Raw genomic sequence first — 57,671 nt, 5'->3', positions numbered from 1 at the left:
GCGCAAGCGTCGCGCCGGTCATGCCTCCACCAACGATAATCACGTTCATTCTTAACTTAACCCTGTTTTGCTTCCGCCATCAGAGCTTCAATCTCATCAGCTTCTTTAGTGACACTGGCTGTCAGGTTTTCATTACCTGTTTCAGTGATCAAAATGTCATCTTCAATACGGATACCGATACCCCGATATTCCATCGGTACATCGGCATCTGGTGCAATATACAGCCCCGGTTCAACCGTCAATACCATTCCTGGTTGCAAAATACGGTCGCGCTCTACGCCATAGTCACCGACATCGTGCACATCCAATCCTAACCAATGACCGAGGCCATGCATAAAGAATTGGCGATAGGCTTTGGTTTCGATTAAATGCTCAACTTCACCGTGCATAATGCCCAGTTTCACCAACTCTTCCACCATAATCCGCACCACATGTTCTGTGACCTTGTTGATGCTGGTACCTGGCTTATACAATTCCAACGAAACATTTAACGTTTTCAGTACGATATCGTAAATTTCACGCTGAGCACGAGTAAACTTGCCATTGACAGGGAAAGTACGGGTGATATCTCCGGCATACCCCAGATATTCACAACCTGCGTCAACCAACACCAAGTCACCCTCTTTCATCCTGCTTTCATTCTCGGTGTAGTGCAGAATACAGCTATTTTCACCGCTCCCAACAATCGTGTTGTAAGCAGGATAGCGAGCCCCTTGATGTGTAAATTCGTGATGAATTTCAGCTTCCAGTTGATACTCAAACATTCCTGGGCGGCAAACTTTCATCGCGCGCCTATGGGCCTGAGCACTGATTTTACCTGCCCGGCGCATAGCCTCAATTTCTGCCTTAGATTTGAACAACCGCATTTCATGTACCCAAGGGCGCCAATCAGTTATCGATAAAGGCGCTGAAAGATTACGGCGACCGCCTTTTCTTAATATATCCAACGCATGAAAGACAATTTCATCTGCGTAGGCAAATTCACCTTGCGCGTGATAAACCACATTCAAACCATTCAGCAACAGGTAAAGCTCTTCTTTGATATCATCAAAAGGCAAAGCGCGATCAATACCCAGTTTTTCCGGTGCCGCTTCTTGCCCAAGACGACGACCAAACCAAATTTCCGCAGTCAAGTCACTCGCTCGATTAAAAAGCACACTATGATTATGCGTATCATCACTCTTAATTAATATCAGCACCGCTTCCGGTTCATTAAACCCAGTCAAATAAAGGAAATCGCTATGCTGACGATAGGGATATTCATTATCTGAATTTCGTGGCGCAGGCGGAGAAGAAAAAATAATCGCTGCGCTGGCCGGAGCCATTTTTGCCAGTAAAGCCTGACGGCGGGATAAATATTCTTGTTTGATCATACCCTCTCCTGCGACTTAGTTAATTATACCCGTTATCTTTCAAGTTGCCTCTTTGTTGGCGGCACTCGTTCACCCCAGTCACATAGTTCGCTATGCTCCCGGGGATTCACTCCCTTGCCGTCGCGATGCATCTTGAAATCCATAGGGTATGTACCCGTTATCTTTCAAGGTACCTCTTTGTTGGCTGCGTTCAATAAACACCAATTAATGCAATGTTGGTTTATCATTTTTGGCGATTAAAACGGTTTTAGGTTCAGTAAAGGCGATATAGCAAAGCTGTGCGGCCACTTGCACATATTCAAGGACCTCTTCCAGTGCTTGGGACAACTCTTCTTGATCATCACCTTCTTCATAACCAAGCAGACCGATATTGCGCAAATCACCAATAATCTCACTAATCTCTTTTCTATCCGCGAACTTCGGTTGAGCAACCCCTAATCCCAGCAAAAAATGGTTAACCCATCCAGCTAATGCATCTGCTCGTTCAAATACATTATCTTCCTCATCTGGCAGCAATAAACCGAATGCAAAATTACTGTCATCCAATGATTCGAATGTGATTTCACGTAATTCACGCAATTTTTGGGCTAATGGATGAGAAAAAGCTAACCCATCATTCGCTAAGTCATGAACTAAGACCTGCCAACTACTGTCGCGATTACCGCCGCACAGCAGGCCGCTAATCAACCCATGCATCTCCGCTGCCGTCAGTGCCACTGACTGTTGATGCAATGTTTCGTCAAAAGATTGATAATCTGGTAATGAATTCTGTATAGACATGTGTATTGGTCATCGTTGACGGTGTAAGTTCATGCTATGCTACCACCAAGGGGAGTCGCTATACCAGACAACAACCTTAGGTAATCGTGAGTTGTCTGTCGGTATGGCGTTATAATGATTGGCGCCGGTTTCAATTCTTCTATAATTCAGAATTAAAACCGGGACGCAGCAATAAGTCAGGAAGGGGTCATGTCTGCACAACCAGTAGATATCCACATTTTTGGGCGGTCACTACGTGTCAATTGTCCATCAGAGCAAAAAGAAGCATTGCTGGCTGCGGCTGTGGAACTTGAGCAACGTTTAGACGATTTAAAAGAGCGCACCAGAGTAACCAATACTGAACAACTGATTTTTATTGTAGCACTGAATATCTGTCACGAATTGGCACAAGAAAAAGTGAAAACCCGTGACTATGCCTATAATATGGAACAGAAAATAAAGATGCTTCAACAGACTATAGAACAAGCATTAGTGGAACAAGGTCGCATCACTGAGAGTACTATTTCATCAAATGAATGAATTCTATTGATAAATCATGCATTAGTGAGTGAATCATTCGAGAATTAGTTGCTTTCTGTGTTTAGTTTCATACAATAGGTGTCATAAAGTTGCTTACAAGCGCTGAATAAATTTCTCTGAGATGTTCGTTAACGGGGAAAGTCCCCTGAGCCGATATTTCATACATTATAGAATGTGGTGCTCCGTAGTCTGGTGTGCATGCTCGGTCCAGCCGAGAAGCCTTAAAGCTGCGACGCTGCGTTCACCTTGAACCAAGGGTTCAAGGGTTACTACCTGTAACGGCATCTTGGAGAATCTCAACCTTAATCGCTGCTGCTATCCACTGGCAAGTTCTATGCAATCAGAGCGCCTATTATCACTCAGACAAAGCATTAGAAAGAAAATACGCCAACAACGCCGTGAACTCACTTCTGAACAACAATCTCTTTTTGCAAGACAGGCTGCTGAGCGAGCAATCAACCACCCCAAAATTCACCAAGCCAACAAAATCGCGCTATTCCTTTCGTTTGATGGTGAACTCGATACCCGTCCACTGATTAACCAACTCTGGCAACAAAATAAACAGATCTATCTGCCGGTATTGCACCCTTTCCGTCATCACCATCTGCTATTTTTAAACTATCAACCCAATAGTCGGCTTGTCAGAAATCGCTTCAATATAGAAGAGCCACCGCTGAATGTTGAGCAGGTTTTACCGTTATCAGAGCTGGATATCATGATGATCCCGCTGGTTGCTTTTGACCGCACAGGACAACGGCTTGGCATGGGTGGTGGCTTTTACGATCGTACATTGAGGCAATGGCAACAAAAAAATTTCTACCCGATAGGTCTGGCGCATAACTGTCAGTTAGTCGATACACTGCCCATAGCCGAATGGGATATCCCATTACCCGAAATCATCACACCTGAAAAAATCTGGCAATGGCAGTAAAAAATGGGTGCCTTACACAAAGCACCCATTTTTGACATATCAAAATACTCAGTAAAGCAGACGAGAACGGATAGTACCCGGCAATGCTTTCAGTTTCTGAAATACCATTTCAGCTTGAGCCGGATTTTCAGTCACAATATCAATCACCACATAACCCATGTCCCCACTGGTACGCAGATACTGAGCGGCAATATTGATATCCTGTTCAGCAAACACCTGGTTAATACTGTTCAATATACCCGGGCGATTTTCATGAATATGTAGAAACCGGTTGGTATCATCAGCATGAACAGGAAGAGACACTTCTGGGAAGTTTACTGCTGATAAGGTAGAACCATTATCAGAGTATTTCGCTAACTTTCCTGCGACTTCATAACCAATGTTTTCCTGCGCTTCTTGGGTAGAACCACCAATATGTGGGGTCAGCAACACGTTATCAAATTTACGTAACGGTGACTCAAATGGATCATTATTGGTTGCCGGTTCAACAGGGAACACATCCACAGCCGCCCCTGACAGATGTTCACTTTCCAATGCATCACATAATGCCGGGATATCCACCACCGTTCCGCGTGAAGCATTAATCAGGATAGAACCCGGTTTCATCAGGGTCAGTTCAGTTGTACCAATCATATTTTTAGTTGATGGCGTTTCTGGTACATGCAAACTAACCACATCACTCATATTCAGTAATTCTGACAAGTGACGTACCTGATGAGCGTTACCTAACGGCAATTTGTTTTCAATATCGTAAAAGTAGACATCCATACCAATATTTTCAGCCAGAATACCAAGCTGAGTGCCAATATGACCGTAACCGATAATGCCCAGTTTTTTACCACGAACTTCATAGCAGCCTTTAGCCTGCTTATCCCACACGCCACGATGAGCTTTCGCATTCGCCAAAGGGATACGACGCAGCAATAACAACAGCTCACCAAGGACCATTTCAGCAACAGAACGGGTATTAGAAAATGGCGCATTAAAGACAGGGATACCACGTTTTGCAGCCGCTTTCAGATCAACCTGATTGGTACCAATGCAAAAACAGCCTACAGCAACCAATTTTTCGGCCGCCTGAAAAATGTCTTCGGTCAGTTGTGTGCGGGAACGGATACCAACAAAATGGGTATCACGAATTGCCTCTTTTAACTCTTTGGGATCTAATGCTCCCTTATGATATTCGATATTGCTATAACCGGCTGCTCGTAGATTTTCTACCGTGCTCTGATGTACACCTTCTAATAGCAAAAATTTAATCTTATCTTTTTCCAGAGATACCTTAACCATTTATCCTGCCTATTGTTACGCTTCGTTACATTTAAGATTCATTCTCTCAACATAACAAAAAAACGAACACAGCAATATAAACGATTGCTATTCCCATCACATAAGTCTTAATAAAGTAGTTATTATGAGGAATAAAATGATCTGAAAAAGAACAAAATTAGGATTTAGATCAAATAACAATCAGAGATATGAAATATATCACTAAATTCTCCACCTATTCTAAAAGTGAAAAAATTTTTAAGGGCGAAAAATTCCGCCCCTGTAAATAATATTATTGAGTGATGGTTTCCACTCCATCAAGTGTTCCCATCAATACAATATCCGCACCACGGTTAGCAAATAGGCCCACAGTCACCACACCTGAGATACGATTAATTTTATTCTCTAACTCAGCAGGATCGAGTATGGCTAGATTATGCACATCAAGAATCACATTGCCGTTATCAGTCACAACATTCTGACGATATTTTGGTACTCCCCCCAATTTAACCAACTCACGAGCAACATAAGCCCGAGCCATTGGAATCACCTCAACCGGCAGAGGGAATTTACCCAATACCTCAACTTTTTTAGAAGCATCAACAATACAAACGAATTTTTTTGCTATTGCAGCAATGATTTTTTCACGCGTCAATGCAGCACCACCGCCTTTAATCATCTGCATATTGCCATTGATTTCATCCGCGCCATCAACGTAGATATCAAGGGAATCGACTTCATTACAATCGAATACAGGAATCCCCAAACTTTTTAACTTCTCAGTAGAAGCCTCAGAGCTGGATACTGCCCCTTCAATCTGATCTTTAATGGAACCGAGGGCATCAATAAAGTGTGAAGCCGTTGAGCCTGTCCCCACACCCACAACTGTTCCTGGTGTAACAAATTCGAGTGCTGCCCAACCTACTGCTTTTTTTAGTTCGTCCTGAGTCATATCAATTCATTGCCTATTATCAGTTACAAGGAAAGCCTGTCGACTAGTATAAACCTTGCTAGTATAAACCTTGATAGCAACAAAGAAACCGCAATTATACCCGTTATCTTTCAAGTTGCCTCTTTGTTGGCTACACTCGCTCACCCCAGTCACATCGTTATCCATGCTCCCGGGGATTCGCTCCCTTGCCGTCGCGATGCGTCTTGAAATCCATTAGGTATAAGTTGAGTGAGATGAATCATGGAAAATTAAGACTAAATAATGTGAAAAACCCGCCATACTAGCGGGCTACAAAAAGAGTGATGTCTATGCAGCCTCTTTGTTACGACGACGACCTTGCTTTTCTTGACTTGGTGCCTGTGCATGATCTTCTAAAACCGGACCTACTTTCATGAGAAAATCTAAGGTCTCTCCAGCTTTTTTATAAGTTTGAATAGTATCGAACATCGGTTCTTTTTGTGTTCTCATAGCAACACCTCTAAAACAACTTCACATTACTGAACTGATTTAGTCATACAGGACAAAAAATTCCCGACAAAATCTCTCTGTTATGGCCATGCAACAAATTTAGTAAGATTTCACCTTCAACAAATCTAAATGAACAAAATAATTATCCCACCTAGTCTACCAAGATACTATACCCGTTATCTTTCAAGTTGCCTCTTTGTTGGCTGCACTCGCTCACCCCGGTCATCGTTACCTATGCTCCCGGGGATTCACTCCCTTGCCGTCGCGATCCATCTTGAAATCCATAAGGTATATAACACGCATATAAATGCAGAGATGTCAAAGAACTAACGCCTTAGACCTACTCTTCAACTTTGCCGTTAATGTCTTAATATCACATGACATGACATACCCACAACGCTCTAGCTCAAAACCAAACGAGCGATAGTAAGCTATTTTATCCTTAACGGGTTCATGAATCCTGACGTCTTCACCATCAGCCACATTCATGAAAATCAAAGTTGCATACAGAGTATACAAAAGCATCTTTCTATGCAACGGATGATTTTCCATATCCTTCACAAAATTTTCCAATACATGGATGTTAAAACTTTTATCGTTCAAATCATATGTCGATAAAGCGACTCCAGCCGGAGCAGATTCAATTTGGAGATTTTCCCTTGATACGACAAATTTTATGCATAAGCTGAAGCAGTCATGTCGATTACCGACTTCTGTAATATAATATTCCCAGTTAAGCTCACCATACGCTTTTGTTAGCATGTTTGCATCGCTGTCAGAGATAGGACCAACCGCCAAATCTATTCCTCTCTGATCCATATATAACTGCAAAGTATTATACGTTAATTGTGCAACATGTTTCAGTGACAGCATAAAAAGCAACCTTACTTATATTGTTATTAAATAGCCAAAAATAACGATTTTTTAACAACTTTATTGAAAGACTACACTTAAGCGAAACATGCAAACCACCTTTAGCTCGATCAAAAATTCATCATTAAGCTATCAAAAACAGCTTCACCCAGTGCTTTCTCCTGAGCATATCGCCTATTCAACCACGTCAACAAACTCAACCTTCAAAAATGGAACCCCCTTCCCAAAGGCGACCAACCAACAAAAATTTATCCAAATTGGGTATAACATGCTTGATTTCTGAAAAGTAGGATTTTACGGCCCACCAGATAAATTGCCTCATACATCAGAAAAATATGGCATAGTGATATTCAGAAAAATAAATGGAGAATCTTTCTATAATGAAACGCCCTGACTACCGAACACTACAAGCCCTGGATGCAGTGATCCGAGAACGCGGCTTCGAGCGCGCTGCCCAGAAACTCTGTATCACTCAATCCGCAGTTTCTCAACGTATCAAACAGTTGGAAAATCTGTTCGGTCAGCCTCTATTGGTACGCACCGTTCCTCCACGCCCTACCGAACAAGGACAAAAACTACTGGCACTATTGCATCAGGTAGAGTTGTTGGAAGAACAATGGCTAGGCAATGAACAGGGGACCGATACTCCATTGCTGCTTTCATTAGCCGTCAACGCTGACAGCTTAGCAACCTGGCTGTTACCAGCTCTACATCCGGTACTCGCTGATTTACCTATCCGACTCAATATTCAAGTTGAAGATGAAACTCGGACTCAAGAACAGCTAAGAAGAGGTGAAGTCGTTGGCGCAGTCAGTATTCAACCACAGCCTTTACCCAGTTGTCTGATTGATAAACTAGGCGCACTGGATTATCTGTTTGTCGCCTCACCAGAATTTGCGACCCGCCATTTCCCAAATGGGGTTACCCGTTCGGCGTTACTAAAAGCCCCAGCAGTTGCATTCGACCATCTGGATGATATGCATCAGGCATTTTTACAACAGAACTTCGAATTATCACCGGGTAGCGTTCCATGTCATATCGTCAACTCATCTGAAGCCTTTGTACAACTGGCAAAACAGGGTTCCACTTGTTGTATGATCCCACATTTGCAGATTGATCAAGAATTGAAAAATGGTGAACTGATCGACCTGACACCGGGTTTATGTCAGCGCCGGATGCTCTACTGGCATCGTTTTGCACCGGAAAGCAGGACTATGAAAAAAGTGACTGACGCCCTGTTGAAACTTGGGCGTCAGATGTTAAGACAAGATGATATTAATTAAGGTTTGAGCTCAAAAACCACATCAACCTGATCGCTGAAGTTGATGCTATCCTGCTGGTAAGTTTCACCCACTCCAGCAGCAGCACCTCCCGACATCATCACATCAGTATTGCGATACTTCATGTGATCAATCACCTCTGGTGCTCGGTAATTGATACTGTATATCGAGCCAACTTTGCTATTAAAGCCTTTCGCCAAGGCACCAGCTTGTTCAATTGCATTCTCAATCGCTTTCTGGCGGGCTTCATCACGATATTTTTGCGGATTGTCCACACCAAACTGAACAGATACGATTTCATTCAAACCCGCTTTTAATGCACCATCTAGCAGATCATTAAGTTGATCTAACTTACGAACCTTCACCTCCACTGAACGGATCGCACGATAGCCTTTCAGCACCGATTTGCCCGATACATTATCGTACTCATAATCAGGCTGAGTACGCAAATTCGCAGCATCAATATCTTTCTTTTCAATACCGTGATTTTTCAGAAAATCAAAATACTTAGCAACCAGTTCATCAACCTGCTTTTTAGCCCCAGAAGCATCTTTAGCCGCAATATTGACGTTAATCAGCAATGTTGCTATATCCGGTTCTGCTTTCACTACCGCATTACCAGAAGTAATAACATGAGGGACTCCGGGTAAATCAGCAGCCTGTGCAGCAAGTGGCACCCCGGCACTTAACATGGCGGCCAACCCCAATGATTTTAATTTCACACAACCTCCGAAGAAAACCTGTTACAGAAAATGTTCATCCCACGGAAAAACCGAAATATACATGGGATGAATAAAACACTAACACAGAGAGTGTATGCAAAGAAGTGTTCAGCTTAATCAGAAATTAGCAATCCCTGCTTAGCAAGTTGCCATGCGATATACCACATTATGATACAAATAAACCCATTAATAATCCGTTGAGAAAGCGGCTTACTTAGCACAGGGGAAAACCATGCAGCCAGCAATGACAGAGAAAAAAACCAACTAACAGAAGCACTTGCCGCCCCAAAAGTAAACCAAGGCCTGAGGTCTGAAGATAACTGACCACCAATACTACCCAGAACAACAATGGTATCTAAATAAACATGCGGATTTAACCAAGTGACCGCAAAGATGATCGCAACTACCCGCCAACGGTTTTTTACTGAATTATTTACCTGCGCCAATTCAACATTGGCAAACAAAACCACACGTAAGGCCCCCCATCCATACCAGAATAAAAAAGCAACACCTCCCCAGGTGACAAATTGCAAGAGTAAAGTTGACTGACTAAGTAATGCACTACCACCAAATACACCGACACCAATCAGAAAACCATCACTGATCGCGCACAAAGTTGCGCTCATCAAATGAAATTGTCTCCTGCTACCTTGCTGCATGACAAAGGCATTTTGTGGGCCAAGAGGCAAAATCATTGCTGCGCTAAGAAAAAAACCCTGCACAAATGTCGATAACATAAAAAAACTCCTCAATAATTATTCACTTTGCTATTTCAATGTTCAGAATATTAAGAAGAATAGCTCATTAGAGGAAATAAATGTTTCTAATCGATCATAAGAAATTTTAATAACCAACCAAAAATCAGATTCTTACAGGAAAATCATTTTATTAATTCAAAAAAATCAAGCTAATACCCATTCAAAACATTAATAAACCCTTAATTCTGTAAAAATTAAAAGAAATAAATTATCGATTGAATTATATTAGCAATCATTATTACTGGCGGCACTCACTATCATAAATAACTATTTTTTCCGAAGCAATGCTGAAAAGATACTAAACCAATCTAAAACAATTTAATATCATATTAATACAGAAATCAAATATTACCAATATCGAATCTTGCCATAAACCTCTTAATGATAACCACATAAAAAAATAACCTGTTACGATAAATTGCAAACACTTAACCGCTTACTTTATAAAATGAGACAACCATAAAAAAACCATGGATTATTGGAATTTATTCGCAACATTAACTACTCTTTAATTACTGACTATCAAGCCAATAGAAAATGGGGTTGCATATGAACGTATCTACAAAAAATCATGATGCTAAATTATCCCCTCCGGGGGAGAATAGTAAAAATAAAGATAATAGAGAGATTAATGATAACAGAGATAAATCAGAATACGAAAATTATCCTGAGCTTTCTCAATGGACCTTTAGATTCTAAACACTAACAATTTAACTTAAACAACGGCATTGGTAGTCAGTACCTATACCTAAAATTAATCCCATTAACGCTATTTTATTTATCATTTTACATTCTCAATACTGATGTACTGTATATGCGTATTAATAACTTTACACAGTTTGAATAAAAACCATCTACAAAAATAACACTTAAAAGAGAGGTTAAGATGAACGAAAAAATAGAAGTAAGAAATATAGATGTAAATAGCGATATGAGTACTAATTACACTAAAAAAAGACCTAAAATCCCTCAGGAACTATACGCATATGAAGATATAAAGAAAATTCCAATCCAAGATATCCTTTCTGATGAGGAAATAGAAATTTATGAAAATGAAATGCAGAAAAAAATAAAAGCAAAACCGTTGGGATCTAACAAACTTGTTGTTGTTACCAAAGCGACCAGATTATGCAATCTAAGATGTTCCTACTGCCATTCATGGGCTGAAGGGAAAAATAATACCATGAGTTTTAGCAGTTTAGTTGCTATGACGAAAAGGATCCTCGATATTCCTGATTTAATTAGAATTGAATTTGTATGGCATGGCGGTGAAGTTACAAGATTAAGACCTGAATTTTTCATAAAATTCATTTGGTTACAACAACATATTAAGAGAGATAACCAATTCGTTACCAATGCGATACAAACAAATGCTGTGAATATCAGTGAAAAATGGATAGCATTGATAAAAAGATTGAATATTAGTGTTGGAATAAGTCTTGATGGTCACCCCGAAATTAATGATAGCAGAAGAGTTGATCTAAAAGGCGTTGGTACTTCGAAAAGAATAGAAAAAACAATACAAACATTTAGAAATAACAATATTAAATATGGAGGGCTAGTTGTCGTTGATCGGCTTATTCTTGAAGCAAATAAAAGAGAACTATTAAGCTATTTTGCAAGAATAAACCTCAATGATCTTGTTTTTCTGGATATCGTTCCAGATAACAGGTTGCTTCCAGGAGAGTCTCCAGGTGACAGTTATGTCAATTACTTCGAATACATGGACTTTCTCTCGGAACTATTTCTAATTTGGTGGAAGGAATATAAAGACACAATTAACATTCCTTTATTTAACTCATTTGTTGGTGTTTTGAAAGGTGCTAGTAATGTTCTGATGTCATGTTATTGGTCAGAAAAATGCCATCAAGAAGTTGTTACAATTGAGCCAAATGCAACCGTATCTGCATGTGATAAATACGTCGGAAGCGAAAATTTTTACTATGGTTCATTGCTAGATAATGATTTAAAAACATTGTTAGAGAATTCTATACATTATGAAAAATCAGAAAAAGAAGAAATCACTAATAATAACAACATGAAAAATTGCCAGTGGTTTCATTTATGTCACGGTGGATGCCCACAAACGAGAGTAAGTAACAGGAAACATAATAAAATGTACTCAGATATATTAGCATGTTGCGGAACTGACAAGCTACTTAATACAATTTCTGGAGTTTTATGATGGGAAATAACAATAAAAACACTAACTTTAATAAAACTGAAATGAATAAATTCACTTTTGTAGAATCAAAATTGAGCAATGAAGAAATCGTTGATATACATGATATAATGGTGAACTCAGGAGAATTAAGACCTATTGAATACCTTAAGTTATGCCAGAGTGAGATTAAAGAATCAAAGAGAATAGTTATACTATGTAGTCATAATACAGAGTTTGTCGGTATGGCACATATTCTCTTAATATCTGAACGCACATCATTTAATGACCAGGGAATTATTGAACTCCATGACCTTTGGGTTAATCCAAAGTGGAGGAGAAATGGCATAGCACTTCCTCTCTCTCGCAAATTAGAAGAAATTTGTTATCAACGACTTAACGTAAAAAATGTTGGCTTGGCGATACAACTCTATAAAAACAATGAATATATTTTGCGATTTTATATGAAAATTGGGTATAAACCCATTGATTTGCAAATAGATGGTTCTAATACAGTATTATGGATGACAAAAGAAATAGAACCTTTTTAAACGACTGGTATTTAACTATCAATATCAGAGTCTATCCCAATAGGCGTAATTATTGCAAACAATGGCAAATAAAACAGCCTAATGGGATAGGTTATTAGTCTCTCTATTTAACTCAACAATATCATCATACCGAGATATACCCGTTATCTTTCAAGTTGCCTCTTTGTTGGCTGCGCTCACTCACCCCGGTCACATAGTTGTCTATGCTCCCGGGGATTCGCTCCCTTACCGTCGCGATCCATCTTGAAATCCATAGGGTATAAAACAACCAGATGGTTGTTAAAAATAAGGGATTATTTCGCAGTAACTCAATCCGGTCTGAACGATCACAAAATCAATAAATCACCAACCGGACTGAATTCTGCCAATAATAACGCCAACATCGATACCTTAATATATGCGAAGAGGATCGTGATGATAATCAAACTTTAATCGCTCACCCTATTCTGCGACACAGCTTGGTTCTGATGCAAATAAACATCCATTTGCGGATAAGGAATACTGATATTGTGTTTATCCAATGTGCGTTTAAAGTCCTCCATCAAATCCCAATAAACCTCCCAAGCATCACCATTGGTGGTCCATACACGCACAATAAAATTCAGTGAAGAGGGAGCCATTTCATGCAAACGAATCGTCACGCCTTTTTCATGCTGAATACGATTGTCTGCGGCAATAACATTGCCTAATACTTTTTTAACTTCGTCAATATCCGCATTATACGCCACACCGACCATAATCTGGGTTCGACGATTCGGTTCACGGCTGGTATTAATAACATTATCTGCAATAATTTTCCCATTCGGGATCACGATAATTCTGTCATCTGCTGTACGCAATGTAGTAGAGAAAATCTGCACTTGAACAACAGTGCCTTCAACCGCGCCCAGAATAACATATTCACCCGCACGGATTGGACGAAAAGCCACTAACAATACCCCTGCGGCAAAATTGGACAAAGAACCTTGTAAAGCTAAACCAACAGCTAAACCAGCCGCACCAATAACCGCAATGACAGAAGCCGTCTGAACACCTAATTTGCCCAAAACTGCAATAATAGTGAACGCAATAATCAAATAACGAACAACAGCAGCCAGGAAATCTGATACCGTTACATCAATGCCACGCAATGACATAACTCTTTTTACACCCTTACTAATGAGTTTCGCCGCCATCAATCCCAGAACAAGAATGAGAATAGCAGCAACAGCATTGACCAGATATTGAATAATTAAATCCTGATGATTAATAAGCCAACTTGTAGCTTCATTAATGCCACCAGACAGATTGATATCTTCCATTTAAAACCACCTTGATTCTTTAACTATTTAACCTACCATTGAGTAAAATTACTCGATGACTATCCTTCATAGCAACCATATAACAGTAAGAAAAAAACCTATCGTGCCAGAGAATTATTTTTGTCTATATACAGCCTCTCACCAATCGTACTTTTGCAAAATAAAATCCCGATAATCGGCCAACATATCAATAAAATCCTTGGTACCGCAAAAAGCCAGGCTCTCCTTATCGTAATAACTCATGCCCTCCTCCATCGAATCAGTTTCAAACTCAAGCTGATTGGCACGAACCATAACTTCTTCGTCATCCATTAACAGCGTATATTCATGACCTACAAGTTGCCATTGACGTTCACTACCTTTAATTTCGGCCAACGCTGAGGCAATCTTATCTATCACCGCCAAATCACCTTTAACTTCTTCATTCAGCCACTGACCAATAGCTTCGTGATCCATCGAGAACCGGCTAGTCACCAGTCCAGTGACATCCAGCAAAAATTCGTATTCCATCATTACCTCTGGTGCGTTCTTTCCATTTTAATATCTCCTGGCAATTCCGCCTCAAAATCAGCCCACAAACTGCCAAGAAGTGGGAGATTAAAGCCTCTATGCTGACACAACGGCATGGTTTTCACCGGGATAACCGAAATATACACCCCCAAGTTATTCTTGAGGTTTGTGTCCGCGATGGCTTTCATCGGAGGAGAGTCCAGCCTCAGTGCAAATATAGGCAAATACACTATAATTAATAATATCTCAGAGAAACAAAAACAGCAAAATCGAATACACATCCACTAATTGATGAGATATATTCAAGGATCTTGTAATAGAACAATTTATTTTCTATCTTGTCAGCAAAAACAAAAACACCTTTCAGGAGCCATTATGATACGCCATATTCTTTTGTTAAAATTCACATCCGAGATAAAACAACAACAATTAACGACGATAAGAGATACCGCTATTTCCATGCAGCATCAGATCAAAGGCATTTCTTCTATCGAGTGGGGAAGTCATGTAAGTAGTGAAAACAAAAAAAAGGTTTTACACATGCTATCACCATGACATTTGATGATCATAAAGCTATTGCAAACTATTTGCCTCACCCAGCGCATGATAAATTAAAAGATCTCCTTATAGATTCGGTCGCTGATATCATCGTCTTTGATTATGAAGTGTAATTTTCATTTATGGTAAATAACCATCTGCTAATCAATGTTCAACATAATGAATATTGTCGGCACGTCTAAGAATAATTAGGTACGCCGATTATTGGTAGAAATAAAATTACGCATCTTTTCATGGGGAATTTAAATATTTAATCAATAATTATACCTTATGGATTTCAAGATGCATCGCGACGGCAAGGGAGTGAACCCCCGGGAGCATAGATAACGATGTGACCGGGGTGAGCGAGTGCAGCCAACAAAGAGGCAACTTGGAGGATAACGGTATATATCATTGAAAATGATTAAAAAGATATAACAACCGGATGGGTTAAAACAATATAAAACCAGTTTAAACCGGAGTATTTAAGGAGTATTTAAGGAGTATTTAAGGAGTATTTAAGGAGTATTTAAGGAGTATTTAAGGAGTATTTAAGGAGTATTTAAGGAGTATTTAAGGAGTATTTAAGGAGTATTTAAGGAGTATTTAAATTATCATGGTTTTGCATAATAAATGCAACATAATAGCACTGAAATTAACCCGATCTGTATGCTGTAAAATCATGTATTTTGGGATTTTATTATGCCGATAATTAGGTTTTTTCTGTTTTTATTTTTTTAGGCTTAAAACCATAAAGAGTAACAGGTTTATTAATAGCATTAAAATAAAATCCAATTTATTTAATGGTTTTTAATACTACTAAACGCTTTTTCTTTTTTCATTGTTAATTTTTTAATGCGGTTAATATTGTTATTTTATCACTTCAATCAATTTAAAATCCGTTCTTCCTAATGTTTTCTCTTTTAATATCAGTTATAGAATGAAACTTTTTACCTCCTTTAAAAAATCCTTAATCACTGTTTTTTTACCTTTAATGATTAAAGTTTTTATTTTTTTTCATGATATGCTTGTCTTTTTTCCAGTATTTAAAGCCACACTAACGGGCAAAAAACGAATTTTCTTAACTAACACTCGTTTTATCATTATCTAAAATGGGAGGTTTTTACCTCCCATTCATTGGTATCGCAATTACACCGTGGTTTGGAAAATCACATCATCCGCTTTTTCAGTGTATTGGTTCAGTTGATCAAAATTGAGATAACGGTAAGTATCTTCCGCAGTCTCATCAACTTTAGCCATAAATTGCTGGTACTCTTCCGGTGTAGGTAAACGTCCCAACAAAGAAGCCACAGCCGCCAGTTCAGCCGATGCCAGGTAAACATTCGCCCCCGTCCCCAGACGATTCGGGAAGTTACGAGTCGAAGTGGAGACCACAGTTACACCGTCAGCAACGCGGGCTTGGTTACCCATACACAAGGAACAGCCAGGAATTTCAACCCGTGCCCCACTCTTACCAAAGATGCTGTAATAACCTTCCTCTGTGAGTTGAGCTGCATCCATTTTCGTTGGCGGAGCAACCCACAAGCGAGTTGGTAATTGACCTTTATGTTGATCCAATAATTTACCGGCTGCACGGAAATGACCAATGTTAGTCATACAAGAACCGATAAAAACCTCATCGATTTTACTGTTAGCCACATCAGACAGTAAACGGGCATCATCGGGATCGTTCGGTGCACACAGAATAGGTTGTTTGATTTCAGCCAGATCGATTTCAATAGCTGCGGCATATTCTGCATCAGCATCAGCTTCCAACAATTGAGGATCTTTCAGCCAATTCTCCATGCCCGTTACACGACGCTCTAAAGTACGGCGATCACCATAACCTTCGGCAATCATCCATTTCAGCAGCACAATATTGGATTGCAGGTATTCAATAATCGGTGCTTTATCCAATTTAATGGTACAGCCCGCCGCAGAGCGCTCCGCAGAAGCATCCGCCAGCTCAAATGCCTGCTCAACTTTCAGATCTGGCAAACCTTCGATTTCGAGAATACGGCCAGAGAAGATGTTTTTCTTACCTTTCTTTTCAACCGTCAGAAGACCTTGCTGAATCGCATAGTAAGGAATCGCATGAACCAAATCACGCAGAGTAATACCGGGCTGCATCTGCCCTTTAAAACGAACCAGCACCGATTCTGGCATATCCAAAGGCATCACCCCCGTCGCAGCAGCAAACGCTACCAGACCAGAACCCGCCGGGAAGGAAATACCAATCGGGAAACGCGTATGAGAATCACCACCGGTACCAACGGTATCAGGCAACAGCATACGGTTCAGCCATGAGTGAATAATGCCATCACCCGGACGCAGAGAAACACCGCCACGATTCATGATGAAATCAGGCAAGGTATGGTGAGTAGTGACGTCAACTGGCTTAGGATAAGCCGCCGTATGGCAGAATGACTGCATTACCAGATCCGCAGAGAAACCCAAACACGCCAGATCTTTCAGTTCGTCACGGGTCATTGGGCCAGTTGTATCCTGAGAACCAACAGAGGTCATTTTAGGTTCACAGTATTCACCAGGGCGAATACCCACAGTGCCACATGCCCGACCAACCATTTTCTGAGCCAAGGAGAAACCGCGACGACTTTCTTCAACCGCTTTCGCCTGACGGAAGACATCACTGGGGGGTAAACCAAGAGACTCACGCGCCTTACTGGTCAAACCACGGCCGATAATCAGTGGAATACGGCCACCCGCACGCACTTCATCCAACAATACATCTGTTTTCAGTTCAAATTCAGCCAGTAACTCATTGGTTTCGTGGTGACGTACTTCCCCTTTATATGGGTAGATATCAATTACCTCCCCCATATTTAATTTGTTCACATCCAGCTCAATTGGCAGCGCACCGGCATCTTCCATCGTATTGAAGAAGATTGGCGCAATTTTACCGCCCAGAACGACACCGCCACCACGTTTATTTGGCACAAAGGGAATATCGTCGCCCATAAACCATAATACTGAGTTAGTGGCCGATTTGCGGGAAGAACCTGTACCAACCACATCACCGACATAAGCCAGCGGATAGCCTTTCTTATTCAGCTCTTCAATCTGTTTGATTGGACCAATAACACCAGCTTGATCCGGGACAATCCCTTCGCGAGCATTTTTCAACATTGCCAGAGCATGCAGCGGAATATCAGGGCGTGACCATGCATCCTGCGCAGGAGATAAGTCGTCAGTGTTTGTTTCACCCGTCACTTTAAATACCGTGACTGTAATTTTTTCTGCCAATTCAGGGCGTTCCAGATACCACTGCGCATCAGCCCAAGATTGCATAATTTGTTTGGCTTGTGGATTACCTGCTTTTGCTTTTTCTTCTACATCATAGAAGTTATCAAACATCAACAAAGTATGAGAGAGCGCTTTAGCTGCAATTGGAGCCAGTTTTTCATTATCCAAAGCATCAATCAAAGGATGAATATTATAACCACCTTGCATCGTTCCAAGCAGCTCAACCGCCTTTTCTGGCGTAATTAGCGGTGAAATGGTTTCATCTTTCACAATGGCGGCAAGAAAACCGGCTTTTACATAAGCCGCTTCATCAACGCCAGGGGGAATACGGTTAATCAGCAAATCTAACAGGAAATCTTCTTCACCTTTTGGTGGGCTCTTCAGTAACTCAACCAGCGCCGCCGCTTGTGTCGCGTCCAATGGTTTAGGGACGACACCTTGGGCTGCACGCTCGGCTACGTGCTTGCGGTATTCTTCTAGCACGACTTTCTCCTCGCTCTCATTGTCATTTTATCTACCCGGCTCTGCACCCGCCTTAGAACCTGCCTCACCAAGCTATTATCTTTGCGTAACAATATGTGTTTTCGCAACAAATAGCCCCTCCTGAAACAGGTTGTTAGTTATGGTTTCGGGTGCCAGGTCAGAGGATTGCCAGCATAACTTAACAAGTGCAAAACAAGTTATGCCCAGCTTCGGGCGCTCAGCATACCAAAATTTGAATACGATGTTAATTCGTTCACAGAAAAGTAACATTAACTGATAGTAATATTCTGAATTAACAGCAGACAAAGCTATTAAAACAGATTATTCCGCTGATTTTTGCCAGTAGCACCCACAAAAACCATACTTTTTATATTGAGTCTCCTCAAACAGGTCATACCAGATAAAAAAACGGCTTTCAATAAATGAAAGCCGCTTCGGTAAATTACATTAATAGATTGATCGATTTAAGAAATTATTTCTTTTTCTTCGCTTTCGCATTTGGCAAATCAGTAATACTGCCTTCAAAGACTTCAGCAGCCAGACCTACCGACTCATGCAACGTTGGGTGAGCATGGATAGTCAATGCGATATCTTCCGCATCACAACCCATTTCAATTGCCAGACCGATTTCACCCAACAATTCACCACCGTTAGTACCCACAATAGCACCACCGATAATACGATTACTTTCTTTATCGAAAATCAATTTGGTCATACCGTCAGCACAATCAGAAGCAATTGCGCGGCCAGAAGCTGCCCACGGGAAAGTAGCCGTTTCATAGCTAATGCCTTTCTCTTTCGCTTCTTTCTCAGTCAGGCCAACCCATGCAACTTCTGGTTCAGTGTAAGCAATGGATGGAATCACTTTTGGATCAAAGTAGTGTTTCTTACCCGAAATAACTTCCGCCGCAACGTGACCTTCATGAACACCTTTATGCGCCAACATCGGCTGACCAACGATGTCACCAATAGCAAAGATGTGCGGTACATTGGTGCGCATTTGCTTATCAACATGGATAAAGCCGCGGTCATCAACGTCAACACCGGCTTTACCTGCATCCAGCATTTTACCGTTAGGTACACGACCGATAGCAACCAGAACCGCGTCATAACGCTGTGGTTCTGCTGGTGCGTTTTTGCCTTCCATCGTGACGTAGATACCATCTTCTTTGGCTTCTACCACGGTAACTTTGGTTTCCAGCATCAGATTGAATTGTTTGCTGATACGTTTGGTAAAGACTTTCACCACGTCTTTATCAGCCGCAGGAATAACCTGATCCAACATTTCAACAACATCAATCTGAGAGCCCAGAGCGTGGTAAACGGTTCCCATTTCCAGACCGATAATACCACCGCCCATGACCAACAAGCGGCCAGGAACCGTAGTCAGCGCCAAAGCATCGGTAGAATCCCAAACGCGCGGGTCATCATGAGGAATAAATGGCAGTTGGATAGGACGGGAGCCCGCGGCAATAATGGCGTTATCAAAATTAATCGTTGTTGCGCCACCTTCACCTTCAACAACCAGCGTGTTCGCCCCTGTAAATTTACCAAAACCATTAACCACTTTAACTTTGCGGCCTTTAGCCATACCAGCCAAACCACCGGTTAGCTGATTAATAACTTTTTCTTTCCAAACACGGACTTTTTCGATGTCAGTTTTGGGTTCACCAAAAACGATGCCATGATCTGCCAGCGCCTTAGCTTCCTCAATCACTTTTGCTACATGCAGCAATGCCTTGGAAGGGATACAACCAACGTTAAGACAAACACCACCTAAGGTAGAGTAACGTTCCACCAGAACGGTTTCTAAACCTAAATCCGCGCAACGAAAAGCAGCAGAATACCCTGCTGGACCTGCCCCAAGTACCACTACTTGGGCTTTAATTTCAGTACTCATCATGACCTCTTAATTGTTTGTCCGGCGGGTCAGGCGCCAAAAACGATATATTCCACCGGGACCTACACACCGCGAGCAGTTTACAGAATTGTTAATAACCTGAAAAGTGCGTTAACGTGACAGAACTCGCAACAAACTCACCAGATGTAAGCTGTCTCTCTGTCACCGCAATAACAATCAGGCCGGCACATGGCCGGCCTTTGAGATTACATCACCAGACGGCGGATATCGCTCATCGCATGATTAATAAATGTGATGAAACGCGCACCATCAGCACCATCGATCACACGGTGATCGAAAGAGAGTGACAGAGGTAGCATCAGGCGTGGAACAAACTCTTTACCATTCCATACTGGCTTCATTGATGAGCGGGATACGCCCAGGATAGCCACTTCTGGTGCATTAACGATTGGCGTGAATGCTGTGCCACCGATACCCCCCAGACTTGAAATAGTGAAGCATCCCCCCTGCATATCAGATGCGGTCAGTTTGCCTGCACGCGCTTTCTTAGACATCTCAGTCAGCTCGCGGGACAATTCAATGATGCCCTTCTTATTAACATCACGGAACACTGGAACCACCAGACCATTAGGTGTATCAACTGCCACACCAATGTTGATGTATTTTTTCAGCGTCAGTTTCTGACCATCTTCCGAGATAGAGCTGTTAAAGCGCGGCATCTCTTCCAGCGCTTTTGCTACCGCTTTTATGATGAATACTAGCGGAGTAATCTTCACGCCAAGCTGTTTCTTCTCAGCTTCCTGATTCTGCTGTTTACGGAAGTTTTCAACTTCAGTGATATCCGTTTCGTCGAACTGTGTAACATGTGGGATCACCACCCAGTTACGGCTCAGGTTAGCACCAGAGATTTTCTGAATACGACCCAGCTCAACTTCTTCAATTTCACCAAATTTGCTGAAATCCACTTTCGGCCAAGGCAACATACCCGGCAGACCACCACCGGCTGATGCAGGAGCCGATTCTGCACGTTTAACCGCGTCTTTCACGTAAGCCTGAACATCTTCACGCAGAACACGGCCTTTACGCCCTGTACCTTTCACTTTAGCCAAGTTAACGCCGAATTCACGCGCGAGGCGACGGATCACCGGCGTTGCATGAACATAAGCGCTATTTTCAGCGAAATCATTTTTGTCTTCTTCTGCGAAGCTTCTGCTAGCAATAACCGGTACTGCTGCTTTCTCTGGTTCAGCAGTTGGAGCTGGCGCAGAGGCAACCGGAGCAACAGGTGCTGCACCCGCGACTTCGAATACCATGATCATAGAACCGGTTTCCACTTTATCACCGGCTTTGATTTGAATTTCTTTAACGATACCGGCGAATGGCGCGGGGACTTCCATAGAGGCTTTATCGCCCTCTACGGTGATCAACGATTGTTCAGCTTCCACTGCATCGCCAACTTTCACCATCACTTCGGTAACTTCGACCTCATCACCGCCGATATCCGGTACATGAACCTTCATAGCCGCAGAAGCTACGGGTTCTGGCTCTGCCATACGCGAAGACAATGTTACCGCTGCTGGCGCTTCCGCTGGCGCAGCTTCTACAGCACCTTCCGCGGAATCAAAAATCATAATCAGTTTGTCGGTTTCAACTTTATCGCCAACCGCAATGATGATCTCTTTAACAACACCCGCCTGTGGGGATGGAACTTCCATCGAAGCCTTATCACCTTCCACGGTGATCAGCGATTGCTCAGCTTCCACTGTATCGCCAACTTTCACCATGATTTCGGTGACTTCAACTTCGTCCGCACCGATATCCGGTACCTTAATTTTGATAGCCATTGATTCTTTACCTCTTATGCCAGACGCGGGTTAACTTTTTCTGGGTTAATGTTGTATTTGTTGATTGCTTCTTCCACAACACTCACAGCGATTTCGCCGCGCTTAGCCAATTCACCCAAAGCAGCAACTACCACGTAAGAAGCATCAACTTCAAAATGATGACGCAGGTTTTCACGGCTATCGGAACGACCGAAACCGTCAGTACCCAATACGCGGAATTCACTTGCAGGGATGAAGTTACGAATTTGTTCTGCGAACAACTTCATATAATCAGTAGAAGCCACTGCTGGTGCTTCATTCATGATCTGAGCAACATAAGGTACACGTGGCGTTTCTGTTGGGTGCAACATGTTCCAACGTTCACAATCCTGACCATCACGAGCCAGTTCAGTGAATGAGGTCACGCTGTACACATCAGAACCCACACCATAATCGTTAGCCAGAATCTGTGCCGCTTCACGAACATGACGCAGAATAGAACCAGAACCTAATAGCTGAACTTTACCTTTGCTGCCTTCCAAGCTTTCCAGCTTATAGATACCTTTACGGATACCTTCTTCTGCACCTTGTGGCATCGCCGGCATGTGGTAGTTTTCGTTCAGCGTGGTGATGTAGTAGTAAATGTTCTCTTGTTTCTCACCATACATACGCTCTAAACCATCATGCATAATCACAGCAACTTCATAAGCAAATGCCGGATCATAAGAGATGCAGTTAGGGATAGTCAGAGACTGAATGTGGCTGTGTCCATCTTCGTGTTGCAGACCTTCACCATTCAAGGTTGTACGGCCGGAAGTCCCCCCAATCAGGAAGCCACGAGCCTGTTGGTCACCTGCTGCCCAGCACAGGTCGCCAATACGTTGGAACCCGAACATAGAGTAGTAGATGTAGAACGGAATCATTGGCAGGTTATTGGTGCTGTAAGACGTTGCTGCCGCCAGCCATGATGAACCGGCACCCAATTCATTGATGCCTTCTTGCAGAATCTGGCCTTTAGAGTCTTCTTTATAGTAAGCAACCTGTTCACGGTCCTGCGGAGTATACTGCTGGCCGTTAGAGCTGTAGATGCCGATCTGACGGAACAGACCTTCCATACCAAATGTACGCGCTTCATCAGCAATGATTGGCACCAGACGATCTTTGATTGACTTGTTCTTCAACATCACGTTCAAGGCACGAACAAAAGCGATAGTGGTAGAAATCTCTTTGTTCTGTTCTTCCAGCAACGCACCAAAATCTTCCAGCGTTGGCAGTTCCAGCTTCTCTTCAAAATGAGTACGACGGCTTGGCAGATAACCCCCTAGCGCTGCACGATGCTCATGCAAATATTTGTACTCTTCAGAGTCTTTATCAAACGTCACATAAGGCAGCTTTTCGAGTTGATCATCAGCCACAGGTACATTAAAACGATCACGGAAATGGCGAACGCCTTCCATATTCATCTTCTTAACCTGATGAGCGATGTTTTTACCTTCCGCCGTATCACCCATACCGTAACCTTTGATGGTCTGAGCCAAGATAACCGTTGGTTTGCCGGTAGTTTCTTGCGCTTTTTTCAAAGCAGCAAAGACTTTCTTAGGATCATGACCACCACGGTTCAACGCCCAAATCTGGTCATCGGTCATATCTTTAACTAATTCAGCGGTCTCTGGGTAACGACCAAAGAAATGCTGACGCACATAAGCGCCATCTTTGGATTTAAATGTCTGGTAATCACCGTCTAGCGTTTCGTTCATCACTTGGATCAATTTACCGCTGGTATCTTTACGCAACAGTTCATCCCAACGATCGCCCCAAAGCACTTTAATAACCTGCCAACCTGCGCCATCAAAAATGCCTTCTAGCTCATTAACGATTTTGCCATTACCCGTAACTGGACCATCCAGACGTTGCAGGTTACAGTTGATAACAAATACCAAATTATCCAGTTTCTCGCGGGTTGCGATAGTGATCGCACCTTTGGATTCTGGCTCATCCATTTCACCATCGCCCAAGAAGGCATAAACGGTCTGCTTGGAGGTATCTTTCAGACCACGGTGTTCCAGATATTTCAGGAACTTAGCCTGATAAATCGCACCGATTGGCCCCAATCCCATTGAAACAGTTGGGAACTGCCAGAATTCAGGCATCAATTTTGGATGCGGATAAGAAGAGAGACCATTGCCATGAATTTCCTGACGGAAATTATTCATCTGCTCCTCAGTTAAACGGCCTTCAAGGAAAGCACGAGCGTAGACACCTGGAGAGATATGACCTTGGAAATAAACCAAATCACCGCCGTCATTTTCATTACGGGCACGGAAGAAATGGTTGAAACAAACTTCATACATGGTTGCTGAAGACTGGAATGAAGCCATGTGACCACCTAATTCCAGATCTTTTTTAGATGCCCGTAGCACAGTCATCACAGCATTCCAACGAATAGTAGAGCGAATACGACGCTCCAAATCCAGATTGCCAGGGTAAGCAGGCTCATCCTCAACAGCAATGGTGTTGATATAATCGCGGTTAGCAGCACCGGCCGCAACATTCACGCCACCTTTACGTGCTTCGTTCAGTACCTGATCAATCAAGAACTGGGCACGATCAACACCCTCTTCACGGATGACCGATTCGATCGCCTGTAACCAGTCGCGAGTTTCGATCGGATCCACGTCATTTTTCAAAATGTCTGACATGGTGTATTCCTTATCTGTTATCTGTTTCTAATGATTGTTTTGGAGCCTACCTTCCCGTCATACCCTTTGACGTTCAGCCGGTCATGACTGGAAGATAGGCCCTCACTGTTGTTGCCGCTAGTGCCCTCAGTAAAGGGACTCAACTTAGCTATGCAGACGCAGCAAATTTCAAGATCCACACAGCTAATTTTATTCCTGATGCTGTTGAAGACGTCGTAATGATCGCTCGCGGCGAGTGTGCTCGCGGCTGAGATCCAATAAGACATCTTCAATAAACGCTAAATGGCGATGGGAGGCCTCACGGGCTTTCTCTGGTTGCCTCGCCATTATCGCTGCAAAAATCTTCGCCCGATGATCGCTGACAGCCGTCAACATTTCTCGGCGGGTATACAAAAACTCAAAATTCTGCCGGATATTTTGTTCCAGCATAGGTGCCATACAGCGTAATAAATGAAGGAGAACCACATTATGCGCTGCTTCGGCAACGACAAGCTGATATTGCAACACAGCCTCAGATTCAGCATTGACATCACCACTTTCCTGAGCTTGTTGAATAACAAGGTGATATTGCCGAATGCGTTCAAAATCTTCGTCAGTTCCACGCAGTGCCGCGTAATAGGCAGCAACACCTTCCAAAGCATGGCGGGTTTCAAGGAGGTCAAATTGAGATTCAGGGTGACCAGCCAGTAGTTGTACCAGTGGATCACTGAAACTTTGCCAAAGGTTACTCTGAACAAACGTCCCCCCACCCTGACGGCGAAAAAGAAAACCTTTAGCTTCTAACCGCTGAATGGCTTCGCGCAGTGAAGGGCGTGACACATCAAACTGTTTCGCCAACTCACGTTCAGGCGGCAATTTCTCCCCTGGACGCACAGATCCTTCAAGGATGAGATGTTCAAGACGCTGCTCAATAACATCTGATAATTTTGGTTGGCGGATTTTATTATAAGCCATATTTACTATAAGTCAGTTAGAACTAAGCCAGTTAGAACCTATCTCATGTCTCATGAGGCTATTTTGTTTGTCGTTTAAAACCTGGACAATGCTCAAACCACCTGCATCAATAGCACCTACTTAAGGTAACTACATATATCCGTCATCTTTCAAGTTGCCTCTTTGTTGGCTGCGTTCGCTCACCCCGGTCACATCGTTATCTATGCTCCCGGGGATTCTCTCCCTTGCCGTCGCGGTCCATCTTGAAATCTATTGGGTATATATGGATAAACATTGTTTCGGTCTTTGCAAAAGTCAATTGGTAATACCAATTTAAACTACCGGGCCATAAAAGTAACAAAGTATTCACCAACTGTCCATAAAGACCTTGTCCCAAATCATAAAAACCTGCAAATTTTAACAGTTTTTTTTAAAAATTCGCAAAAGTTGATAACCAATAGGTTAATAAACATCCTAAGATAATATTTTAACCTAACCTTTATGAACGTATAAATAGGTACAGTGAATCGTTACAGCAAGAAAATAGTTGAATCTTTATTAATTAAAAAAATATAGCGACCAAATCATCACCTGTTGATTTTAAATACAAATGCATACCATCAGGTTATAAATGTAGCTCAAATCAATAAAACCGAGGGCTAAAACTGGCAATTAGAAAGGAATAATGACAAATATGTGAGGAACCACCAGCAACAGCTCCAGGTAACTCCTGCTGATGGAAAAAAATGGACTACATTAAAACCAATAACGCGTCTCTTCATGCCACCCTTTTTTATACATACAGGATGAAATTATCCAACGCCTTGATGATTCATTTTTATCCCAACGCTTAACCTCAGTTTTCGGCACAGTAATGTAATGATTACAGGATTTATCTTCGTCCTTGTCTTTATCTTTGCAAGAAAAATGTTTTGTCTCGAAAGAATGAACAACTTCGCTGGTCCAGTCTGATGGTAATTGAGAATAACCTAATGCTTTACATTCAGCGTAATCCCTATCTCTTTCATACTGAGTTGCCCCTGGTTTTTCCCACGATGTACAACCCGCCAATAGAGTAAATAAGGTAAATAAAGGGATAACAGCTATTTTTCTTATAAAATTCATATAACAATACCTTAATTAAAAATAAAGAAATAACCAAAGAAATTAAATTAGAATTTAAAAGTCCCCCCAATACTGTAACTCTTATCTTCAAAAGGTGGTCTTCCACCAGATTGTATAATTTGTCTATCTTGGATTGAGATATCCCGGTAAATATCAGGAGTAGAAGGTATATTATCTACTTTAACTTCACTACCTGAAACTATATCCTTGACATTACATTCAAAATAACCACAGGTTGAAATATAGCCATCAGTAAGCCGTGGCATAGAAGAACATCCTGTAATCACAAATATTGAGAATAAAACAATAAAAAATTTATTCATTGTTAACATCCTTGAATTGCTGTTTTTATAAAAATTCAACTTAAATGAAAACCATATAAAAAGAGAGATCATTTCTTATGATCGAGTAAATAATATCTACATATGCATTTTATCTTTCTGGCATTCCACGGAATATCAGAACAATATCCCCCCAGAGAGAAATATATATTCTTATCGCGAGGAGAAACCTGCTTTATTGGTGAACCATTAACACCACAGAGTAACAGGCTAGATAAAAAACATGAAATAATTAATATTTTCATGCATTTAAAACTGGCTAATGAATATAAAGTTCTATCTTATAAGATACCAAAAGATACACAATGACTTTATTTATTGTATTAGCGGTTATCCTCTCCATCTTCCACATATTCCAATATATCTCCAGGTTGACACTGCAAATGTTTACAAATTTTTTCCAGCGTCTCAATACGGATACCTTTTATTTTGCCATTTTTCAGCAATGATAAATTCTGCTCAGTAATACCAATAATGGCAGCCAGTTCTTTAGACTTTACTTTCCTTTTTGCTAAGATCACATCCAACCTTATTATAATACTCATGATGATTCTCAGATAAAATAACGTTGCTCATCGCTTATCTTCTTAGATTCACGCATAATTAAGCTAAATATCAGAAGGAATACACCAAACATAATAATAAACAGAGATTCTGAATTAACGCCAAATGAAAAACTAAATACCCGTTGCCCTTTCACTAAATCCACAGATAACGCCATTCCTTGTAACATATTAATCACAGGGTAGAGAAGTTGCTCTAGAATCATCAGGAAACCAATAATAAATGAAGCGGAAATATTACGGTTACTCCATATTTCACCTTTAGCAAACCGGAAAAACAGAATGCCAATTAATATATAAGATGACGTTGATATAATCCGAGGTATCGTATCCAGCGAGATATAAAGCACCTGACTTAATAAAGATTGCTTAAATCCTTTTGCAGTTAATGCAGGCATAAGATCGCTATACGCCTGAAGAACGGCCTGACGAGTGGTATCGTGCCATAACGACCAAGATGCAATATGGAACCCCAAATCACCAATTACCATAATGGAAGCAATAATAATAGCCAGAAAGCTGAGTAGCTTGATTCTGGGATTAGTTACAAACTCCTGTTTATCACACATCTTGTGTCATTCCATATACATGTTCAACTAAACTTTCGCTAAAGTACTTTAAAAGTTATCGTATGACAATAATTTTTTATCACTAAATAGACAGAATATGGTTCAAAGTGATAGATAAATCAGAGTGATAATCATTGAAAGCTACCATTAATTTATTGATAGAAAAAGAAAAAAGTCATCATTTATCTGAATATCTTCAAACAGTAAACAGCAAGCAGTATATGTTACTTGGTCACTGTTCTCATCCCGCCATCGCATGATTTACCGCGATAGTTTGTTGTGAAGATTGTATGACAAATACAGAACGGTTTACTCAGGATACCTTTCAAAGCTCAACTCAATATATCCGCACAATGCCGGTCAATTTCAATACAGAGTGAATTGAAGATGATGGCTCAAAACGAATCCTCGATTAATCCCTTCAATGCTGAAAATCAATAAGAATAGCTAATGTAATGCTTTTGTGATGCTGGAGAGTTGTGTTTCTACGTAATGGTAAGAAAGTGTAAACGTGGGGGAAAATGTTACTCGAAGTAGCGGTGTAGCTTTCAATGACATCAGTTTCTGATGGGCGCTGACGGTGAACGCAGTCATGTCGATCTCTCGGCGTATGAAAACGCGGGCTATGTCGCCCCCGGGCGCTATCTGGTGGATGTCTACATGAACCAGAATCGGGTGGACAGCCGCGAGATTGAATTCAGGCAGGTTAACGGCCATCTCCAGCCGGTATTAACCGTCGCACAACTGGAAGGGTATGGGGTCAATACCCGCGGATTACCGGCTTTTCAGGGTAAAGCGGACGACAGCCTCATCACCGATCTGACGAAACAGATCCCGCACGCCCGCGCCACACTGGATTTCGCCCGTTTGCGTCTGGAGCTCAGTGTCCCGCAGGTCGCCATGCAGCCCCACTATTCCGGGATGGTTGATCCGTCACTGTGGGATAACGGCATCCCGGCCTTTTTGATGAACTACACGGTCAACGGGTCGGAAGGCCGTTATGACCGTCAGGGAAACTGGGGAGGGTCACGTTCCCGTAACCTGTTTGCTTCTTTTCGTGACGGGTTAAATCTGGGGCCGTGGCGTCTGCGCAGCACGCAAACTTACAGTTACGTCGAGTCGCCCCGGGGAACCTCCCCCCAAGGCGCTCACGGAACCGGACGTGAACGTCTCCGCTCATCCGGCTCTTCCCATTGAAGCCTGCCCCCATAGTAGCGGCCAGTGGGCAAACAACCTCGTTTCACTCCGCACAACACGCGCCAGCCAGTGACTGGCCCGTCTCCGGTGGCCCCGAAGTCGCTTATGTTTACGGGTCAGCCATAACACGAGTTTGCGATCGATTTGCCTCAGCGTTGGATACAGGGCCGATTTATAAAAAGCACCGTAATAATTTATCCAGCCTCTGATTTTCGCATTGAACATATGCGCCAGATCGTACAAGGACTTGTCACTGCGATTTTGCAGACCCCAACTCCTCACCTCCTGACGGATTGCTTTCCCTGCTCTGGCACTCATCGCCGGATTGAAGTTAACGAAGGTCTTACCCCAGCGATTCTTCGACAAACGGGGCCGGAATGTATAGCCCAGAAAGTCGAAGCGCGTCTCTGCGTAATTCCCCCGTCGATCGGCATCTTTACAGTAAACCATCCGGGTCTTCTGCGGATGCAACTCCAGCCCACATTGCGCGAACCGCTGGCCTGCTTTACTTATCAGTGCTTCGGCCTGCGACTGACTGTGACAGTGGCATACAACATCATCGGCATACCTTTCAAAGGGGACGCCGGGAAACTGACGTTTCATCCACATATCAAAGGCATAATGCAGGAACAGATTCGAAATCAGGGGTGAAATCACGCCGCCCTGCGGCGTCCCCCTGTTCCGTACCTGCACCCTTCCATCCGGCATTTGCACCGGCGCCTTCAGCCAGCGTTCGATATACATCACCAACCAGCGTTCCTGTGTGTGATGCCGCACTGCTTTCAGTAACAGGGCATGATCAATATTATCAAAGAAGCCTTTGATATCGATTTCCACAACCCAGTCAAACTGCCAGCAGCGTGTTCTCGCCTGCGCAATCGCCTGGTGAGCAGATTTCCCCGGCCGGTAGCCATACGAGTCGGCATGGAACAGAGGTTCCAGTACAGGCTCAAGTACCTGTTTAACGACCATCTGGGCGATTCTGTCCGACACGGCAGGAATACCGAGCGGACGCACACCACCATCAGCTTTGGGGATCTCCACACGCCTTACCGCCTGCGGCATATAACTGCCCGAAGCCAGTCTGTTCCATAGCTTGTAGAGATTGTCTGCAACATTCTCGTCAAACCCGGCCAGTGTCTGTCCGTCAATACCTGCCGCACCACGGTTAGCTTTCACTCGTTTATACGCTTCCCACACCTGTCGCTTACTCACAGGAAATGGCTTTGCCGATTTTACAGCAGTCCTCCCACCGGCTTTATCGCCCGTGGTTGCTGTCGTGCCATCAGCACAATGGGGCAAGCCCTTTGCTCCAGACCCATTACGGTCCTTCAACGCTACTACGGCTTGCTCCGCCCCTGTACCCCGCATTGGTACTCTGGCGCTCATGGGACCTCCACTTGCGTTTCTCCCTTCTCATCGGGGTGACAGGTTCCCACGTTCCCCACAAGAGCCTGAATCGACTTCACGCCGCCTTTATGCCGGATGCCGCGCAGGCAGTAAACAGGTCGCCCCCTGCGCTTATCCCACAGGAACGACTCCACCATGGTTTTGACATCATCTATACGCTTTCGACACATCATCAACGGTTCACTTTCGTTCGTCTCTTCGATCCCTACCTGATCGGATCATGCCCGACCTTTTCCCATCTCGCTCACCACCACGTCTCTTAAACGCAGCAGCAGTGGGGGGTTTGGTGCCTGCGCCTGTACGCCGACACCGAGGGGCCTGCCCTCATCTCTTGTGTTGCATAGCTGCACGGGGACTTACGTCCCCGGTGCATGCCTTCGTGGCACACAGTCATCCGCATATTTAACGACATAGACTTTCTGGCGAGGGGCAGCGCGTTGTGCCACCCACTCCAGCCCGTCCAGTGCCATATTAGCCAGAACCGGTGACGCGATACCGCCCTGTGGTGTTCCTGCCTGAGTGGGGTAGACCTTGCCGTCTTCCATGTAGCCTGCCGTCAGCCATTTTCCGAGGACTGATTTATCCATCGGCACATGCTCACGAAGCCATGTATGGCTGATTTGATCAAAGCAGGCTTTTATATCCTCTTCAAGGATCCACCGGGCGGCGTTGCGTTGTGCCAGTATATTGAAACACTGTGCAATGGCGTCTGCCGCGGACCGTCCGGGCCGGAACCCGTAGGCGTTTGGGTCTGCCAGCATTTCTGCTACGGGTTCCAGTGCCAGCAAATGAAGTGCTTGCTGGGCACGGTCAGCCATAACGGGAATGCCGAGTGGTCGACGTTTGCCATTCTTTTTGGGGATATAGATGCGCCTCAATGGTTGGGTTTGATACCCCCGCCGTTGCAATGACTGCTCACCCTTGAGTTTCTGCGTGGGGGTTTTCCAGATTTGGCCATCCACACCGGGGGGGTTACGGCCGGTATTGCTCGTTACGCGCTGTACCGCCAGTAATTTGGCTGAGAACGCATGGGTCAGAAGCCATTGCAGGGCTTTCACCTTGCCCCAGCGTCTTTCCCGGGTTGCCTTCGCGATACGCATTTGCAGTCGCCGCACCTGCTGTTCAATGGCCCGCCAGTTGATGGCATCCCAGTGAACAGCCTCGAAGGATGCACCAGTCACCGGTTTACCCGCTGCTGTCATTTGCTTTTCCTCCTCATAACGATTCTGCGAACTCTCTCGCGAGGTAAGACCTGTCGGACGTGGGCACACTTTCGTGTCGGGTAACGTTAAAACCCGTATCCGGACCATTACAGCCCGGCCTTCGCTTTTTCCGACCTCCCAAACCCGCACCGCCATAGGCGACCTTTACAGGCAACTGTCCCCGGAGTGGGGAGCGATACGGGGTTTCCACGTTCCGTCTGTGAAGTCCGCGGGGTTAGATGCCTGTTGTTGACCGGGAGGGATGTGGATCACGAGAGTGCAGAAAATAGTCACTCTTCCCCCCTCCATTACCGTTTTGGTCAAGCGTAGTAGCCACTTCCGCTTGTCATTACTCACGATCTTTATCACAGGTTCAGATACCTTCACCGTACCCGCTATCTAGCACTCATCCGGGGTGTGGCTCCCAGAAGGGCATGCCTCTCACGATTTATGCCCCACGCCATGTGGCGTTTCGTTTCATTGTCAAGGTCGCTCTTTATTCAGACCCCTAGATTCACCCGGTGATACGGGCGGTTCCCTCCGTCATTGCCGTGGGAACAACTTCAACAAACAACTTCGTGTCGCAAATTTTCACTTAATGTGAGCTAAAAAACCGGATAAATGCGAGCCCGCCATATTTTAAATGCGGGCCGCTACAGATAGGCAGTAATTCTGCCTACGATTTTGATATCTTATTTAGCCTACTACGTAGATCTGCGGGGGCAATATAATAAGTTGTTCGTCTTATTTTTATAGGAAAAAATATATTCATTGCCTCAAGCTCTCTAAGTAATTTTCTAGCTGTATTTTCACTAACATCATATACATTTTGAACCGATTTAACTTTAAACAATCTTCCAGGTTCTTTTACACCTTTTTTAATTAAATCTTTCTGAATGAAGGTTAGCTTATTTTTATACTTTGAATTTTCCAACACATCGACAATTTCATAAAATTCTTTTGTCTTTACTTTTAAATACTCTTGTAATTCATCAAATGCGTTTAGAATAATATTAACGTTAAAATCGATAAAATAAGTTAAATCTCCATAATCCTTCTGAACATAAAGATATGACATACCATACTCTTTAGCCTGCTCTTTGATAACCTTGCTTATTGAAATATATTCAAAAATATCATATCCATTCTTTAGCATATACCAATAAAATATTGCCCTTGCAGTTCTGCCATTCCCGTCTCTAAATGCGTGTTCATACCCCATCATAAAATGAAGAATAATCGCCTTTATTACTGGTGGTATAAACCTCCTGCCATCCTCTCCATTATGATTTTCGTTAGCAAAAGTACATAATTCTTCTAACCTATTTTCTAACTCCTCATAGTTTGGCGGGTAAAATAATGGATTGTCATCATTTCCAATGTAGATATCATTACTGCATCTAAATTCCCCCGGTATATTTTCATTTTCAGATACACCATTAGTCGCTATTCTGTGAAATTCAAGCATTAGATCCCTTGTAAGGGGTTCTTGTTTTCTTTTATCCGCTAGCTTTAATAGCATATAATTATTCAGAATCATTCTCTCATCAGGAGTGCTGGGCGCTAATTCTTCCTCTAGCATTTTTTTTGCATCAGCTCGGGTAGTTGCTGCACCTTCCAATTGAGCGCTGGTGATGGCTTCTTCCATCAGTAAAGATGATACTAAGTAATTCTGTTGAATATTATCTGATGCTTGAGATCCTGCAATTGCGGCGACTTTACCGGCACCAAGTTGTACAATTTTGTGCAACTTTGGTTCTAGTGAATCATGTATACAAAAACTAAATTCATTCCCACTTTTATCAAATAAGCCCGTACTTTTTTTCACCTGATCTCTACAGAACTTTACCGCATACCAGATGTGTTCAGCTTCTTTACCAGGAACTCGCCACTTAAGCTGGCTCCAATGAAGGTATCTTCCTTGTTTATCAACAATATTATATTCACTGAGGTATTCCCCGAATTTAACAAAATCTAAATTTGAGAAATCAAGTTTAGGTGATTGTTCTACCGGATGTTTTTCCATTTTACCTCACATTTTAAAATTTGATGTATAGGTAAGTATGACAGTAAATCCTTAAAGAAACCAACACGAATAAACCAGATTCATGAACTGTTTGAAACGGAAGATTTATTTTATAAAAGACTTATATAAAACTTTAAAGTATCTTAAATACCATTATAAGCTTCAAATAGCGCTCTTAAACTCTTCTACTTTCATATCAGATTTTGGTAAAATAAGAGGTATAATAAAGACTCTTAACTATAAAATTTAAACTTAATAGGTGTATTCATGGCTCTAATACTTTATACCGAATCGGAATTGCTAGCAGAACTTGGGCACCGCCTCCGTGAGCACCGATTACGGCGTAACATGCTCCAAACAGAGCTAGCGCTCAGGAGCGGTATTTCCGTCTCTGCGCTCAAAAAACTTGAAGGCAGCGGGCGGGGCACGCTTGAGAATTTCATGAAGGTCGTCTTTGCTCTGCGGCTGGAGAACGAAATTAAGTCCCTGTTTGTGCCACAACAGATCAGCATTGCACAGCTTGAAGCCATGAAGGCACCGGTTCGCCAGCGCGCCCGGCGAACCCAACATTCGCCTCGGAAACCCTCAGGCAATGGCCGCGCTCATCAATCAGGAGACGCAAAAAAATGACGACCCAAAACTTTCAATACCGGTCACTGGGCCAACTACAAGTGATCTACCGCGGGCGAGGAGAACAGTGGGTGTTAGGTCATCTGGCCGAAAGTACTGTGAGTGGCCGCTATTTATTTGAGTACACCCATGAAGCTCTTGATAATGGTATCGAATTCTCGCCCCTACAACTGCCACTTTCTACAGAGACTTACGCGAATTTTGAGCACTTTCAGGACTGGCTTCCTGGTTTCATCGCAGATTCCCTGCCGGATGGCTGGGGACGGCTGCTTATGGACCGGTTCCTGCGCCGTAATCATGTCGATCCCGGCCGGATTTCCGTCCTAGAACGCCTGGCATTGCTGAGCGATAACACGATGGGGGCTCTGACCTACCAACCTGTTCTGCCTTTACCGGAGGATCAGGAAGACAAATACAGTATTCTGAACTTGACTGGACTGGCTCAGCAGATCCGTCAGGAAGTCACCGGTCAGGATTCGGAGGCACTGCGTGAACTTTTCCTGCTTGGCGGCTCGCCTCACGGAGCCAGACCCAAAGCACAGGTAGAATACAATCCATCCACCGGCCAGATGAAAACAACTGCATTCCCAGAAAGTGAACCTTGGTTGGTCAAATTCCCCGCAGCAGAGGAGAATCCTTGGGTCTGTGCCCTTGAAGAAGCATATGCCTGTACTGCCAGAATAGCGGGCATTGATTTCCCCACAAGTCGCTATTTCCGCCTTGGAGGGGAGCTTGCTGCTTTCGGTGTCCAGCGTTTCGATCGTGAGAATGGAATGCGGGTGCCGGTACTGAGTATGGCCGGCGCCCTACATGCCGACTTTCGATTACCCTGTATGGATTACATAGATATCTTACGGGCGACGGGCTCCATCACGCGCTCTGTTGTTGCGCGAGAAACCCAGGTCCGGCGTATGGTGTTCAACGTGTTGATGCATAATCGTGATGATCATGTGAAGAATTTCTCCTTCATTTTGAATAAGAGCAATGAGTGGGTAGTGTCCCCCGCCTATGATCTAACCTTTGCGGATGGCCCCGGCGGACAGCATCAGACTTCGGTGACCGGCTACGGAACCGATATCACCCGCACCATGTTGTTGAAAGTTGCCAAAGATGCAGGCATCGCGCCGGCCAGAATGAACAATATCATTGATGAAGTAGCGGATGTCGCCGCCAACTTCGCTCATACTGCACGGGATGTCACTGATGATATTCCCACTGACGAACTTCATCAGGTCACGGACTGCATTAACCGAAATCTGTCCTGCCTCAAACGATAAATTCAAAGTATGAGCCTTCTGAACTCTTCTGTTAATCAGAAGGCCCTCGGCAGGGAGTACAAGCACATTGGCCGCGTCTCGACCAGCGCCTGAAAAGGATTACAACCCTAACTCAGATAATCCAGGATGATCATCAGGGCGGCGACCTAAAGGCCAATGAAATTTGCGCTCAGATTCTTTTATCGGAAGATCATTAATGCAGGCATAACGGTTGTACATCAAGCCATCTTCGTTAAATTCCCAATTCTCATTACCATATGAGCGAAACCAGTTACCGGAATCATCATGCCATTCATAAGCATAACGAACCGCTATTCTATTATCAGTAAACGCCCAAAGTTCTTTAATTAAGCGATATTCATGCTCTTTCGCCCATTTTCTGGTTAATAAATCCTGTGCTGCTTTACGGCTATGCACAAATTCAGCACGATTACGCCAATGGGTATCCAACGAATAGGCCAATGAAACCTTCTCAGGATCACGGCTATTCCATCCATCTTCCGCTAAACGGACTTTCTGAATAGCGGTTTCGCGGGTAAATGGTGGCACCGGCTGGCGAATTTCTTTTATACCCGTCATCTTTCAAGTTGCCTCTTTGTTGGCTGCACTCGCTCACCCCGGTCACATAGTTTGCTATGCTCCCGGGGATTCACTCCCTTGCCGTCGCGATCCATCTTGAAATCCATAGGGTATATATTAGACATATTGTCTCCTAATTAAATTTTCCATTAATTCACATCGTATTTACTCAGCAATGCCTCGGCAATATTCATCGCCTCTAAAGCATAGTGTGTATCATTCATCACATGCGCAGTGGTAATAGCGCCTTCTATCAGAATCAAAAATTTCCTGGCTAAATCCTCTGATGAATCCGGCGATATTTCTTCACAAATAGACAGTACGTAAGTAAAAACTTTCTCTTTATGTTCCTTAGCAATTATTCTTACCGGATCATCAGGATTAGGGCGTTCACCGGATGTGTTAATAAATGCGCATCCTCTAAAATTATCACTTACGAACCATCTTTGTAATACCAGAAAAATATTCAGTAATTTCTCTTTCGGCGTTTTATATTCGGCTATTGATGAAGTAAACCACCGCATCCATCGTTCATCTCGCCGACGAAGAACGTCTTCAATCAACCCCTCTTTCGTACCAAAATAACGATAAATTGTCTTACGTGAAGAACCTGTCGTGCGTGTTATCAGATCGATACCCGTCGCCGCAATCCCCCTTGTGTAAATTAATTCCTCTACAACATCCAACATGTTTTCCCTGATGTTGGGCACCGGCTCACCTTCCATGTTTTTCATGGTAGAACGATCATTCTCCATAGTCAACCTCTTTACTAAAAAAATAGATTTAAACTGTTATCTATATGATTTAAAAAATAATTATTAATATTCATCGTCTTTATCACCAAAGTTGTTCACCTCCACATGAGAACACCCTTTTATAATGATCTTATCAGATAAATGAAGAAATAATATTAAATTTCCTACTACCGTTTCTTGCTTATTATATCAATTAAAAAATATAAATTTATTTTTAAAAGAAAAAAAATAATATTAAAAATTATTTTCATAGAATATTTACAATAATCTATTTTGCTTATTTATTGTCAATTATTTTTAATTAAAACGATTAGGAATATTATTAATAAATATGTTAAAACACTACTAGCAATTAGTCAGAAATATACCTTATGGAAGATGACAGGTATAAAATGAAGGGCGAATATCGCCCTTCTGTCAACCACCAGCTAATTTAACTGTCATACCTTTGGCTTCAAGTAACTGTTTCAATAAATCTCTTTTATCGCCTTGAATTTCGATCTCACCGTCTTTCAATGAACCACCGCAGCCACATTTTTTCTTCAATTCAGCCGCCAGATTAGCGAGTGTCTGATCATCAGCATCAATCCCGGTAATCACGCAAACCCCTTTTCCTTTACGGCCACTGGTTTGACGCTGAATACGAACAATGCCATCGCCTTTTGGGCGCTGAGGTTTAACTATTTCTTCCTGAATACGCCCTCTGTCTGTGGAATAGACCAAGCGCGAATTATTATCTTGCATTAATAGCTCCCGCAATAGATTGATTAATTTGACGCAATGCGGCCGCAGGATCGGCGGCACGGGTAATCGGACGCCCAATAACCATATAATCAACACCAGCGAATACCGCCTGTTCTGGCGTCATGATACGGCGCTGATCACCTGCATCACTGCCCGTCGGGCGAATTCCGGGAGTAACTAATTGAAAATGCTGACCACAAACCTGTTTCAGTTGCTGAGCTTCATGCGCAGAACAAACCACACCATCCAGCCCACATGCCTGAGTCAGCTTTGCCAGCCTTTCAGCCTGTTGCGCTGGCGTCATATCAATCCCAATACCTTGCAGATCCGATTGTTCCATGCTGGTTAATACCGTGACAGCAATTAACAATGGCGCATCATGACCATAAGGTAGCAGCGCCTCTTTCGCCGCCGCCATCATTCTGGCACCACCACTGGCATGTACGTTTACCATCCAAACCCCCATCTCAGCAGCAGCGGCTACCGCTCTGGCAGTGGTATTAGGAATATCATGGAATTTCAAATCCAGAAATATTTCAAAACCACGTTGGTGCAGTAACTTAACAAACTGCGGACCATGTAGGGTGAACATCTCTTTACCTACTTTCAGACGGCAATCCTGTGGATCAATTTTATCGGCAAAAGCCAGCGCCGCATCCTGATTGTCGTAATCTAAAGCAACAATGACAGGCGAGCTAATCTGTCTACCGAACGATGTTAAGGTATGAGATGTCATTTTTTAACCTTTTTGACTAACAAAGCAATATTGTGGTGACACTGTCACTGACCATCTAATCCACGGATCGGTTTAATAGAATCCCACGAACGGCATGATGGACAGTGCCAATAAAGCGAATGAGAAGTAAAGCCGCATTTATGGCAGCGATAATTAGGTTTAGTGCGAATTTGTTCACCAACCATGTCCCGTAGCAAAATAATACTTTCTTTTGCCCGACCCTCTTCTGCTTCGGCCAGGTGGTAATCCATCAGGCGATAAAATAGGCGCATGGTCGGATGACGCTCTAATCGATGATTGATGTAAGTTTGCGCGACTTCATGCCCTTTTTGCTGCTCGATAATATCAGCCAGCAAAAGCTCGGCCGTGGCTCCACAATCTTCCTCGACACAACGTTTCAGGAAATTTTCCCATTCATCAATCTGATTTTGATGCTGGTAACACTCTTGGAGAATAGGTAGCACCTCACTCACCAACTGTTTATCCTGCTCAAGAACAGATTTTAAAGCATCCGCCGCTTTATTGTACTCTTGCCGGGCCATAAACAAGCGCCCCAACATGATAGAAACTCTGGCGCAGTTTTTATCTGCCTGAACCGCTTTATTGAGATAACCGATAGCTTCATCAAGATCATCACCGCTCATCTCCTGTAAAGCGAGTTCACAATAAAAATGCGCAATTTTTTCCCGTAAATCATGCTTGCCGGATTTAACTAATTTCTCAGCAATATCAATGGCTTTTTTCCAATCACTGGTTGATTGATAAATAGTCAGCAGCGACTGAAACGCATTTTCCTGAAAATCTTTTTCATTCACCAATTGAGCAAACATATTTTCAGCACGATCATACAGACCCGCAGACATATAATCGCGGCCCAATTGTTGCGTCGCAAGCAAACGCTGATCAAATGTCAGAGAAGCGCTTTCCATGAGAGATTGATGAATGCGGATAGCCCGCTCTACTTCTCCTCTGGAACGGAATAGATTCCCCAAAGTCAAATGTGCTTCAAAAGCAGAACTGTCCTCTTTGAGCATTTCAAGAAACAGATCCACGGCTTTATCTTGCTGGTTTGAAAGGAGAAAGTTAACCCCGGCAACATATTCTCGTGATAAGCGATCAGCATTTTGTTGCTTATCCTGTTGAGCACTTCTGCGCCCCATATACCAGCCATAAGCAGCGGCCACAGGAAGCAACAGAAACAACAGCTCTAACATAGGAGTTTATTCCTTGCTAAGTGCAAGCGATGAATCAGTAACCGAAGGTTCAGCAGGTTGCTCCAGTTGCACTTCAAGTCGCTTAATCTTGCGTTCAGCTCTTCCTAATGACAAACGAACACGAAGATAAAATAATCCACAGATAACCCAACCTAACACGAAACCGCTAGCAAATAATACAGCTAAAAGTGTAGATATAGAGTAATTCCCTTTAGCAATCAGATAGTTAAATGTAACGACCTGATCGTTATTTGATCCAAGAGTCATCGAGATGACAAAGATCACCAATATCAGTAATAAAATCAGAAAATATTTCACATTTTTTCCTGTTATCTATTGTTGCTTGGACATTATGCTGGATAACGGCTCATTAAATTAGCATTTCCAGTCTGGATAAAGGAAGCAATTTATCATGATAAATGCGTCTTTCAGCTCTTTTACGATATCTTCCCATCGATTAAGTGTAAATAAGAAGCAATTACACCACCAAATCCTTTTTGTCGTTAATCAACCGCCATTTTTCTGTGAGATAACAGATAGCCATCACTAATACTGCACTAATTAACGTTGATGTGATAATGTCCTGCGACCAGTGCATACCTAATGCCATTCTGCTAATCAGACCATACCATCATACCATCACAATTGTAGATATAATTATTTGAAAGTTTTTGACAGATAATTTGCGGTAAATATGGCAAAATATAGCCACATTATAATCAGAGAAAATCTTTTACGCAGTGTCCGCTGATTTCCCAGACCGGTATTGTTTTTCACATCTATGCTTTGTAACGAATGTCTTGTAACGAGTCTGAATCAACATATGAACAATAAAATGCAATTAAAACGAGTCGCTGAGGCCAAGTTACCCACTCCTTGGGGTGATTTTTTAATGGTCGGCTTTGAAGAAATCGCCACAGGTCAAGATCATGTCGCATTAGTATACGGTACTATTTCTGGCAATGAACCTGTGCTTTCCAGGATCCACTCAGAATGTCTGACCGGTGACGCCCTGTTTAGTCTGCGTTGTGATTGCGGTTTTCAACTTGAAGCCGCCCTTGCTCAAATTGCTAAAGAAGGGCGAGGTGTATTACTTTACCATCGGCAAGAAGGTCGTAATATTGGCTTAATCAACAAAATTCGTGCTTACGCGTTACAGGATAACGGTATCGATACTGTAGAAGCTAACCATCAGTTAGGTTTTGCCGCCGATGAGCGTGATTTCACCTTATGTGCAGATATGTATAAATTACTCGGTATTCAAGCTATTCGTCTGCTGACAAATAATCCCAAGAAAGTGGAAATTATGACCGAAGCAGGGATTAATATCGTAGAACGTGTTCCATTAATTACCGGCCGAAATCCTAAGAATGCTTATTATTTGGATACTAAAGCCAGAAAAATGGGGCATTTGTTATCTGAGCAAAATTAGTTTTTCAGTAAGCTAGCTGAAAAGACGGCGCTCAAATAAATCAGTGCCGTCTTTAGTATGATGTATACCCTATGGATTTCAAGCTGCATCGCGACGGCAAGGGAGTGCAGCCAACAAAGAGACAACTTGAAAGATAACGGGGATAAAAATTATTTCAACATGTGACGAATAACATAGTGCAAGATACCACCGTGGTGGAAATAATCTAATTCAGTTTTGGTATCAATACGACACTGAGCATTAATGATCTCCTGATGCCCATCCGAATAAGTCATTTTCACCGGTACAATTTGTCCCGGCTTGAGGTTATTCATCCCTTCAATATCAATTGTCTCATCACCTTGCAGATTTAATGTCTTACGATTTACGCCTTGAGGAAATTCCAATGGTAATACGCCCATACCAATCAGGTTCGAACGGTGAATACGCTCAAATGATTCCGCAATCACCACTCTAACGCCCAATAACCGAGTCCCCTTCGCTGCCCAGTCGCGGCTCGAACCGGAACCATATTCTTTGCCCGCAATGATAGCCAATGGGGTTTTTTCTTCCTGATAACGCATAGCCGCATCATAAATCGCTAATTGTGTCTGTGACGGAATATGGCGGGTATATCCTCCTTCCACACCAGCAATCATCTCATTACGGATACGGATATTGGCAAACGTTCCACGCATCATGACTTCATGATTACCGCGCCTTGAACCGTAGGAGTTAAAATCTTTAGGTTCAACGCCATGTTCTTGAAGATAACGCCCTGCCGGACTGTCAGCTTTGATATTCCCCGCCGGAGAAATATGGTCTGTGGTGACAGAATCCCCAAGAATAGCCAATATATTCGCGCCGTGAATATCCGTTATCGCTTCTGGCTCTGCGGTCATCTCACTAAAGAATGGCGGGTGGCGAATATAAGTAGAATCAAGCTGGAAGTGATAAGTTGCAGAACTCGCAACATCCAGCGATTGCCATGTTTCATCACCATCAAAGACTTCCGCATACTCTTTGTGAAACATATCCGCCTTAATTTGCTCAACAGCTTTAGCAATTTCTTTGCTATCAGGCCATATATCCTTCAAATAGACATCATTGCCTTGTTGATCCTGACCAAGAGGATCTTTAGTCAAATCCTTTTTCATGTTGCCGGATAAAGCATATGCCACAACTAACGGCGGCGACGCTAGCCAGTTAGTTTTTATCAGAGGATGGATACGGCCTTCAAAGTTTCGGTTGCCAGAAAGGACGGCACCGACGGTAAGATCAGCTTGCTTAATCGCCGTTTCAATAGATTCAGGTAATGGCCCAGAGTTACCAATGCAAGTTGTGCAACCGTAACCCACTAGATTGAAGCCCAGTTCCTCCAGATAAGGCATCAAGCCCGCCAATTCAAGGTAATCTGTCACCACTTTCGAGCCGGGTGCCAGTGAGGTTTTCACCCACGGTTGGCGTTTAAGTCCCTTCTCAATCGCTTTTTTCGCCAACAACCCCGCAGCCATCAGCACACTAGGATTAGATGTGTTGGTACAGGAAGTAATCGCAGCAATGACAACAGCCCCTTCTTCTAACTCATACTTCTGATTATCCAGATTAACTGGCGCTGAGATGGCTTTCCCTTGGGGTTTATTCATTTCCAGATCAATGGCTGACTGAAATATCTGAGGTACTCGCGCTAAAGCCACCCGGTCTTGTGGGCGTTTCGGTCCAGCGAGGCTCGCTTCCACCGTCGACATGTCCAGCTCAAGACTGCTGGTAAATACCGGTTCATCACCGGGATTTCGCCATAATCCTTGGATCTTACAATAAGCTTCTACCAGCGCAATCTGCTGTTCTGTACGCCCTGTCAATCGCATATAGCTCAGGGTAATATCATCTGCCGGGAAGAAACCGCAAGTTGCACCATATTCCGGTGACATATTGGCAATGGTTGCCCTGTCTGCCAGCGGCAAATCAGCTAACCCATCTCCATAAAATTCAACAAATTTCCCGACCACACCATGTGCACGCAGCATCTGAGTCACTGTCAGTACAAGGTCTGTTGCAGTAATCCCTTCGCGTAACTTGCCGGTAAGTTTAAAACCCACCACATCAGGAATAAGCATGGAAACAGGTTGTCCTAACATAGCCGCTTCAGCTTCAATACCGCCCACACCCCATCCCAGAACACCGAGGCCATTGATCATGGTGGTATGAGAATCGGTACCAACCAAGGTATCAGGATAAACTAGCTCCCGTCCGTTATGCATTTCATGCCAAACCGTTTTACCCAGGTATTCCAGGTTTACCTGATGGCAAATCCCGGTTCCGGGCGGGACCACACGAAAACGGTTAAACGCTTTTTGCCCCCAACGCAGAAAGAGATAACGTTCATAGTTACGTTCCATTTCTAATTGAACATTTTGTTCAAAGGCTTTTTCCGTGCCGAATTTATCCACCATAACTGAATGGTCAATAACCAAATCAACAGGTGATAGTGGATTAACTTGTTCAACATCACCACCAAGGCGCTGAACCGCTTCTCTCATGGCCGCTAAATCAACAACGGCAGGCACCCCAGTGAAATCCTGCATTAATACACGTGCTGGCCGGTAAGCAATTTCTCTGTCTGCATGGCCGGTATTTTGCCAATCAACCATTGCTTGCAAATCATCATCAACAACAGAATTGCCATCAATATTGCGAAGAAGATTTTCCAAAAGAACTTTCATTGATTTGGGCAAACGGGAAATATCACCCAAATGTTTAGCAACCAGTGGTAAGCTGTAATAATCATATTGTTTACTTGCAGCGGAAAGTGTTGAAACACAAACTTTTTTCAAATCAAACGACATAACTCCTCCTTCTTCTTATACTGGCATAACTCAAAACCACCTTAATGATAATGGCACAAATTAAACATAACATATAAGCAAATATTTTTTTCTCATCACCGCACAATGCGTCAATTCAGTGTATCTATCAGAATTTCAGTAATAAATTTTGATAATTTAGCCGGGTAAACAATCGAATGATAATCAGCTAGAATTAACTCGCTAACAATTCAATTGGATTCAAATTATCAATAAAAAAACAAGGACAAAATAATGGATATAAAAAACACAATTACGAATAATCAGAAACATATCGCAAAAATCAATGAAGCTAATACGTTCTTTCACATCGACGATGCTTATTTTAGTATAGAAAATACCAATAAATACAATGAAAAGGATGGTTTAGTTCAGTTCATTATAGCCAAACAATTATCTGATAAACCAGAAGTTATAGATAAAACTAATAGTTTAAGTCAAACATTAATTGCACTCTCCTCCATCGCAACCAATTATGTCAATAAATACGCGGAAAAGTATGGAGAGCAATATAAAACAGATATGGACTTTTGGACTAAAGTCGTTAACAAACTACCTCTAATGGGTACTAGCAAAGTTGAATCTAAAAATTACACCGATTCATTAAATGGTTTAAGCATTTCAAAAAGTTTCCTTAATTTCATTATGAATGTGGTTGTATTCGAAAATACAGATATGCTGCCAGATTTCGCTAAGTTTCTGACCAAGCAAGGGGAAACGATTCGTTTAGGTATTCGGAAAAATAAAGGCTTCTATTCTACTGTGACACTAACGATTGCTATCGATACCTTGATTGTAGGAGAGAAGACCGTATATATTCCAAAACTAAAACTCTATCGAGTTAACTTTGATAGCACTAATTCAAACTTTTTATCAAGCTGTGCTTCTAATGAAAATATCAATATTGATTTTGAGTATTCATCCTTAATATCGGTTTTAGACTATGAGGCGCTCGAAAATCCTGAGATTAAAGCCAGTTTTGATAATTTCATCAACAAACAAAGAAAAACATCAATAGAAGAGTCTGATGATTTCTTCAGTGGTGAATTTGACCCCATCTGATAAGCAAAATTAGGGAGCCAATGGCAATCATTAGCTCCCTAATTATATCCGTTATCTTTCAAGTTGCCTCTTTGTTGGCGGCACTCGCTCACCCCGGTCACAGAGTTACCTATGCTCCCGGGGATTCACTCCCTTGCCGTCGCGATCCATCTTGAAATCCATTGGGTATATTTCATTATACGATTGGTAATTTGATATCTTTGAACATGACTTCGATATCTTCATTTGAGCGTAAAGCAACTGCCTGATCAATAACATCACGCGTCAGGTGAGGCGCAAAACGCCACATAAAATCATACATGTAGCTGCGCAAGAAACTACTGCGACGAAAACCAATCTTAGTTGTGCTGTAGCTAAATTTATCACGCATATCAATGCAAACCAGGTCGTTATCCTGCACCGGATCAACCGCCATGTTGGCAATAACCCCTACACCTAATCCTAACCGGACATAAGTTTTAATAACATCAGCATCCGTCGCAGTGAAAACAATTTTAGGCTTTAAGCCCACTTTATCGAATGCGACATCTAACTCAGAACGACCGGTAAAACCAAACGTATAAGTGACCAGTTGATATTCAGCCAATTCTTCAATTGAAACACTCTCTTTACCTGCCAGCGGATGATCCGACGTCACCACCAGCGTCCTGTTCCAATGGTAACAAGGCAACATTATCAAATCTTCATATAAATGCAGTGCCTCAGTTGCAATAGCAAAATCAGCACTACCTTTACTCACAGCTTCAGCAATTTGCGTTGGCGACCCCTGATGCATGTGTAAAGAGACCTGCGGATAACGTTCAATAAAACCTTTAATCACAGGAGGTAATGCATAACGGGCCTGTGTGTGGGTAGTAGCAATATATAGCGAACCACGATTCGGATAAGTATGTTCACTAGCAACTGACCGTATTGCATCAACCTTAGATAATACTTCACGAGAAATTCGGACAACCTCTTCACCTGCGGGAGTAACATGCGTCAGGTGTTTACCACTACGGGAAAAAATCTGAATGCCTAATTCATCTTCAAGCATTCTAACCTGCTTACTGATCCCGGGTTGAGATGTATACAATCCTTCTGCCGTAGATGAAACATTAAGGTTGTGGTTTACCACCTCCACGATGTAACGAAGCTGTTGCAATTTCATATAAACACCATCCCAAAATAAACGCTGTGAACAATTATGGCTTAGAAACCTGGACTGATATTGCTGTTTGCTATTTATTATAACGAATAGAAATAATATTGTTGTCGCATATAACCACTATAACACGATTACATATTTATATAACGAATAATTAAAAATTCATAATGAATGTTTAACCGGATTCTAATTCATATATTTTAAGATAATGCCAATAGGCGAAAAAAGCCAACCTATAAGGTTGGCTTAATAGAAGAAAATAATCCCTTTTCTGAGAAAAAGAGAGTGTTGATTCTGTCAGAAATTGTTACTTTTTGTCTTTCTCAACCCATTTTCCATCAACATAAAACACACTCCACCCCGTTGCTTTGCCATTTTTCTCTGAAGAAGCATATTGCTGTTTAGTCTTACGGCTAAAACGAATAACTGTTTTATTACCTTCAGCATCCACCACAGGCGCATCAGCCAGATAGCGTAATTTCTCCGGTAAACGTTCTTTAAAACGAGCCAACTCTTCTACCAACGGCGCTCTGGTTTCTCTTGATTTAGGGAAAGTGTTTGCTGCTAAAAATACACCGGCTGCACCATCACGCAATACAAAATAGGCATCAGATTTTTCACAAGGAAGCTCTGGTAGCGGAACCGGATCCTCTTTTGGCGGCGCGACTTCCCCACTACGCAAGATTTTGCGGGTATTTTTACAAGTTTCATTGGTGCAGCCCATGTATTTACCGAAACGCCCCATTTTCAGGTGCATTTCAGCGCCACATTTATCACATTCGATAACTGGGCCGTCATATCCCTTAATGCGAAATTCGCCCTCTTCCACTTCGTAGCTATCACAAGCCGGGTTATTACCACAAACATGTAACTTACGTTGGCTATCAATAAGGTAACTGTCCATCGCTGTACCACATTTTTTACAGCGACGACGGGCGCGCAATGCATTTGTTTCCGCCTCATCCCCTTCCAAGACATTAAGAATTTCATTTTCAGGAATAAGGTTTATCGTCTGCTTACAACGCTCTTTAGGTGATAACGCATAACCAGAACAACCCAAGAAAACGCCGGTGGTTGCCGTTCGAATGCCCATAGAGCGCTGACATGTCGGGCACTCAATAGAGGTAATAACCATCGGATTAGGCCGCATGCCGCCCTCTTCCGGCTCTTTATTGGCGACGTCTAGCTGTTCACTAAAATCCGTGAAAAACTCATCCAAAACCCCTTTCCATTCGACTTTGTTACTTGCAACCTGATCAAGCTGATCTTCCATTCGCGCAGTAAAATCATAACTCATCAGCTCGTTGAAATTTTCTTCCAGACGATCAGTAACAATCTCTCCCATTTTCTCCGAGTAGAAACGGCGGCTCTCTACGCGAACATAACCACGCTCCTGAATCGTGGAGATAATGGAAGCATAAGTGGATGGGCGACCAATACTGCGTTTCTCCAGCTCCTTAACCAAGGATGCCTCACTGTAACGTGCCGGTGGTTTAGTGAAGTGCTGGCTTGGGATCAGTTGTTGCAAATCAAGTTCTGTACCAATTTCAACAACCGGCAACGTGTGGTCTTCATCACCTTTGCGCAACACAGGCATCACTTTTGTCCAGCCATCAAAACGCAATGTACGACCTTTGGCCCGCAACTCAAAATCACCCGCCTGTACCGTCAATGTTGTGGAATCGTATTTCGCCGGTGTCATCTGACAAGCCACAAACTGACGCCAGATTAGCTGATACAGCTTCTGTGCATCCACATCCATATCTTTCAGTTGCTCTGCCACGATATCAACACTGGAAGGACGAATCGCTTCATGCGCTTCCTGTGAATTCTCTTTGCTGCTGTAAGTATTGGCTGCTTCTGGCAGGTATTTATCGCCAAAATTATCACTGATATAATCACGAACCATATCCAGCGCATCCTGACTCAAGTTAGTTGAATCAGTACGCATATAAGTAATATATCCAGCCTCATACAAACGCTGAGCCATCATCATGGTCTTTTTAACACCAAACCCTAAACGCGTGCTGGCTGCCTGTTGCAATGTAGATGTGATAAACGGCGCACTCGGTTTACTGGATGTTGGGCGATCTTCACGATCAAGCACTTTGTAACGGGCTTTTTCCAGTAAAGAGACGGCGGCTTGAGTTTGTTCACTATTAACCGGCTTAAATGGTTTACCCTGCTGATGGGTCACTTCCATATGCAGCGAGATTTCGCCTTTCGCCAGCAAATCAGCATGTAATTGCCAATATTCTACCGGTACAAACGCTTTAATTTCACGCTCTCTTTCTACCACAAGGCGTACCGCCACTGATTGCACACGGCCGGCAGAGAGCCCTCTGGCAACCTTTTTCCACAGTAGCGGAGAAACCATATACCCCACAACTCGATCCATAAAACGGCGAGCTTGTTGAGCATTTATCCGGTGAATATTTAATTCACCCGGATTATCAAATGCCTGTTTGATGGCATTTTTAGTGATTTCATTAAAAACAACCCGGCTAAAACGATCGCCATCACCACCAATCACTTCCCGCAAGTGCCATGCAATGGCTTCTCCCTCGCGGTCAAGATCCGTTGCGAGATAAACATGATCAACTTTTTCAGCCAGTGATTTCAGCTCTGCCACGACCTTCTCTTTGCCCGGCAAAATCTGATAATTCGCTTCCCAACCACGGTATGGATCAACCCCCATGCGGTTGACTAATACAGCTTTCTCATCTTTTTTAACCTTCTTCTTAGACTTATCGGTAGATGAGCTCGAACTCTTTTGGCTGGCTGAGCCACTGGTCGGCAAATCACGGATATGACCAACGCTGGATTTCACCACGTAGTCACTTCCCAAATACTTGTTGATTGTTTTGGCCTTTGCCGGGGACTCCACTATTACAAGAGCTTTACCCATAGTTATCTTTACCTAATTATCTTTTCAGATGGTGGAATTCACTGCGCCATATCACGGTATTTAAAACCTCTTTTTATATTGCGATAGATTCTCAATATATCAACTTATTTTTATTCAGTTGATTCCGCCAAACTCGAAACATATTGAATTATCTAAGGTATTTTAGATACCGCCCATGATCTACGCAAATGAATGAAGTGATCACCGTAAACAAAATCTTCCATCTGCATGATGAAAAGTTCACACTCTACCTGATAAAAAATGATGCGCAACAAATTATTTTTGATTAAGGATAGAAATAGTAGAAACAGAACAACACTGATTAAAGGTGAACAATGACTAAAAAGAGCTAGTGATATTATCCGCCAACGTGAAAGTTTTATTCATGGCATGTATATAAGTAGCGTAGAACAAAAAGGAGATGTATTAGTATTAATGGTGAATTTTCTCTAAGGGAAAATGATTTACCCACAGTAAAAAGTACGGCTATTTTCAATATGTTCAAACACCTGACGCCTATCCTACCGAAACAATATTATCTCGAAAATTAATAACAAAAATTTATTGAGCAACGAATAGGCAGATATATGAAAACAATATATACCTTCATAGATTTCAAGATGCATCGCGACGGCAAGGGAGTGAATCCCCGGGAGCATAGATTAACTATGTGACCGGGGTGAGCGAGCGCAGCCAACAAAGAGGCAACTTGAAAGATGACGGGTATAAAAATATATCTGCCGGTATAACTACAAGTATTAATTACACTTCTAAGGTGAGATCAGAGAAAAAACCCGCCATCAAACGGTTAAACAGCTCTGGCGCTTCCCAGAATGGCCCATGTCCCAAGTTGAGCAAGTTATACACCTGACCAGTCCAGAGATTTTTGTAGGTTATCCCGTTAATATAATCAATATTAACGAATAAATCTTCTACACCATTGACGATAGCCAGTGGTGTTGGGTTTGTTTCAACCAATAACCGTTGGTCCATAACGTCTGGTGAAACCGATGCTTCAGACATATATTGCCGGGCCAGACCATCGGTCCGCGCCACTGCGGCTCTCAAAAATGGCTCACAAAGCGCGTTTTCACCATACAACGCCAAGGTATAATCCGTAATCTCCTCTTCTGTCAGCGAAGCCTTACCCGATATTGCCATAAACCGGCTTGGTTTAAATCCAAGGCTGACATTTTCTGCACCTGGGCTAACCGGCGGCGTGCCACAAATCATTAGCCCAACAATCCCTGGGAATCTTGGGATCAGCTCTAAACCGATATGTCCCCCCAGTGACCATCCGAAAACAGCAACTTTATCGATGGCTAATTTTTCCAGTACTTCGATGATGCAAAGGGCATAGCCAGATATCGAATAGGTCCGGCGAGGATCCACTGCATTTGATGAAGCACCGTGTCCGGGTAAATCAATAGCTAAAATCCGATATTCGTCACCAAAACAGTTAATTTGATGGCGAAAAACTTCTTTACAACTTGAATTACCGTGTATAAGGAGGACCGGTAACCCATCACCTCCCGTATCAGCAACAGAGATAACAGCATGACTGGTATGAATATCGTATTGTGAAATAGCCATAATACTTTATTTCCTTATGAATATTATTGTAAGTTGCCGTTCTTCGAGGATTTGCATAATGCGTTTAAAAACGCCAATAGCGCTGTGCAAAAGTGACTTGGATTTGTTTGAAGATCAGCTAAGCAGAACAGATAAACGCAAAGCCAGAGTATCAACTATTGGTGTAGAAAAGCCTGCGGCTCATCACAAGCAGGAAGAGGGATGTAAAGCAAATTATGTAACACCTGTAATATTTTAACAGGGCCAAAATAGCAGGTTTTTCAGTGGAATAACATCATGAGAATAAGCGTTGCTCTGTTCAATTAGCACATCACAATTAAGCAATATATCGAGGCGTCCCTGAGCGTCGAAATAGAACGCCTTAGGATATACCCGTCATCTTTCAAGTTGCCTCTTTGTTGGCTGCACTCACTCACCCCGGTCACATCGTTATCTATGCTCCCGGGGATTCGCTCCCTTGCCGCCGCGATCCATCTTGAAATCCATAGGGTATACGCCAAGATAATTGATCCAAAATAGCGGATTTGATTAAAGCAGAGGCTTCTCCCCTCTTTGCCACCAGCGCAATAACAGTTTATCAATACTTTCCATTGCATTGCCGGTGAAACGCTCTACCATGCGTTTACGGCGTGTATAACTGACACCAATAACTTCACAGTTATCTATTTGAGCAATCAACAGATCATCGCTGACACCAATTTCGTCAATCAATCCCTTCTCTTTCGCCTGTGAGCCGTACCAATATTCGCCCGTCGCCACACTTTCCACGTCAAGTGATGGGCGATGTGTATGAATAAACGATTTGAATAGTTCGTGAGTCTGATTCAGATCTTCCTGAAACTTTTTCCGGCCCTGCTCTGTATTTTCTCCCAACACAGTCAGTGTACGTTTATATTCACCAGCCGTATGGAGTTCCACATCGATATCATTTTTCTTCAATAGCTTATGAATGTTCGGAATCTGAGCGACCACGCCAATAGAACCAATAATGGCAAAAGGTGCAGCAACTACACGATCAGCAACACAAGCCATCATATAGCCCCCACTGGCAGCAACTTTATCTACGACGATAGTCAAGCGAATACCTTTCTGACGCAAACGGGCAAGCTGAGAGGCCGCCAATCCATAGCCATGCACCATGCCACCTGGACTTTCCAGACGTAACAACACTTCATCTTTTGCATCTGCCACGGCCAGAATCGCGCTAATCTCTTCACGTAATGAATCGACTTCGTGTGCATCCATACTCCCTTTAAAATCCAGTACATAAAGACAAGGTTTCTGTAACCCTTTATGACCTGTCTTAGCGTCACTCTTCTTCTGCTTGGATTCGAGCTTTTGTTGCTTATTAAACTCTTTCTGCCAGATTTTCCCTTCCGCTTCTGTCATGCGCGCCCGCTGCATTTGACGCTGTTTATCCCGATATGACTCACCGAGATCGACGAGTTTCAATTCTCCTTTTAGCGAAGATTTCCGCATTCCTATGCCGATACCCAATATTGCCAGAGCAATAATCGCCAACACCAGCGTAACTACTTTGGCTAAAAACAACCCGTAAAGAGATAAGTATTCCACAAAATCCACCTTTTGTTTCTTAAACATTTACCAAATAAATGTATTTGATTTTTTTCACTTAAAAACAATATATTATAATTAATTCGTATTCAATAAATACGAATATGTACAAATAAAAACGTCCAGTATATCGGTCTCAGTAGCTAATTCTACACCATTAAGATGGAGAAATGGGGGACTAGTTCAAAAATGAGCAATTAGATTGCAGAATCACAAAAACCCGGCGTTTCAACCAAGCATTCTGACTGTTATAACTGCCTGATCGCTACCACTATCTGAAAGAAAAGAGAGAAATTATTGAACAATGGAAAAGTAAACTGCTATCGCTGTGAGTAAAGAATAAGGGCCAAACAGTCCCCATCATTATGCTGCCCTTACAATACAGTTAGATCGCTATCCCTATTATATAATAATTTAATGGGTAGTCGTTAGTTTGTAATTATCAATGAAAATTTTAACAACAGACTCAATGTGTTTCATATTGAAGTGACATGAACCTCTAGTTCAACAAATTTAACAACCCGCCGCTTGTACAGCAATAGCCCAGTCATAATCATGATCCCGACCAACTTCAGCTACCTAAGTTGCCTATTACGACATTGAACGGAAGGTCTCATGTGGGGCTTACTGCTATACCGGTAAAAATAACTCTGCTTCGATTTCGTCAGAGTTATGCTGATGTGCCATGCTTCTCTCATCGTGAAAACCACCAGTGTTAACTGATGGCTATTAACATATTTCCGATACAACCTTATATTGAAGCCATAAATAATTCAGGTTAGCTTTATAAGGCTTTAACTAAATAAAATCGTTACATAGCTCTTGTAAGTTATTAATAACACGTCCCACATGGAAGCCGTCACAAGTAGCATGATGCACCTGAATTGCCAAAGGCAACTGAGTTTGATTTCCATTCTGGTAAAATTTTCCCATGGTAAATATGGGGGGAAAATAATCCATAACACTCGCCATGTTCAAGTTAAACCCATCAAAACTTACCCACGGCACTGACGATATGTGAAAGTGGTTTTCAGGTAGTTCTGGTTTAGAAAAAAAGCAAAGATCATCTTTGTAGGTTTCATAATCAGCAGAATAATTTTTCATAAACTCTGCCAGATCAGAATTGAACTCAGTCCAAATTGCTGAGAATGTTTCGGTTTCCTTATGAAAGATTGTATATGCAGGATTTACACCATCCCATACAATTAATTCTTCATCTTTTATAGCCATTCTGAATTCAGAGTAAGAGTTTACAACTGTAGATATTAAATAAATCATGGTTGGATAGAATTTATATTGTTTTTCCACCAACGAAGATAACAAATGGGTAATATCAATTTTTGCTGTTAGACTAAATCCGCATTGCACAACATTACGGTAATGCAAGAAATGCTCTTTCCTATCCCAGAGATCTATATCAACCTTTGAGTAATTCATGTTTTCCCCTTCTAATGTAAAATTTAACAAATTGATTAAATTAGAAGGGCTGCTCTTTCTGTTTGTATTGAAATCATCATCACTCCGGTGTGAAATTGGATTAAATACCCAGTCTCTGACGAAAAAAATTATACATTAGCTAAAGACAAATAACTACCAACGCAGCACTGCGCCACTAACATTCACTCACACAGCCCGCAATGTTTCTCCGTTTATCTCCTGAGCAATCAGCCTTGGCAAATTTGACTCAATATATCACTTTCTGTTTTGATAGCCTGAACGGCCTCCGACGGTAACAAATCGCGCCGTCAATAACAGGAAATTTTCAAATGTTACATTACCAACCAAAACATGACCTCCTACAACAACGTATTATTTTAGTGACAGGCGCTGGAGAGGGTATTGGCCGTGAAGCGGCTTTGACCTATGCCCGTTACGGTGCACAAGTGATCTTACTTGGCAGAACAACACACAAACTGGAAGCTGTGCAAAAAGAGATTAAACAAGCAGGTGGTGCCCCTGCAACTGTTTACACTATGGATCTGCTTACCGCCACAGCCGAAGAGTGTCAGGCATTCGCTGGCGATTTAGCGCAATATTATCCGCATCTGGATGGCGTATTGCATAATGCCGGATTACTGGGAGCTGTCGCACCAATGGCAGAGCAACCCGTGCAATTATGGCATGATGTTATGCAAGTCAACGTCAATGCGACCTTTATGTTAACGCAAGCCTTATTGCCGCTATTATTGAAGTCACCTGACGGATCATTAATCTTTACCAGTTCGAGCGTTGGCCGCGAAGGTCGTTGTGGTTGGGGAGCCTATTCTGCCTCTAAATTTGCCACTGAAGGCATGATGCAAGTTTTAGCAGCAGAATATAAACACACTTCTCTACGCGTTAATTGTATTAATCCCGGCGGTACACGCACAAATATGCGCACCCGCGCATTCCCTAACGAAAATTCTGCTAAACTGAAAACACCGGCAGATATTATGCCACTGTATCTTTATCTTATGGGCAGCGATAGTCTGCATAAAACAGGCATCAGTTTTGATGCCCAACCCGGACGCAAAGCAGGACCAGCCGAATAATGACAATCAATGACAGCCAACATCAAAAAAGGCAACAACGCCTAAAAGAAAAAGTGGATTTCCGTATTGAAGCCGCCCAGTTAGAACGGGGTATTCTGATCGTTTTTACCGGCAATGGTAAAGGCAAAACCACTGCGGCATTTGGCACCGTGACCCGAGCGATAGGTCATGGATTTCGTGCCGGTGTGATCCAGTTTATCAAAGGTAAATGGGAGAATGGCGAGAAAAATCTGCTGGAACAGCATGGAGTGAATTTCCATGTGATGGCAACAGGTTTTACCTGGGAAACTCAAAGCCGGGAAACCGATACTGTAGCCTGCCAGCAGGTATGGCACCATGCGTTAGAGATGTTATCTGATCCCGATTTGGATTTAATTGTTTTAGATGAACTGACTTATATGGTGAGTTATGGCTATCTTCCTCTGGAAGAAGTTATTACTGCGCTCAACCACCGACCGGAGCACCAATCCGTTATTATCACCGGCCGCGGTTGCCATCGTGAATTATTGGAAATGGCAGATACCGTCACAGAGATGCGTCCGGTAAAACATGCCTTTGACGCCGGCATCAAAGCACAAAAAGGGATCGATTGGTAAAAAAGGCCCCGTTATAACACACGAGACCCAGAAAACTTAACGGCCTTTTGGTGCGGTTGTTCGCCCCGCCTTCTGGCGTGAACTGCCCGGACGTTTTCCTGCCGATGGACGCGATGCGACTTGAGCATGGCGTTTAACCGCTCGGCGGATTTGGTTAGCTTTAAGACGGCGCTGATCACGCCCAACGGCCACTTTGGAAACCGTCTCCTCATTCAAATCCACTAATTGGCGTAAATAGTTAGTCTGCTCCAGACCCAGTTCCGTCCATCCCCCGCGTGGTAAGCCTTTTGGCAAACCAATATCCCCATAACGCACACGAATAAGACGGCTCACCTGTACACCAACCGCTTCCCAAAGACGACGAACTTCACGGTTACGTCCTTCTGTCAGCGTGACGTTATACCATTGATTCATCCCCTCACCGCCTTTAAACGCGATAGTGCGGAATGAGGCGGGACCATCTTCCAGTTGAATGCCCTTAGCCAGTTGTTTCAATTTAGCATCATCAACTTCACCAAAGACACGAACAGCATATTCGCGTTCAACTTCACGGCTTGGATGCATCAAACGATTAGCCAGCTCACCATCCGTGGTAAATAGCAACAAACCACAAGTATTCACATCCAGACGCCCAACAGCTATCCAGCGGGAACCTAGCAATTTAGGCAGGCGATCAAAAACCGTTGGCCGCCCTTCTGGATCATGACGAGTACAAAGCTCACCCTCTGGTTTGTAATAAGCCAAAACACGGCAAACCGTTTTTTGTGATTCTTTGATATTTAATATCCGACCATCGAGACGGATTTTCGTGGCGGGCTGAACTTCAAGGCGATCACCTAAAGTCGCAATCTTACCGTCAACACTGACGCGCCCTTGTTGAATATAACCTTCTATTTCGCGGCGGGAACCGTGGCCGGAACGCGCGAGAATTTTCTGTAACTTTTCAGATTTCTGTATCTTACCGCTCATTGAGCAACCTCTGTTGTCGCCTTCACAGGCGTCGTGTTATATATCAATCAATACGTTAATAGTGGAATTCAATCATAACAAACTGATTTTAATACATTTGATAGCATAGAATGCTAGAAAATAGCTCATACATTCTAATCCGTGGCCGAGCATTCTACACTAATTTCAGACACAATGATTCTAATCCAGCAATTCCCATCACGCTAAAACTGAAAACATCATGGCTGGCGTAAGGGAACAACATCTCCATCCTTATCGCGATTTACCGACATTTAATATGACGGATTCCCCATTATCAGAATTAAAAAACCCAGCACCGATCACATTTCATACTACCCATTCTGACGGTCAATTAATTACACATTAAAATGGTTCAATAATGTAACTATTAAATAATCAATATTCTCTGTGGTAAATGGTCATTTTATACCCGAAGCCTGACCGCAGATGCTCAGGTCACTTATTGGTTAGCATCACTGACTTTTTAACACTTAAATTAAACAAAAGGGATAGTACGATGAGTAAACGCAACAACTCGGTGGCGAGAGGCACGAGTTATCTTTTAATTTACCTGACGGCAATTCAGCCGCTACACCCGG

58 protein-coding genes, 1 other RNA gene and 1 pseudogene (1 of these 60 running past the window's edge) are annotated in these 57,671 nt (G+C 42.8%); 18 read left to right on the top strand and 42 right to left on the bottom strand.

Annotated features, from left to right (window positions below; all coding sequences use genetic code 11):
- From ubiH to AACQ38_RS14990, 3 genes are all read right to left on the bottom strand, one after another.
- Positions 1-49 carry the start of a 2-octaprenyl-6-methoxyphenyl hydroxylase gene (gene ubiH, locus AACQ38_RS15000; RefSeq protein WP_165578478.1) on the bottom strand. Its footprint begins 1,130 nt before the window's first position, so only the first 49 of its 1,179 coding nucleotides appear in the window; the start codon lies at positions 47-49; the stop codon falls past the left edge of the window.
- A gap of 7 nt (positions 50-56) precedes the next feature.
- Positions 57-1,373: a Xaa-Pro aminopeptidase gene (gene pepP, locus AACQ38_RS14995; protein WP_011147768.1), complete on the bottom strand. Its 1,317-nt coding sequence runs from the start codon at positions 1,371-1,373 to the stop codon at positions 57-59.
- A 204-nt stretch (positions 1,374-1,577) separates the two neighbouring features.
- Entirely contained in the window at positions 1,578-2,153 is a 576-nt protein-coding gene (locus tag AACQ38_RS14990; RefSeq protein WP_011147769.1) for a YecA/YgfB family protein, read from the bottom strand.
- A 189-nt stretch (positions 2,154-2,342) separates the two neighbouring features.
- Here AACQ38_RS14990 and zapA point away from each other — a divergent pair, with 189 nt between their 5' ends.
- From zapA to AACQ38_RS14975, 3 genes are all read left to right on the top strand, one after another.
- A complete protein-coding gene (gene zapA, locus AACQ38_RS14985; protein WP_011147770.1) occupies positions 2,343-2,672 on the top strand; it encodes a cell division protein ZapA in 330 nt (109 codons plus the stop codon).
- A 110-nt stretch (positions 2,673-2,782) separates the two neighbouring features.
- Positions 2,783-2,969: non-coding RNA, 6S RNA (ssrS, locus tag AACQ38_RS14980), on the top strand.
- Positions 2,970-3,006: 37 nt separating this feature from the next.
- A complete protein-coding gene (locus AACQ38_RS14975; protein WP_165578477.1) occupies positions 3,007-3,603 on the top strand; it encodes a 5-formyltetrahydrofolate cyclo-ligase in 597 nt (198 codons plus the stop codon).
- Between the two features lie 48 nt (positions 3,604-3,651).
- Here the strand turns inward: AACQ38_RS14975 and serA are convergent, their stop codons facing one another.
- The 5 genes from serA to AACQ38_RS14950 all read right to left on the bottom strand — a co-directional run bounded on the left by serA (position 3,652) and on the right by AACQ38_RS14950 (position 7,165).
- Complete coding sequence (gene serA, locus AACQ38_RS14970) at positions 3,652-4,893, bottom strand: phosphoglycerate dehydrogenase (protein ID WP_165578476.1); 1,242 nt, start codon at positions 4,891-4,893, stop codon at positions 3,652-3,654.
- A gap of 271 nt (positions 4,894-5,164) precedes the next feature.
- A complete protein-coding gene (rpiA, locus tag AACQ38_RS14965; protein WP_011147773.1) occupies positions 5,165-5,824 on the bottom strand; it encodes a ribose-5-phosphate isomerase RpiA in 660 nt (219 codons plus the stop codon).
- Positions 5,825-5,830: 6 nt separating this feature from the next.
- On the bottom strand, positions 5,831-5,977 hold the full coding sequence (locus tag AACQ38_RS14960; protein WP_165578475.1) for a hypothetical protein: 147 nt from the start codon (positions 5,975-5,977) through the stop codon (positions 5,831-5,833).
- 153 nt (positions 5,978-6,130) lie between these two features.
- On the bottom strand, positions 6,131-6,292 hold the full coding sequence (locus AACQ38_RS14955) for a hypothetical protein (protein WP_011147774.1): 162 nt from the start codon (positions 6,290-6,292) through the stop codon (positions 6,131-6,133).
- A 318-nt stretch (positions 6,293-6,610) separates the two neighbouring features.
- A complete protein-coding gene (locus AACQ38_RS14950; RefSeq protein WP_011147775.1) occupies positions 6,611-7,165 on the bottom strand; it encodes a hypothetical protein in 555 nt (184 codons plus the stop codon).
- 380 nt (positions 7,166-7,545) lie between these two features.
- On the opposite strand from AACQ38_RS14950, the gene AACQ38_RS14945 reads away from it, so the two are divergent.
- Positions 7,546-8,448, top strand: coding sequence for a LysR family transcriptional regulator ArgP (locus tag AACQ38_RS14945; protein WP_011147777.1), 903 nt, complete (start codon positions 7,546-7,548; stop codon positions 8,446-8,448).
- Here AACQ38_RS14945 and AACQ38_RS14940 read toward each other — a convergent pair.
- Together AACQ38_RS14940 and argO are read right to left on the bottom strand one after the other, a co-directional pair.
- On the bottom strand, positions 8,445-9,167 hold the full coding sequence (locus AACQ38_RS14940) for an oxidative stress defense protein (protein WP_011147778.1): 723 nt from the start codon (positions 9,165-9,167) through the stop codon (positions 8,445-8,447). The two genes, AACQ38_RS14945 and AACQ38_RS14940, sit on opposite strands and share 4 nt — an antisense overlap.
- A gap of 113 nt (positions 9,168-9,280) precedes the next feature.
- Positions 9,281-9,904, bottom strand: coding sequence for an arginine exporter ArgO (gene argO / locus AACQ38_RS14935; RefSeq protein ID WP_011147779.1), 624 nt, complete (start codon positions 9,902-9,904; stop codon positions 9,281-9,283).
- 570 nt (positions 9,905-10,474) lie between these two features.
- Here argO and AACQ38_RS14930 point away from each other — a divergent pair.
- The 3 genes from AACQ38_RS14930 to AACQ38_RS14920 all read left to right on the top strand — a co-directional run bounded on the left by AACQ38_RS14930 (position 10,475) and on the right by AACQ38_RS14920 (position 12,637).
- Complete coding sequence (locus AACQ38_RS14930; protein ID WP_157852141.1) at positions 10,475-10,624, top strand: hypothetical protein; 150 nt, start codon at positions 10,475-10,477, stop codon at positions 10,622-10,624.
- Between the two features lie 187 nt (positions 10,625-10,811).
- Positions 10,812-12,110 (top strand): darobactin maturation radical SAM/SPASM protein DarE, encoded by a 1,299-nt coding sequence (gene darE, locus AACQ38_RS14925; protein ID WP_165578474.1) that lies wholly within the window; start codon positions 10,812-10,814, stop codon positions 12,108-12,110.
- A complete protein-coding gene (locus AACQ38_RS14920) occupies positions 12,110-12,637 on the top strand; it encodes a GNAT family N-acetyltransferase (RefSeq protein ID WP_242685598.1) in 528 nt (175 codons plus the stop codon). Before darE ends, AACQ38_RS14920 begins: the two co-directional genes overlap by 1 nt.
- Positions 12,638-12,761: 124 nt before the next feature.
- Here AACQ38_RS14920 and AACQ38_RS14915 read toward each other — a convergent pair whose 3' ends face one another.
- The 3 genes from AACQ38_RS14915 to AACQ38_RS14905 form a co-directional block, all read right to left on the bottom strand.
- A complete protein-coding gene (locus tag AACQ38_RS14915; RefSeq protein ID WP_165578472.1) occupies positions 12,762-12,905 on the bottom strand; it encodes a hypothetical protein in 144 nt (47 codons plus the stop codon).
- 160 nt (positions 12,906-13,065) lie between these two features.
- The gene (gene mscS, locus AACQ38_RS14910) at positions 13,066-13,938 is read right to left on the bottom strand and encodes a small-conductance mechanosensitive channel MscS (RefSeq protein WP_165578471.1); all 873 of its coding nucleotides are present in this window, start codon (positions 13,936-13,938) and stop codon (positions 13,066-13,068) included.
- Positions 13,939-14,076: 138 nt separating this feature from the next.
- The gene (locus tag AACQ38_RS14905) at positions 14,077-14,448 is read right to left on the bottom strand and encodes a YacL family protein (protein WP_011147783.1); all 372 of its coding nucleotides are present in this window, start codon (positions 14,446-14,448) and stop codon (positions 14,077-14,079) included.
- Positions 14,449-14,823: 375 nt separating this feature from the next.
- Here AACQ38_RS14905 and AACQ38_RS14900 point away from each other — a divergent pair, with 375 nt between their 5' ends.
- Together AACQ38_RS14900 and AACQ38_RS24125 are read left to right on the top strand one after the other, a co-directional pair.
- Positions 14,824-15,003, top strand: coding sequence for a Dabb family protein (locus AACQ38_RS14900; protein ID WP_011147785.1), 180 nt, complete (start codon positions 14,824-14,826; stop codon positions 15,001-15,003).
- Complete coding sequence (locus tag AACQ38_RS24125; RefSeq protein ID WP_082302924.1) at positions 15,000-15,119, top strand: Dabb family protein; 120 nt, start codon at positions 15,000-15,002, stop codon at positions 15,117-15,119. Before AACQ38_RS14900 ends, AACQ38_RS24125 begins: the two co-directional genes overlap by 4 nt.
- Before the next feature lie 1,015 nt (positions 15,120-16,134).
- On the opposite strand, the gene acnB is transcribed toward AACQ38_RS24125, so the two are convergent.
- The 9 genes from acnB to AACQ38_RS14855 all read right to left on the bottom strand — a co-directional run bounded on the left by acnB (position 16,135) and on the right by AACQ38_RS14855 (position 28,646).
- Entirely contained in the window at positions 16,135-18,732 is a 2,598-nt protein-coding gene (gene acnB, locus AACQ38_RS14895) for a bifunctional aconitate hydratase 2/2-methylisocitrate dehydratase (RefSeq protein ID WP_109791774.1), read from the bottom strand.
- 472 nt (positions 18,733-19,204) lie between these two features.
- Entirely contained in the window at positions 19,205-20,632 is a 1,428-nt protein-coding gene (gene lpdA / locus AACQ38_RS14890; protein ID WP_109791775.1) for a dihydrolipoyl dehydrogenase, read from the bottom strand.
- Positions 20,633-20,838: 206 nt separating this feature from the next.
- Positions 20,839-22,437 carry a pyruvate dehydrogenase complex dihydrolipoyllysine-residue acetyltransferase gene (gene aceF, locus AACQ38_RS14885; protein ID WP_011147789.1) on the bottom strand — a complete coding sequence of 533 codons (1,599 nt, stop codon included), beginning with the start codon at positions 22,435-22,437 and terminating at the stop codon, positions 20,839-20,841.
- A 14-nt stretch (positions 22,438-22,451) separates the two neighbouring features.
- On the bottom strand, positions 22,452-25,115 hold the full coding sequence (aceE, locus tag AACQ38_RS14880) for a pyruvate dehydrogenase (acetyl-transferring), homodimeric type (protein ID WP_011147790.1): 2,664 nt from the start codon (positions 25,113-25,115) through the stop codon (positions 22,452-22,454).
- Between the two features lie 189 nt (positions 25,116-25,304).
- Positions 25,305-26,069 (bottom strand): pyruvate dehydrogenase complex transcriptional repressor PdhR, encoded by a 765-nt coding sequence (gene pdhR, locus AACQ38_RS14875; RefSeq protein ID WP_058589395.1) that lies wholly within the window; start codon positions 26,067-26,069, stop codon positions 25,305-25,307.
- 735 nt (positions 26,070-26,804) lie between these two features.
- Complete coding sequence (locus tag AACQ38_RS14870) at positions 26,805-27,173, bottom strand: hypothetical protein (protein WP_011147792.1); 369 nt, start codon at positions 27,171-27,173, stop codon at positions 26,805-26,807.
- Between the two features lie 47 nt (positions 27,174-27,220).
- Positions 27,221-27,496 (bottom strand): hypothetical protein, encoded by a 276-nt coding sequence (locus AACQ38_RS14865; RefSeq protein ID WP_109791777.1) that lies wholly within the window; start codon positions 27,494-27,496, stop codon positions 27,221-27,223.
- 341 nt (positions 27,497-27,837) lie between these two features.
- Positions 27,838-28,059, bottom strand: coding sequence for a helix-turn-helix domain-containing protein (locus AACQ38_RS14860; RefSeq protein ID WP_011147794.1), 222 nt, complete (start codon positions 28,057-28,059; stop codon positions 27,838-27,840).
- 8 nt (positions 28,060-28,067) lie between these two features.
- Complete coding sequence (locus AACQ38_RS14855) at positions 28,068-28,646, bottom strand: hypothetical protein (RefSeq protein WP_011147795.1); 579 nt, start codon at positions 28,644-28,646, stop codon at positions 28,068-28,070.
- 567 nt (positions 28,647-29,213) lie between these two features.
- Between AACQ38_RS14855 and AACQ38_RS14850 the strand changes: the two genes are divergently transcribed.
- On the top strand, positions 29,214-29,843 hold the full coding sequence (locus tag AACQ38_RS14850; RefSeq protein WP_242685597.1) for a FimD/PapC N-terminal domain-containing protein: 630 nt from the start codon (positions 29,214-29,216) through the stop codon (positions 29,841-29,843).
- Here AACQ38_RS14850 and ltrA read toward each other — a convergent pair.
- The 4 genes from ltrA to AACQ38_RS14835 all read right to left on the bottom strand — a co-directional run bounded on the left by ltrA (position 29,823) and on the right by AACQ38_RS14835 (position 34,481).
- Positions 29,823-31,232, bottom strand: coding sequence for a group II intron reverse transcriptase/maturase (gene ltrA, locus AACQ38_RS14845; protein WP_165578469.1), 1,410 nt, complete (start codon positions 31,230-31,232; stop codon positions 29,823-29,825). The two genes, AACQ38_RS14850 and ltrA, sit on opposite strands and share 21 nt — an antisense overlap.
- A 239-nt stretch (positions 31,233-31,471) precedes the next feature.
- Positions 31,472-31,603 carry a hypothetical protein gene (locus AACQ38_RS24120; protein ID WP_013183225.1) on the bottom strand — a complete coding sequence of 44 codons (132 nt, stop codon included), beginning with the start codon at positions 31,601-31,603 and terminating at the stop codon, positions 31,472-31,474.
- Between the two features lie 6 nt (positions 31,604-31,609).
- Positions 31,610-32,455, bottom strand: a complete 846-nt coding sequence (locus tag AACQ38_RS14840; RefSeq protein ID WP_165578468.1) for a reverse transcriptase N-terminal domain-containing protein — start codon at positions 32,453-32,455, stop codon at positions 31,610-31,612.
- A 676-nt stretch (positions 32,456-33,131) separates the two neighbouring features.
- Entirely contained in the window at positions 33,132-34,481 is a 1,350-nt protein-coding gene (locus AACQ38_RS14835) for a Fic family protein (RefSeq protein ID WP_165578466.1), read from the bottom strand.
- Between the two features lie 267 nt (positions 34,482-34,748).
- Here AACQ38_RS14835 and AACQ38_RS14830 point away from each other — a divergent pair, with 267 nt between their 5' ends.
- Together AACQ38_RS14830 and AACQ38_RS14825 are read left to right on the top strand one after the other, a co-directional pair.
- On the top strand, positions 34,749-35,111 hold the full coding sequence (locus tag AACQ38_RS14830; protein WP_165578465.1) for a helix-turn-helix domain-containing protein: 363 nt from the start codon (positions 34,749-34,751) through the stop codon (positions 35,109-35,111).
- A complete protein-coding gene (locus AACQ38_RS14825) occupies positions 35,108-36,388 on the top strand; it encodes a type II toxin-antitoxin system HipA family toxin (protein ID WP_165578464.1) in 1,281 nt (426 codons plus the stop codon). Before AACQ38_RS14830 ends, AACQ38_RS14825 begins: the two co-directional genes overlap by 4 nt.
- 99 nt (positions 36,389-36,487) lie before the next feature.
- On the opposite strand, the gene AACQ38_RS14820 is transcribed toward AACQ38_RS14825, so the two are convergent.
- The 8 genes from AACQ38_RS14820 to AACQ38_RS14785 form a co-directional block, all read right to left on the bottom strand.
- Positions 36,488-36,937, bottom strand: a complete 450-nt coding sequence (locus AACQ38_RS14820; RefSeq protein ID WP_339367055.1) for a nuclear transport factor 2 family protein — start codon at positions 36,935-36,937, stop codon at positions 36,488-36,490.
- Positions 36,873-37,013, bottom strand: coding sequence for a hypothetical protein (locus AACQ38_RS14815; protein ID WP_339367052.1), 141 nt, complete (start codon positions 37,011-37,013; stop codon positions 36,873-36,875). The genes AACQ38_RS14820 and AACQ38_RS14815 overlap by 65 nt, the downstream gene beginning before the upstream one ends.
- Positions 37,014-37,116: 103 nt before the next feature.
- Positions 37,117-37,722 (bottom strand): TetR/AcrR family transcriptional regulator, encoded by a 606-nt coding sequence (locus tag AACQ38_RS14810; RefSeq protein WP_113049813.1) that lies wholly within the window; start codon positions 37,720-37,722, stop codon positions 37,117-37,119.
- Between the two features lie 417 nt (positions 37,723-38,139).
- The gene (yciH, locus tag AACQ38_RS14805; RefSeq protein ID WP_113049814.1) at positions 38,140-38,466 is read right to left on the bottom strand and encodes a stress response translation initiation inhibitor YciH; all 327 of its coding nucleotides are present in this window, start codon (positions 38,464-38,466) and stop codon (positions 38,140-38,142) included.
- Positions 38,456-39,202, bottom strand: coding sequence for an orotidine-5'-phosphate decarboxylase (gene pyrF / locus AACQ38_RS14800; RefSeq protein ID WP_058589688.1), 747 nt, complete (start codon positions 39,200-39,202; stop codon positions 38,456-38,458). The genes yciH and pyrF overlap by 11 nt, the downstream gene beginning before the upstream one ends.
- 44 nt (positions 39,203-39,246) lie before the next feature.
- On the bottom strand, positions 39,247-40,416 hold the full coding sequence (gene lapB / locus AACQ38_RS14795; RefSeq protein ID WP_011146656.1) for a lipopolysaccharide assembly protein LapB: 1,170 nt from the start codon (positions 40,414-40,416) through the stop codon (positions 39,247-39,249).
- 6 nt (positions 40,417-40,422) lie between these two features.
- Positions 40,423-40,734, bottom strand: coding sequence for a LapA family protein (locus AACQ38_RS14790; protein ID WP_011146657.1), 312 nt, complete (start codon positions 40,732-40,734; stop codon positions 40,423-40,425).
- A 160-nt stretch (positions 40,735-40,894) separates the two neighbouring features.
- Complete coding sequence (locus tag AACQ38_RS14785; protein WP_109791587.1) at positions 40,895-41,026, bottom strand: hypothetical protein; 132 nt, start codon at positions 41,024-41,026, stop codon at positions 40,895-40,897.
- 225 nt (positions 41,027-41,251) lie between these two features.
- Here AACQ38_RS14785 and ribA point away from each other — a divergent pair, with 225 nt between their 5' ends.
- Positions 41,252-41,848, top strand: a complete 597-nt coding sequence (gene ribA, locus AACQ38_RS14780; protein WP_041380089.1) for a GTP cyclohydrolase II — start codon at positions 41,252-41,254, stop codon at positions 41,846-41,848.
- Positions 41,849-41,997: 149 nt separating this feature from the next.
- Here the strand turns inward: ribA and acnA are convergent, their stop codons facing one another.
- The gene (gene acnA / locus AACQ38_RS14775; RefSeq protein WP_165578463.1) at positions 41,998-44,673 is read right to left on the bottom strand and encodes an aconitate hydratase AcnA; all 2,676 of its coding nucleotides are present in this window, start codon (positions 44,671-44,673) and stop codon (positions 41,998-42,000) included.
- Positions 44,674-44,925: 252 nt separating this feature from the next.
- On the opposite strand from acnA, the gene AACQ38_RS14770 reads away from it, so the two are divergent.
- Positions 44,926-45,753, top strand: coding sequence for a hypothetical protein (locus tag AACQ38_RS14770; RefSeq protein WP_011146660.1), 828 nt, complete (start codon positions 44,926-44,928; stop codon positions 45,751-45,753).
- 175 nt (positions 45,754-45,928) lie between these two features.
- Here AACQ38_RS14770 and cysB read toward each other — a convergent pair whose 3' ends face one another.
- Both cysB and topA read right to left on the bottom strand, forming a co-directional pair.
- Positions 45,929-46,903 carry an HTH-type transcriptional regulator CysB gene (gene cysB, locus AACQ38_RS14765; RefSeq protein ID WP_011146661.1) on the bottom strand — a complete coding sequence of 325 codons (975 nt, stop codon included), beginning with the start codon at positions 46,901-46,903 and terminating at the stop codon, positions 45,929-45,931.
- Positions 46,904-47,207: 304 nt separating this feature from the next.
- Positions 47,208-49,808, bottom strand: a complete 2,601-nt coding sequence (gene topA / locus AACQ38_RS14760) for a type I DNA topoisomerase (protein WP_011146662.1) — start codon at positions 49,806-49,808, stop codon at positions 47,208-47,210.
- A 339-nt stretch (positions 49,809-50,147) separates the two neighbouring features.
- Between topA and AACQ38_RS14755 the strand changes: the two are divergent.
- Positions 50,148-50,359: pseudogene (locus AACQ38_RS14755) on the top strand (DUF2498 family protein); the annotation flags it as partial.
- A gap of 211 nt (positions 50,360-50,570) precedes the next feature.
- Here AACQ38_RS14755 and AACQ38_RS14750 read toward each other — a convergent pair.
- Positions 50,571-51,401, bottom strand: coding sequence for an alpha/beta fold hydrolase (locus AACQ38_RS14750; protein ID WP_011146664.1), 831 nt, complete (start codon positions 51,399-51,401; stop codon positions 50,571-50,573).
- Between the two features lie 58 nt (positions 51,402-51,459).
- Between AACQ38_RS14750 and AACQ38_RS14745 the strand changes: the two genes are divergently transcribed.
- On the top strand, positions 51,460-51,639 hold the full coding sequence (locus AACQ38_RS14745) for a hypothetical protein (protein WP_011146665.1): 180 nt from the start codon (positions 51,460-51,462) through the stop codon (positions 51,637-51,639).
- A 64-nt stretch (positions 51,640-51,703) separates the two neighbouring features.
- Here the strand turns inward: AACQ38_RS14745 and AACQ38_RS14740 are convergent, their stop codons facing one another.
- The 3 genes from AACQ38_RS14740 to catA all read right to left on the bottom strand — a co-directional run bounded on the left by AACQ38_RS14740 (position 51,704) and on the right by catA (position 54,413).
- Positions 51,704-51,901, bottom strand: a complete 198-nt coding sequence (locus AACQ38_RS14740; protein ID WP_165578462.1) for a hypothetical protein — start codon at positions 51,899-51,901, stop codon at positions 51,704-51,706.
- Positions 51,902-51,929: 28 nt separating this feature from the next.
- On the bottom strand, positions 51,930-52,976 hold the full coding sequence (gene sohB, locus AACQ38_RS14735) for a protease SohB (RefSeq protein ID WP_011146666.1): 1,047 nt from the start codon (positions 52,974-52,976) through the stop codon (positions 51,930-51,932).
- A 798-nt stretch (positions 52,977-53,774) separates the two neighbouring features.
- Positions 53,775-54,413, bottom strand: a complete 639-nt coding sequence (gene catA, locus AACQ38_RS14730) for a type A chloramphenicol O-acetyltransferase (protein ID WP_011146673.1) — start codon at positions 54,411-54,413, stop codon at positions 53,775-53,777.
- 329 nt (positions 54,414-54,742) lie between these two features.
- On the opposite strand from catA, the gene AACQ38_RS14725 reads away from it, so the two are divergent.
- Positions 54,743-55,507, top strand: coding sequence for a YciK family oxidoreductase (locus AACQ38_RS14725; protein WP_011146674.1), 765 nt, complete (start codon positions 54,743-54,745; stop codon positions 55,505-55,507).
- Entirely contained in the window at positions 55,507-56,103 is a 597-nt protein-coding gene (gene cobO, locus AACQ38_RS14720; RefSeq protein ID WP_011146675.1) for a cob(I)yrinic acid a,c-diamide adenosyltransferase, read from the top strand. The genes AACQ38_RS14725 and cobO overlap by 1 nt, the downstream gene beginning before the upstream one ends.
- Before the next feature lie 36 nt (positions 56,104-56,139).
- On the opposite strand, the gene rluB is transcribed toward cobO, so the two are convergent.
- Positions 56,140-57,072 (bottom strand): 23S rRNA pseudouridine(2605) synthase RluB, encoded by a 933-nt coding sequence (gene rluB / locus AACQ38_RS14715; protein ID WP_165578461.1) that lies wholly within the window; start codon positions 57,070-57,072, stop codon positions 56,140-56,142.
- Between the last annotated feature and the right edge of the window lie 599 nt (positions 57,073-57,671).

Origin of the sequence: Photorhabdus sp. RW14-46, assembly GCF_963887965.1 — a bacterium.
Lineage (GTDB): Bacteria > Pseudomonadota > Gammaproteobacteria > Enterobacterales > Enterobacteriaceae > Photorhabdus > Photorhabdus laumondii.
The sequence above is the reverse complement of the archived record's forward strand: the minus strand, read 5'-3'. Positions and strand labels throughout refer to the sequence as shown.

Excerpts from the sequence above, each read along its gene's own strand:
- pepP (WP_011147768.1), bottom strand. The coding sequence starts at position 1,373 with ATGATCAAACAAGAATATTTATCCCGCCGTCAGGCTTTACTGGCAAAA.
- AACQ38_RS14990 (WP_011147769.1), bottom strand. The coding sequence starts at position 2,153 with ATGTCTATACAGAATTCATTACCAGATTATCAATCTTTTGACGAAACA.
- zapA (WP_011147770.1), top strand. The coding sequence starts at position 2,343 with ATGTCTGCACAACCAGTAGATATCCACATTTTTGGGCGGTCACTACGT.
- AACQ38_RS14975 (WP_165578477.1), top strand. The coding sequence starts at position 3,007 with ATGCAATCAGAGCGCCTATTATCACTCAGACAAAGCATTAGAAAGAAA.
- serA (WP_165578476.1), bottom strand. The coding sequence starts at position 4,893 with ATGGTTAAGGTATCTCTGGAAAAAGATAAGATTAAATTTTTGCTATTA.
- rpiA (WP_011147773.1), bottom strand. The coding sequence starts at position 5,824 with ATGACTCAGGACGAACTAAAAAAAGCAGTAGGTTGGGCAGCACTCGAA.
- AACQ38_RS14955 (WP_011147774.1), bottom strand. The coding sequence starts at position 6,292 with ATGAGAACACAAAAAGAACCGATGTTCGATACTATTCAAACTTATAAA.
- AACQ38_RS14950 (WP_011147775.1), bottom strand. The coding sequence starts at position 7,165 with ATGCTGTCACTGAAACATGTTGCACAATTAACGTATAATACTTTGCAG.
- AACQ38_RS14945 (WP_011147777.1), top strand. The coding sequence starts at position 7,546 with ATGAAACGCCCTGACTACCGAACACTACAAGCCCTGGATGCAGTGATC.
- argO (WP_011147779.1), bottom strand. The coding sequence starts at position 9,904 with ATGTTATCGACATTTGTGCAGGGTTTTTTTCTTAGCGCAGCAATGATT.
- AACQ38_RS14930 (WP_157852141.1), top strand. The coding sequence starts at position 10,475 with ATGAACGTATCTACAAAAAATCATGATGCTAAATTATCCCCTCCGGGG.
- darE (WP_165578474.1), top strand. The coding sequence starts at position 10,812 with ATGAACGAAAAAATAGAAGTAAGAAATATAGATGTAAATAGCGATATG.
- AACQ38_RS14920 (WP_242685598.1), top strand. The coding sequence starts at position 12,110 with ATGGGAAATAACAATAAAAACACTAACTTTAATAAAACTGAAATGAAT.
- mscS (WP_165578471.1), bottom strand. The coding sequence starts at position 13,938 with ATGGAAGATATCAATCTGTCTGGTGGCATTAATGAAGCTACAAGTTGG.
- AACQ38_RS14905 (WP_011147783.1), bottom strand. The coding sequence starts at position 14,448 with ATGGAATACGAATTTTTGCTGGATGTCACTGGACTGGTGACTAGCCGG.
- AACQ38_RS14900 (WP_011147785.1), top strand. The coding sequence starts at position 14,824 with ATGATACGCCATATTCTTTTGTTAAAATTCACATCCGAGATAAAACAA.
- AACQ38_RS24125 (WP_082302924.1), top strand. The coding sequence starts at position 15,000 with ATGACATTTGATGATCATAAAGCTATTGCAAACTATTTGCCTCACCCA.
- lpdA (WP_109791775.1), bottom strand. The coding sequence starts at position 20,632 with ATGAGTACTGAAATTAAAGCCCAAGTAGTGGTACTTGGGGCAGGTCCA.
- aceF (WP_011147789.1), bottom strand. The coding sequence starts at position 22,437 with ATGGCTATCAAAATTAAGGTACCGGATATCGGTGCGGACGAAGTTGAA.
- aceE (WP_011147790.1), bottom strand. The coding sequence starts at position 25,115 with ATGTCAGACATTTTGAAAAATGACGTGGATCCGATCGAAACTCGCGAC.
- pdhR (WP_058589395.1), bottom strand. The coding sequence starts at position 26,069 with ATGGCTTATAATAAAATCCGCCAACCAAAATTATCAGATGTTATTGAG.
- AACQ38_RS14870 (WP_011147792.1), bottom strand. The coding sequence starts at position 27,173 with ATGAATTTTATAAGAAAAATAGCTGTTATCCCTTTATTTACCTTATTT.
- AACQ38_RS14865 (WP_109791777.1), bottom strand. The coding sequence starts at position 27,496 with ATGAATAAATTTTTTATTGTTTTATTCTCAATATTTGTGATTACAGGA.
- AACQ38_RS14860 (WP_011147794.1), bottom strand. The coding sequence starts at position 28,059 with ATGAGTATTATAATAAGGTTGGATGTGATCTTAGCAAAAAGGAAAGTA.
- AACQ38_RS14855 (WP_011147795.1), bottom strand. The coding sequence starts at position 28,646 with ATGTGTGATAAACAGGAGTTTGTAACTAATCCCAGAATCAAGCTACTC.
- AACQ38_RS14850 (WP_242685597.1), top strand. The coding sequence starts at position 29,214 with ATGGGCGCTGACGGTGAACGCAGTCATGTCGATCTCTCGGCGTATGAA.
- ltrA (WP_165578469.1), bottom strand. The coding sequence starts at position 31,232 with ATGAGCGCCAGAGTACCAATGCGGGGTACAGGGGCGGAGCAAGCCGTA.
- AACQ38_RS14840 (WP_165578468.1), bottom strand. The coding sequence starts at position 32,455 with ATGACAGCAGCGGGTAAACCGGTGACTGGTGCATCCTTCGAGGCTGTT.
- AACQ38_RS14835 (WP_165578466.1), bottom strand. The coding sequence starts at position 34,481 with ATGGAAAAACATCCGGTAGAACAATCACCTAAACTTGATTTCTCAAAT.
- AACQ38_RS14830 (WP_165578465.1), top strand. The coding sequence starts at position 34,749 with ATGGCTCTAATACTTTATACCGAATCGGAATTGCTAGCAGAACTTGGG.
- AACQ38_RS14825 (WP_165578464.1), top strand. The coding sequence starts at position 35,108 with ATGACGACCCAAAACTTTCAATACCGGTCACTGGGCCAACTACAAGTG.
- AACQ38_RS14810 (WP_113049813.1), bottom strand. The coding sequence starts at position 37,722 with ATGGAGAATGATCGTTCTACCATGAAAAACATGGAAGGTGAGCCGGTG.
- yciH (WP_113049814.1), bottom strand. The coding sequence starts at position 38,466 with ATGCAAGATAATAATTCGCGCTTGGTCTATTCCACAGACAGAGGGCGT.
- pyrF (WP_058589688.1), bottom strand. The coding sequence starts at position 39,202 with ATGACATCTCATACCTTAACATCGTTCGGTAGACAGATTAGCTCGCCT.
- lapB (WP_011146656.1), bottom strand. The coding sequence starts at position 40,416 with ATGTTAGAGCTGTTGTTTCTGTTGCTTCCTGTGGCCGCTGCTTATGGC.
- AACQ38_RS14785 (WP_109791587.1), bottom strand. The coding sequence starts at position 41,026 with ATGGCATTAGGTATGCACTGGTCGCAGGACATTATCACATCAACGTTA.
- ribA (WP_041380089.1), top strand. The coding sequence starts at position 41,252 with ATGCAATTAAAACGAGTCGCTGAGGCCAAGTTACCCACTCCTTGGGGT.
- acnA (WP_165578463.1), bottom strand. The coding sequence starts at position 44,673 with ATGTCGTTTGATTTGAAAAAAGTTTGTGTTTCAACACTTTCCGCTGCA.
- AACQ38_RS14770 (WP_011146660.1), top strand. The coding sequence starts at position 44,926 with ATGGATATAAAAAACACAATTACGAATAATCAGAAACATATCGCAAAA.
- cysB (WP_011146661.1), bottom strand. The coding sequence starts at position 46,903 with ATGAAATTGCAACAGCTTCGTTACATCGTGGAGGTGGTAAACCACAAC.
- topA (WP_011146662.1), bottom strand. The coding sequence starts at position 49,808 with ATGGGTAAAGCTCTTGTAATAGTGGAGTCCCCGGCAAAGGCCAAAACA.
- AACQ38_RS14750 (WP_011146664.1), bottom strand. The coding sequence starts at position 51,401 with ATGGCTATTTCACAATACGATATTCATACCAGTCATGCTGTTATCTCT.
- AACQ38_RS14745 (WP_011146665.1), top strand. The coding sequence starts at position 51,460 with ATGCGTTTAAAAACGCCAATAGCGCTGTGCAAAAGTGACTTGGATTTG.
- catA (WP_011146673.1), bottom strand. The coding sequence starts at position 54,413 with ATGAATTACTCAAAGGTTGATATAGATCTCTGGGATAGGAAAGAGCAT.
- AACQ38_RS14725 (WP_011146674.1), top strand. The coding sequence starts at position 54,743 with ATGTTACATTACCAACCAAAACATGACCTCCTACAACAACGTATTATT.
- cobO (WP_011146675.1), top strand. The coding sequence starts at position 55,507 with ATGACAATCAATGACAGCCAACATCAAAAAAGGCAACAACGCCTAAAA.
- rluB (WP_165578461.1), bottom strand. The coding sequence starts at position 57,072 with ATGAGCGGTAAGATACAGAAATCTGAAAAGTTACAGAAAATTCTCGCG.